The 57,671-nt window shown below is 67.0% G+C and carries 42 protein-coding genes, 1 tRNA gene and 2 pseudogenes (2 of these 45 cut by a window edge); 12 read left to right on the forward strand and 33 right to left on the reverse strand.

Going from position 1 to position 57,671, the window contains the following annotated elements:
- The 13 genes and pseudogenes from AC3A84_RS07490 to AC3A84_RS07550 form a co-directional block, all read right to left on the reverse strand.
- Positions 1-100, reverse strand: the beginning of a protein-coding gene (locus AC3A84_RS07490; protein WP_487968972.1) for a threo-3-hydroxy-L-aspartate ammonia-lyase. The gene continues 869 nt to the left of window position 1, outside the view; the window shows 100 of its 969 coding nt (coding positions 1-100); its start codon is at positions 98-100; its stop codon lies beyond the left edge, outside the window.
- A gap of 157 nt (positions 101-257) precedes the next feature.
- Positions 258-2,324: a M3 family metallopeptidase gene (locus tag AC3A84_RS07495; RefSeq protein WP_487969311.1), complete on the reverse strand. Its 2,067-nt coding sequence runs from the start codon at positions 2,322-2,324 to the stop codon at positions 258-260.
- A gap of 18 nt (positions 2,325-2,342) precedes the next feature.
- Positions 2,343-4,160 (reverse strand): annotated as a pseudogene (locus AC3A84_RS07500) (M24 family metallopeptidase); the annotation flags it as partial.
- On the reverse strand, positions 4,157-5,635 hold the full coding sequence (locus AC3A84_RS07505) for a leucyl aminopeptidase (RefSeq protein WP_487968973.1): 1,479 nt from the start codon (positions 5,633-5,635) through the stop codon (positions 4,157-4,159). The gene AC3A84_RS07505 and the pseudogene AC3A84_RS07500, both read right to left, overlap by 4 nt.
- A 43-nt stretch (positions 5,636-5,678) precedes the next feature.
- Positions 5,679-6,104, reverse strand: a complete 426-nt coding sequence (locus AC3A84_RS07510; protein ID WP_487968974.1) for an ExbD/TolR family protein — start codon at positions 6,102-6,104, stop codon at positions 5,679-5,681.
- 15 nt (positions 6,105-6,119) lie between these two features.
- Positions 6,120-6,539, reverse strand: a complete 420-nt coding sequence (locus tag AC3A84_RS07515; RefSeq protein WP_487968975.1) for an ExbD/TolR family protein — start codon at positions 6,537-6,539, stop codon at positions 6,120-6,122.
- A 2-nt stretch (positions 6,540-6,541) separates the two neighbouring features.
- Positions 6,542-7,423 (reverse strand): MotA/TolQ/ExbB proton channel family protein, encoded by an 882-nt coding sequence (locus tag AC3A84_RS07520; RefSeq protein WP_487968976.1) that lies wholly within the window; start codon positions 7,421-7,423, stop codon positions 6,542-6,544.
- Positions 7,424-7,494: 71 nt separating this feature from the next.
- A complete protein-coding gene (locus AC3A84_RS07525; RefSeq protein ID WP_487968977.1) occupies positions 7,495-8,232 on the reverse strand; it encodes an energy transducer TonB in 738 nt (245 codons plus the stop codon).
- 61 nt (positions 8,233-8,293) lie between these two features.
- The gene (locus AC3A84_RS07530; RefSeq protein WP_487968978.1) at positions 8,294-9,463 is read right to left on the reverse strand and encodes a PLP-dependent cysteine synthase family protein; all 1,170 of its coding nucleotides are present in this window, start codon (positions 9,461-9,463) and stop codon (positions 8,294-8,296) included.
- Positions 9,463-12,270 (reverse strand): S9 family peptidase, encoded by a 2,808-nt coding sequence (locus tag AC3A84_RS07535; protein WP_487968979.1) that lies wholly within the window; start codon positions 12,268-12,270, stop codon positions 9,463-9,465. The genes AC3A84_RS07530 and AC3A84_RS07535 overlap by 1 nt, the downstream gene beginning before the upstream one ends.
- Position 12,271: 1 nt before the next feature.
- Complete coding sequence (trxA, locus tag AC3A84_RS07540) at positions 12,272-12,604, reverse strand: thioredoxin (protein ID WP_487968980.1); 333 nt, start codon at positions 12,602-12,604, stop codon at positions 12,272-12,274.
- 52 nt (positions 12,605-12,656) lie between these two features.
- Positions 12,657-14,426: an ABC transporter ATP-binding protein/permease gene (locus AC3A84_RS07545; RefSeq protein ID WP_487968981.1), complete on the reverse strand. Its 1,770-nt coding sequence runs from the start codon at positions 14,424-14,426 to the stop codon at positions 12,657-12,659.
- A gap of 91 nt (positions 14,427-14,517) precedes the next feature.
- On the reverse strand, positions 14,518-16,902 hold the full coding sequence (locus tag AC3A84_RS07550) for a TonB-dependent siderophore receptor (protein WP_487968982.1): 2,385 nt from the start codon (positions 16,900-16,902) through the stop codon (positions 14,518-14,520).
- A 459-nt stretch (positions 16,903-17,361) separates the two neighbouring features.
- On the opposite strand from AC3A84_RS07550, the gene AC3A84_RS07555 reads away from it, so the two are divergent.
- Entirely contained in the window at positions 17,362-18,840 is a 1,479-nt protein-coding gene (locus AC3A84_RS07555) for an aminotransferase-like domain-containing protein (protein ID WP_487968983.1), read from the forward strand.
- Between the two features lie 262 nt (positions 18,841-19,102).
- Here AC3A84_RS07555 and AC3A84_RS07560 read toward each other — a convergent pair whose 3' ends face one another.
- The 5 genes from AC3A84_RS07560 to AC3A84_RS07580 all read right to left on the reverse strand — a co-directional run bounded on the left by AC3A84_RS07560 (position 19,103) and on the right by AC3A84_RS07580 (position 24,881).
- A complete protein-coding gene (locus AC3A84_RS07560; protein ID WP_487968984.1) occupies positions 19,103-20,377 on the reverse strand; it encodes an acyl-CoA dehydrogenase family protein in 1,275 nt (424 codons plus the stop codon).
- Positions 20,378-20,457: 80 nt separating this feature from the next.
- Positions 20,458-21,543 (reverse strand): phosphotransferase, encoded by a 1,086-nt coding sequence (locus tag AC3A84_RS07565; protein ID WP_487968985.1) that lies wholly within the window; start codon positions 21,541-21,543, stop codon positions 20,458-20,460.
- 34 nt (positions 21,544-21,577) lie between these two features.
- Positions 21,578-22,297, reverse strand: coding sequence for a Crp/Fnr family transcriptional regulator (locus AC3A84_RS07570; protein ID WP_487968986.1), 720 nt, complete (start codon positions 22,295-22,297; stop codon positions 21,578-21,580).
- Positions 22,298-22,547: 250 nt separating this feature from the next.
- On the reverse strand, positions 22,548-23,327 hold the full coding sequence (locus AC3A84_RS07575; RefSeq protein WP_487968987.1) for an oxepin-CoA hydrolase, alternative type: 780 nt from the start codon (positions 23,325-23,327) through the stop codon (positions 22,548-22,550).
- A 30-nt stretch (positions 23,328-23,357) separates the two neighbouring features.
- The gene (locus AC3A84_RS07580) at positions 23,358-24,881 is read right to left on the reverse strand and encodes a 3-hydroxyacyl-CoA dehydrogenase (RefSeq protein ID WP_487968988.1); all 1,524 of its coding nucleotides are present in this window, start codon (positions 24,879-24,881) and stop codon (positions 23,358-23,360) included.
- 36 nt (positions 24,882-24,917) lie between these two features.
- On the opposite strand from AC3A84_RS07580, the gene AC3A84_RS07585 reads away from it, so the two are divergent.
- Positions 24,918-27,143 carry a hypothetical protein gene (locus AC3A84_RS07585; RefSeq protein ID WP_487969312.1) on the forward strand — a complete coding sequence of 742 codons (2,226 nt, stop codon included), beginning with the start codon at positions 24,918-24,920 and terminating at the stop codon, positions 27,141-27,143.
- Positions 27,144-27,290: 147 nt separating this feature from the next.
- Here AC3A84_RS07585 and thiE read toward each other — a convergent pair whose 3' ends face one another.
- From thiE to AC3A84_RS07605, 4 genes are read right to left on the reverse strand one after another with little or no spacing between them, the layout of a single operon-like run.
- Entirely contained in the window at positions 27,291-28,241 is a 951-nt protein-coding gene (thiE, locus tag AC3A84_RS07590) for a thiamine phosphate synthase (protein WP_487968989.1), read from the reverse strand.
- Entirely contained in the window at positions 28,234-29,058 is an 825-nt protein-coding gene (locus AC3A84_RS07595; RefSeq protein ID WP_487968990.1) for a thiazole synthase, read from the reverse strand. Before AC3A84_RS07595 ends, thiE begins: the two co-directional genes overlap by 8 nt.
- Before the next feature lie 39 nt (positions 29,059-29,097).
- Entirely contained in the window at positions 29,098-29,295 is a 198-nt protein-coding gene (gene thiS, locus AC3A84_RS07600; protein WP_487968991.1) for a sulfur carrier protein ThiS, read from the reverse strand.
- A gap of 9 nt (positions 29,296-29,304) precedes the next feature.
- Entirely contained in the window at positions 29,305-30,432 is a 1,128-nt protein-coding gene (locus tag AC3A84_RS07605) for an FAD-dependent oxidoreductase (protein WP_487968992.1), read from the reverse strand.
- Between the two features lie 292 nt (positions 30,433-30,724).
- Here AC3A84_RS07605 and thiD point away from each other — a divergent pair, with 292 nt between their 5' ends.
- Together thiD and AC3A84_RS07615 are read left to right on the forward strand one after the other, a co-directional pair.
- Entirely contained in the window at positions 30,725-31,579 is an 855-nt protein-coding gene (gene thiD / locus AC3A84_RS07610; RefSeq protein ID WP_487968993.1) for a bifunctional hydroxymethylpyrimidine kinase/phosphomethylpyrimidine kinase, read from the forward strand.
- A 66-nt stretch (positions 31,580-31,645) separates the two neighbouring features.
- A complete protein-coding gene (locus AC3A84_RS07615) occupies positions 31,646-34,852 on the forward strand; it encodes an error-prone DNA polymerase (RefSeq protein ID WP_487968994.1) in 3,207 nt (1,068 codons plus the stop codon).
- 90 nt (positions 34,853-34,942) lie between these two features.
- Here AC3A84_RS07615 and AC3A84_RS07620 read toward each other — a convergent pair whose 3' ends face one another.
- The 4 genes from AC3A84_RS07620 to AC3A84_RS07635 form a co-directional block, all read right to left on the reverse strand.
- Positions 34,943-36,214, reverse strand: coding sequence for a hypothetical protein (locus AC3A84_RS07620; protein ID WP_487968995.1), 1,272 nt, complete (start codon positions 36,212-36,214; stop codon positions 34,943-34,945).
- Positions 36,215-36,311: 97 nt separating this feature from the next.
- Complete coding sequence (locus AC3A84_RS07625; RefSeq protein WP_487968996.1) at positions 36,312-38,087, reverse strand: DUF4384 domain-containing protein; 1,776 nt, start codon at positions 38,085-38,087, stop codon at positions 36,312-36,314.
- 144 nt (positions 38,088-38,231) lie between these two features.
- Positions 38,232-38,675, reverse strand: coding sequence for a hypothetical protein (locus tag AC3A84_RS07630; protein ID WP_487968997.1), 444 nt, complete (start codon positions 38,673-38,675; stop codon positions 38,232-38,234).
- Between the two features lie 162 nt (positions 38,676-38,837).
- Positions 38,838-39,272 (reverse strand): hypothetical protein, encoded by a 435-nt coding sequence (locus AC3A84_RS07635; protein WP_487968998.1) that lies wholly within the window; start codon positions 39,270-39,272, stop codon positions 38,838-38,840.
- Positions 39,273-39,927: 655 nt separating this feature from the next.
- On the opposite strand from AC3A84_RS07635, the gene AC3A84_RS07640 reads away from it, so the two are divergent.
- From AC3A84_RS07640 to AC3A84_RS07650, 3 genes are all read left to right on the forward strand, one after another.
- Positions 39,928-40,689, forward strand: a complete 762-nt coding sequence (locus tag AC3A84_RS07640) for a response regulator (protein WP_487969313.1) — start codon at positions 39,928-39,930, stop codon at positions 40,687-40,689.
- Between the two features lie 29 nt (positions 40,690-40,718).
- Positions 40,719-41,603 carry a sensor histidine kinase gene (locus AC3A84_RS07645; protein ID WP_487968999.1) on the forward strand — a complete coding sequence of 295 codons (885 nt, stop codon included), beginning with the start codon at positions 40,719-40,721 and terminating at the stop codon, positions 41,601-41,603.
- Positions 41,604-41,680: 77 nt separating this feature from the next.
- A complete protein-coding gene (locus tag AC3A84_RS07650) occupies positions 41,681-42,484 on the forward strand; it encodes a hypothetical protein (RefSeq protein ID WP_487969000.1) in 804 nt (267 codons plus the stop codon).
- Between the two features lie 47 nt (positions 42,485-42,531).
- Here the strand turns inward: AC3A84_RS07650 and AC3A84_RS07655 are convergent, their stop codons facing one another.
- Positions 42,532-44,925, reverse strand: coding sequence for an AsmA family protein (locus AC3A84_RS07655; RefSeq protein WP_487969001.1), 2,394 nt, complete (start codon positions 44,923-44,925; stop codon positions 42,532-42,534).
- A 264-nt stretch (positions 44,926-45,189) separates the two neighbouring features.
- Between AC3A84_RS07655 and AC3A84_RS07660 the strand changes: the two genes are divergently transcribed.
- Entirely contained in the window at positions 45,190-46,125 is a 936-nt protein-coding gene (locus AC3A84_RS07660; protein ID WP_487969002.1) for a pseudouridine synthase, read from the forward strand.
- 401 nt (positions 46,126-46,526) lie between these two features.
- On the opposite strand, the gene AC3A84_RS07665 is transcribed toward AC3A84_RS07660, so the two are convergent.
- The 5 genes and pseudogenes from AC3A84_RS07665 to AC3A84_RS07685 all read right to left on the reverse strand — a co-directional run.
- Positions 46,527-47,393, reverse strand: coding sequence for an MlaA family lipoprotein (locus AC3A84_RS07665; RefSeq protein ID WP_487969003.1), 867 nt, complete (start codon positions 47,391-47,393; stop codon positions 46,527-46,529).
- Between the two features lie 398 nt (positions 47,394-47,791).
- A complete protein-coding gene (locus AC3A84_RS07670; protein ID WP_487969314.1) occupies positions 47,792-50,917 on the reverse strand; it encodes an efflux RND transporter permease subunit in 3,126 nt (1,041 codons plus the stop codon).
- 2 nt (positions 50,918-50,919) lie between these two features.
- On the reverse strand, positions 50,920-52,107 hold the full coding sequence (locus tag AC3A84_RS07675) for an efflux RND transporter periplasmic adaptor subunit (protein WP_487969004.1): 1,188 nt from the start codon (positions 52,105-52,107) through the stop codon (positions 50,920-50,922).
- Positions 52,108-52,276: 169 nt separating this feature from the next.
- Positions 52,277-52,726 (reverse strand): TolC family protein, encoded by a 450-nt coding sequence (locus AC3A84_RS07680; protein WP_487969005.1) that lies wholly within the window; start codon positions 52,724-52,726, stop codon positions 52,277-52,279.
- A gap of 371 nt (positions 52,727-53,097) precedes the next feature.
- Positions 53,098-53,838, reverse strand: a pseudogene (locus AC3A84_RS07685) (TolC family protein); the annotation flags it as partial.
- Positions 53,839-54,031: 193 nt separating this feature from the next.
- Here AC3A84_RS07685 and AC3A84_RS07690 point away from each other — a divergent pair.
- Genes AC3A84_RS07690 through AC3A84_RS07700 form a run of 3 tightly spaced genes read left to right on the forward strand, consistent with a single transcriptional unit; the run spans position 54,032 to position 56,881 of the window.
- Positions 54,032-54,859: a MipA/OmpV family protein gene (locus AC3A84_RS07690; RefSeq protein WP_487969006.1), complete on the forward strand. Its 828-nt coding sequence runs from the start codon at positions 54,032-54,034 to the stop codon at positions 54,857-54,859.
- Positions 54,859-55,545: a response regulator transcription factor gene (locus tag AC3A84_RS07695; protein WP_487969007.1), complete on the forward strand. Its 687-nt coding sequence runs from the start codon at positions 54,859-54,861 to the stop codon at positions 55,543-55,545. Before AC3A84_RS07690 ends, AC3A84_RS07695 begins: the two co-directional genes overlap by 1 nt.
- On the forward strand, positions 55,514-56,881 hold the full coding sequence (locus AC3A84_RS07700; RefSeq protein ID WP_487969008.1) for a sensor histidine kinase: 1,368 nt from the start codon (positions 55,514-55,516) through the stop codon (positions 56,879-56,881). The genes AC3A84_RS07695 and AC3A84_RS07700 overlap by 32 nt, the downstream gene beginning before the upstream one ends.
- A 310-nt stretch (positions 56,882-57,191) precedes the next feature.
- On the opposite strand, the gene AC3A84_RS07705 is transcribed toward AC3A84_RS07700, so the two are convergent.
- Positions 57,192-57,265 (reverse strand) — tRNA-Gly (locus tag AC3A84_RS07705).
- Positions 57,266-57,527: 262 nt separating this feature from the next.
- On the opposite strand from AC3A84_RS07705, the gene AC3A84_RS07710 reads away from it, so the two are divergent.
- Positions 57,528-57,671, forward strand: partial view of a fasciclin domain-containing protein gene (locus AC3A84_RS07710; protein ID WP_487969009.1) — the 5' end (the start) only. Its footprint extends 417 nt past the window's final position; only the first 144 of its 561 coding nucleotides appear in the window; its start codon is at positions 57,528-57,530; its stop codon lies beyond the right edge, outside the window.

The raw sequence follows: 57,671 nt of genomic DNA on the forward strand, positions 1-57,671 counted from the left end.
CCGTGCTGGAGCGCAGCACCGGCGTATGGTGCGCCACCCCCTGCAGCCGCCGGGCGGCATCGGTGACGTCGTCGAAGGTGGGCGGGGCGATGGGGTTCATGGTGGCGTCCTGTGGATGCGGCCGGTCCGGAGGCGGTCGGTGCGCACCATGATACGCCCGCATCTCCGCATTTTTTGATGCCCTCATTGCTCCGCAGCGCGCCTGGATGCTGCGCAGCCTGCTATCAAAAGAGGTGCATCTTCCAGGCCGCCGCCGCTCAGGCCGTCGCGTGCGCTGCGTTCGCCATGCCGCGATGGCGCAGCAGGGCGTCAAGGGTCGGCGCCCGGCCCCTGAAGGACTGGAAAGACTCGATGGCCGGGCGGCTGCCGCCCGCCTCCAGGATGGAATGCAGATAGCGCTCGCCGGTGCTGCGCTCGGCCACGCCCGGCTCGCGCGCCTCTTCCTCAAAAGCGGCATAGGCGTCGGCGCTGAGTACCTCGGCCCACTGGTAGCTGTAGTAGCCCGCCGCATAGCCGCCCGCGAAGATGTGGCTGAAGGCGTGCGTGTAGCGCACGTAGGGCGCCTGCGGCAGCACGGCGATCGCGCGGCTCACGGCCTGCATCGTGGGCACGGTCTGCGGGGCGGGGTCGGTGTGCAGGCGCAGGTCCACCAGCGAGCGTTCGACCTGGTTCAGCGTCTGCATGCCGGACTGGAAGTTCTTCGCGGCCAGCATCTTGCAGTAGAGCGCTTCGGGCAGCGGCTGGCCGGTGTCGGCGTGGGCTGTGATGGCCTGCAGCACGGGCCATTCCCAGCAGAAGTTCTCCATCATCTGGCTGGGCAGCTCCACGGCGTCCCACTCCACGCCACGGATGCCGGCCACGTCCAGGGTGTCCACCTGGGTCAGCAGATGGTGCAGGGCGTGCCCGAATTCGTGGAACAGCGTGATCACGTCGCCATGCTCCAGCAGGGCGGGCCGGCCTTGCACCCCCTCGGCGAAGTTGCACACCAGCACCGCCACGGGCAGGCGCGGCTCGCTGTCGCCCGGGCGCTTCCAGCGGTTGACGATGCCGTTCATCCAGGCGCCGCCCCGCTTGCCCGGGCGCACGAACGGGTCCAGGTAGCAATGGCCCAGCGCCTGCCCGCCGCGCTCGATGCGATAGGGCCGCACGGACGGGTGCCACACGTCGGCCGCTGCGTCGTGGATGGAGATGCCGAAGAGGTTCTCCGCCAGCCGGAACAGGCCCTGCAGCACCGCGGGGAACGGGAAGTAGGGCTTGAGGTCCTGCGCGCTGAACTGGTAGCGGGCCTGCTTGAGCTTTTCGGCGATGAAGGCCCAGTCCCAGGGCTGAGGGTCCTCGATGTCCAGCGCCTCGCGGGCGAAGTCGCTCAGCTCTGCCACGTCCTGCAGCGCCGAGCGGCGTGCCCGTGCGGCCAGGTCGAGCAGGAAGGTCTCGACCTCGGCGGGGCTGTTCGCCATTTTGGTGGCGAGCGACAGCTCGGCGTAGTTGGCGAAGCCCAGCATGGCGGCGAGCTCGCGGCGCAGCGCGAGGATCTCGTCGATGACCGGCGTGTTGTCTAGGCGCGCCTGTTCGGGCGGCGCCAGGTCGGATGCCCGCGTGCTATTGGCGCGGTGCAGGCGTGCGCGCAGCTCGCGGTCTTCGGCGAACTGCATCACGGCCAGGTACACGGGCATCTTCAGGCTGAGCTTGAACTGCCCTTCGTGGCCGTCCGCCCGGGCCGCGGCCGCGGCGGCCTGCAGCGTGTCCTGGGGCACGCCGGCTACTTCCGGCGCGTTGGCGAGGTAGTGCCAGCCGTCGGTGGCGTCCAGCGCGTTCTCGCTGAACTGCTTGCTCAGCGCTGCCAGGCGCGCCTTGATGGCGGCAAAGCGCTGCTGCGCCGGGCCTGCCAGATGGGCGCCCGAGAGCTCGAACCCCTGCAGTGCCAGGGTGCGGGCGCGAGCCTGTGCGGGCGTGAGCGCGGCCGAGTCCAGCCTTTCGTAGAGGCGGTGCAGCGGCGCGCTCGCGCCCAGCTGTGTCCAGAACTCCACCACCTTGGGCATGGTCTCGCCGATGGCCTTGCGCAGGGCCGGGCTGTCGTTCACGGCGGCCAGGTGCTGCACCACCAGCCAGTCGCGGCTCAACTGGTCGCTCGGCGCGCCCAGCAGCCGCTCCAGCGTGGGCCAGTCCATGTCGGGCCGGCGCAGCAGCTCGTCCAGGGCCTGCCGCGCGCTGTCGATGCGCTGGCCGATGGCCGCGGGGATGTCGGCAGGGTCGAGGCCGGTGAAGGAGATGCCAGGGCCGGTGGAGTCGCCGGGCAGGGCGGAGTCGGGAGTCGCTTGCGTCATGGAATGAGGTTGGGTGTGTTCCAGCAGCCACTGGCAGGCGAGGTCGTTGCCCAGTGCCGCGAGGCCGGGCAGCAGCGCCTCGCGCACGGTGGCGTGGTAGCGGTTGAGCCAGCGCACCTCTTCGGCCGTCAGCAGTTCGTGGCAGATGCAGCGCAGGTCGATGGGGCAGAGCGTCAGCGTCTCGAAGGCCAGGAATCGGCCGAAGGCGCTTTCGCCGGCGTCGGCCGCCAGCACCAGGTTTTCGATGCGAACGCCCCAGCGCCCGGGGCGGTAGATGCCGGGCTCGATCGAGGTGACCATGCCGGGGTGGATGACCGAATCCTCGCCCGCATCGCCACGCACGGAGATCGACTGCGGCCCTTCGTGGACGTTGAGGAACCATCCCACGCCGTGCCCGGTGCCGTGGCCGTAGTCAATGCTCTCGCGCCAGATCGGCGCGCGGGCCACGGCGTCGATCATGGGCGCGCGCGTGCCTTGCGGAAAGTGCAGGGTGGACAGCGCGATCATGCCCTTGAGCACCAGCGTGCAGTCGCGCCGCTGGGCATGGCTGGGCTGGCCCACGGCCCACATGCGTGTGATGTCCGTGGTGCCGCCTTCGTACTGCCCGCCGGAATCGAGGAGCAGCAGCCCGTCGCCTTCGATGCGGGCATGGGTGGCGTCGGTGGCCCGGTAGTGCGGCATGGCGCCGTTGGCGTTGAAGGCGGCGATGGTGGCGAAGCTCGGGCCCTTGAAGCCTGGCTGGCGGGCCCGTGCGGCGGTGACCTGGGTGTCGATGTCCAGCTCGGTGGGCGCTTCGCCGCGCGCAAGCTGGGCTTGCAGCGCCGCAAAGAACTCGGCCAGGGCCAGCCCGTCATGCACCATGGTGCGGCGAATGGCCGCGGCTTCCTGCTCGCTCTTGCGCGACTTCATCAGCACGCAGGGGTTGGTGGCCTGCACCGGCATGACGCCCTGCGCCAGTGCATGCAGGTGGCCGGCGGTGACCCGCCTGGGATCGATCAACACGCGGCAGCCGGGGGCCATGGCCTGCAGTGCGCCTTTGGCATCGCCATAGGGCGCGAGCGCGATGCCGTCGGCCAGCAGCGCCTGCTGCACCTCGGCGGGCATGCGGGCCGCATCCACGAACAGCGTGGCGCCCTGCGGGCCTATCAGCAGGTGGGCAAGGAAGACGGGGTTGTAGGGCACGTCGCTGCCGCGCAGGCCCAGCAGCCAGGCGATGTCGTCCAGGCTGGAGAGGAAATGCCATTCGGCCCCGTGCGCCTGCAGCCGTTCGCGCAGCAGGCGCATGCGGTCCGCACGCTCGTGGCCCTGCACGCCCGGGGGCAGGGCGGTGATGGGGGCGGCGGGCAGGGCCGGGCGGTCTTGCCACACCCCCGCCAGCGGGTCGATGCCAGTGCGCAATGGATGGCCCTGGGCGGTGCAGACGGATTCGAGCGGCCCGAGCACTGCGGCGGAGAGCACGTCGCCATCGACCGCCACGACACCGCCCGGTCCGGCCAGGTGGCAGAGCGATTCGAGATATTGGCTGGGTGCGCTCGGCAGGGCCTTGCGCATGGCGACGCCGCTGCCGGCGAGCTGGCGCTCGGCCTGCTCCCAGTAGCGGCTGTCCACCCAGAGCTCCGCCGCCTGCATTCCGACGGCCAGCGTGCCGACGGAGCCGTCGAAGCCGGTGAGCCAGCGCCGTCCCTGCCAGTGGCCGGGCAGGTATTCGGACAGGTGCGGGTCGGCCGAGGGGATCAGGCACGCGCCCAGACCGTGGTCCTGCATGTGCCGGCGCAGCCGGGCCAGGGGGGTGTCGTCGGTGGGCGGGGGGAGCGTGGCGTGGAGGAGCGGGTTCACGATGCGGCGCGGTCGATCAGGTACTGGGCGAGCAGGGGCACGGGCCGGCCGGTGCCGCCCTTGTCCTGGCCGCTTTTCCAGGCGGTGCCGGCGATGTCCAGGTGGGCCCAGGGGCCCTGCACGAAGCGCGAGAGAAAGCAGGCGGCCGTGACGCTGCCGCCGGGGCGCCCGCCGATGTTGGCGAGGTCGGCCACGCGCGACTTGAGCGACTCGTGGTAGGCCGCATCCAGCGGCATGCGCCAAGCCGGATCGGCCATCTTGTCGCCCGCCGCCAGCAGGGCCTGGCCCAGCGTGTCGCTGTTGGCGTAGAGGCCGCTGCGCACATGGCCCAGCGCGATCACGCAGGCGCCGGTGAGCGTCGCGATGTCGATGGTCTCGGCGGGTGCGAAGCGCTGTTGCGCATAGGTGAGCGCGTCGCAGAGGATCAGGCGGCCCTCCGCGTCGGTATTCAGCACTTCGATGGTGGTGCCGTTCAGCGCCTTGATGACGTCGCCGGGTTTCAGCGCATTGCCGGCGGGCATGTTCTCGCAGGCCACGATCACGGCGGCCAGGTTCACCTTGAGCCGCATCTCGGCGCAGGCGCGCAGCGTGCCCAGCACGCTGGCGGCGCCGCACATGTCGTACTTCATCTCGTCCATGGCCTCGGCCGGCTTGATCGAGATGCCGCCGGAGTCGAAGGTCACGCCCTTGCCGACCAGCGCCACGGGTGCGCGCTTGGCCTTGTCGCCCTGGTAGCGCAGCACGATCAGGCGCGGCTCCTGCGTGGAGCCCTGGGCCACTGCGAGGAAGGAGCGCATGCCCAGCGCCTCGATGGCTGCGCGATCGAACACCTCGACGTCCAGGCCCCAGTCGCGGCCCAGCGCCTGTGCGGCCTCTGCCAGATGCGTGGGGGTGCAGACATTGGGCGGCGTGTTGCCCAGATCGCGCGCCAGCGCCACGCCGTTGGCGATGGCCTGCGCCTGCGCCAGGCGGGCATGCAGCGCGCCATGGCGCTTCTCGTCCGGGGTGGCGAAGTGCAGTGTGCGCTCCGGTGGCGGCGCCGGCTGCTCACCCGTGCGATAGGCGTCGAAGCGGTAATCGGCCTGCTGCATTTCCAGCAGGGCGTGGGCGCAGAGCTCTTCGTCATCACCCAGCGCCCAGACGATGTTCGCGGCGCGCGTGGTGGCCAGGGCCTTGGCTGTGGCTCGGGCCAGGGCCGCGGCATCCGGCGCAGGCCCTGAAGCGGAGGCCTCGGTGCCCACCAGCAGCAAGCGGCGCGCCTTCACGCCGGCCACGGCCTGCAACAGCAGGGTTTGGCCGGACTTGGCAGTGAGCTCGCCTTCGGCCTGCAGGCGCGTCAGCAGACCGTCCGTGGCTTGGTCGATGGCCTTGGCGAGGCCCTTGAACTTGGAGGCGGTGATGCCGACGACGAGGCCGTCGCAATCGGCTTCCAGCAGGCGGGCAGGGTTGGCAAAAGACTGCAGTTGGAATTTCATAGGGGGTGTCCGGTTCGTTCGGGGTTGCGTGGATCGACGCGGCTCAGTCGAACTGCTCCTGGCCCGTCAGTCCGACCTTGGTGAGTCCGTGCTGCTTGATGGAGGCCATCACATGCACCACCGTGGCGTAGTTGGCGAGCGCATCGGGGCGCACGTGCAGTTCGGGATGGTCCGCCTGGGTGGCGGCGGTGGTCAGCCGCTCGTTCAGCGTGGCGAGGTCGATGGTCTCTCCGTTCCACTGAATGCGGTCTTGGGGCCCGATGCCGATGCGCACGATGCGCGTTTCCTTCTGCGGCGGCGGCGGGCTGTCGGTGGACGTGGGCAGATCCAGCTCGACCGTGTGCAGTTGCATCGGGATGGTGATGATCAGCATGATGAGCAGCACCAGCATCACGTCGATGAGCGGCGTGGTGTTGATCTCCATCATCAGTGCGTTGTCGGGCTTCTTTCCCTGTCTCGGCAAGGCCATGGTGGTTCTCCCGGGTCAGGGGGTACGGACCGGTTCGGTCACGAAGCCCAGCTTCTCGATGCCGGCATCCTGCGCGGCGCGCACGATGCGGCCCACCGGCAGGTAGCTGGCCGAGGCATCGCCATACACCTGCACCATGGGCTGCGGCTTGTGGGCCGCGGCTTCGGCGAAGCGCTGGCGCAGCGTATCGAGGCTGATCGGCACGGCGTTCCAGTAGATGCCGCCGTCGCGCGTCACTGACAGGTCGATGTCTTCCAACTGGGCCTGGCGCGGATCGTTGCTTTCCTTGGGCAGGACGACGGGCACGGTCTGCGTGGCCACCGGGATGGTGATGAGGAAGATGATGAGCAGCACCAGCATCACGTCCACCAGCGGGGTGGTGTTGATGGACGACACCAGCGGATCGCCGCTGTCGTGGCCGACGTTCATCGCCATGGTCAGGCCTCCAGCGTGATGGCGGGCTTGCCGCCCAGCAGCGCCGTGTGCAGGTGGGTGCCGAAATCGCGCACCTCATCGAGCGCCACCTTGTTGCGGCGCACCAGCCAGTTGTAGCCCAGCACGGCGGGCACGGCGGCGGCCAGGCCGATGGCGGTCATGATGAGCGCCTCGCCCACCGGGCCGGCCACCTTGTCGATGCTGGCCTGCCCCGCCAGGCCGATGGCCGTGAGCGCGTGGTAGATGCCCCAGACGGTGCCGAAGAGGCCCACGAAAGGCGCCGTCGAGCCGACGGTGGCCAGCACCGCGAGGCCGCCCTGGAGACGATCGCCGATGGCGTCGATAGCCTGCAGGACCGACTGGCTCAGCCAGCTGTTGCGGTCCACCTGCTGGGTGAGCGGACCTTCGTACTGTTTCTGGGCGATGAGCCCGGATTCGGCCACGTAGCGGAACACGCTGCGATCGGGCAATGCCTTGGAAGCGGCGCGCAGGTCGGCCTGGCGCCAGAAGTCGCCCTGCACCTGCTGCGCATCGCGGTGCACGCCGCGCTGCTCCAGCAGCTTGACGATGATCACGTACCAGCTGGTGGCCGACATGATGAGCAGGATGAACAGCGTGCCCCGGGAGACCAGGTCGCCGTGCTCCCACATGGCCTTGAAGCCATAAGGGTTCTGTTCGGGGTCCTTGCGCGGCGCGGCGGCCACGGAGGCCGTGGGCGCGGCGGCAGGGGGGGCCGTGGTCGTGGCTGGCGCGGTCTGCGCCGCGTCGGTGGCGGGCGTTGCCTGCGCGGAGGCGCCCAGCGGAGTGGCCAGCAGTGCCAGCGCTATCAGCGGTGCTGCGGCCAGTTGGCGCAGGGAAACGGTGTGGAACGGTCGTTGGGACATGGCTCTTTCTCCAGGAATCAAGGCAAAAGGTGGAACGGGGGGCGGGCGGAACGGGGCGGCGGGGCGTCAGGTCATTTCAGGCGGAAGCTGAAGGGAACCCGCACGCGCACCTGTCGGCCCTGGCCTGTGCAGCGCAGCTGGCGCATGGCTTCGAGCACGGGGCCTTCGAACACATCCGATGTGGCGCTGGCGATGCGCAGGTCTTCCACAGCGCCGCTGGGCGACAGGTTGAACTCGGCCGTGACGGTCCCTTCCAGCCCCTGGCGGCGGGCTCGGGAGGGGTATCCCACCGCATCGCGCACGGCGGCGTAGTTGGGGCAGGCCAGTTCGACCGATGCGATGGCCGGCTGCGCCGGCGCTGGCGCTGGCGCGGGCGCCACCGCCGCAGCCGGTGCCGGTGCTGGCGTCGGGGCAGGGGGCTGCACGGGCGCCGGAGCAGGAGCGGGCGGTGCCGGTGGCTCTGGCGTTGCAGGGACGGGGGGCGGCACCTCGACGGGCCTGCTTTGCGGTGCCGGCCGGGGCGGTGGTGGGGGCTTGGGCGCCGGTGGCTTGGGCTGGGGCGTGGGAGGCGGCGGCTTCGGGGTGGGCGGCGGCGCGGGCGCCGGCGGTGGTGGCGGCACCTGGATCTGCGGCTGGGGCCGTTTTTCGGCCACCAGCGTGACCAGCAGCGCATCCTTCTCGGGTTCCTTCTTGGGCAGGAGGTCGGTGCTGGTCACCAGCACGTAGGCCAGGCCAACGTGCAGGGCGGCGACCATCGCCAGGCCGGGTACGCGGTCGCGCAGTTGTTTCTTGGGGGGCTTTCTGTTCATGGTGTACAGGCCTTCCGGTACGGTGTCTGCAGGCTGTGGGTTCGCGTGGGGGTCACGGGTCTCAGGCCTGGCTGTGCGCGCCGCGCAGCGCGGTGGCCAGTGGCGTGCCGTCGATAAAGCCTTGCAGCTGCTGCTCCGCCTGCGCGATGTCGATGCCGTTGCGCTGGTACCAGGCGCTGTCGTAGTAGCTCTGTGCGTAGCGTTCGCCGCTGTCGCAGAGGATGGAGACGATGGACCCTTCACGCCCTTCCGCGGCCATCTGCTGCGCCGCCCAGAGCAGGCCGATGAAGTTGGTGCCGGTGGAGCCGCCCACGCGGCGGCCCAGCGTGCGCGAGACATGGCGCATGGCGGCGAGCGAGAGCGCGTCGGGCACCTTGACCATGGCATCGACGCAGTGGGCGATGAAGCTGCGCTCCACCTGCGGGCGCCCAATGCCTTCGATACGCGAGCCCTGGGGCACAGTCAACGACATGTCGGGACGGCCTTGCTGCACGTCCTCGTAGTAATCGAAGAACACCGAGATTTCCGGATCGGCGCAGAGGATGCGCGTGGGGTGCTGGCGGTAGCGCACGTAGCGGCCCAGCGTGGCGGAGGTGCCGCCGGTGCCGGGGCTGCAGACGATCCAGTCGGGCACCGGATGCGGCTCCAGCTGCATCTGCCGGAAGATCGATTCCGCGATGTTGTTGTTGGCTCGCCAGTCGGTGGCACGCTCGGCGTACATGAACTGGTCCATGAAGTGGCCGCCGCTTTCGCGGGCCAGCATCACGGAGGCTGCATGCAGGTCGCAGGCGCGCTCCACGAAGTGGCAGCGGCCGCCATGGAATTCGATGGCCGCGATCTTCTCCGGCGAGGTGGATGCAGGCACCACGGCGATGAAGGGCAGGCCCAGGAGGCGGGCGAAGTAGGCCTCCGAGACAGCCGTCGATCCGCTGGAGGCTTCTATCACCGGCGCGCCTTCGCGCAGCCAGCCGTTGGACAGCGCGTACAGGAACAGCGAGCGGGCCAGCCGGTGCTTGAGGCTGCCGGTGGGGTGGCTGGATTCGTCCTTCAGGTACGCGGCGATGCCGGGGTAGCGCGGCATCGGCAACGAGATCAGGTGCGTGTCGGCCGAACGGCGGAAGTCCGCCTCGATCCGCGCGATGCACTGGGCCTCCCAGGCGCGCTGGCGGCCGAAGCCCGACCTGGTGGAAGGTGCCGGCGCGCTGAGGGGGGCAAGGGCTGCTGCGTCCATCATGCGTCCTCGCGGGCACCGTACTCGGCCAGCTGCAGCGTGTGGCCCGCGTGGTCGTCGTCGGCCGGGGCCTCGGCTCGTCCACCCAGGTGCTGTGCCAGGAAGGATTCGCATAGCGCGTTGAACGACATGCGGTTGGCCTCGCGCACAAAGCCGTGGCCTTCGTCGGTGTAGAGCGCATAGCTCACCGGGACGCCGTTGCTTCGCAACGCTTCCACCATCTGCTCGGCCTCGACTTGCTTCACGCGCGGGTCGTTGGCACCGTGGGCGATGAGTAGCGGCGTGCGGATCTGCGCGGCGCGGTGCAGGGGCGAGCGGTCGCGCAGCTGGGCCAGCCCCTCTTCAGTTCCCGGATCTCCCATCGCACGGTGCTGGCGCACGCGGTCCGCTTCCCAGTAGGCGGGAATGGAGGCCAGCAGCGTTTCGAGGTTGGAAGGGCCCACCACGTCGATGCCGCAGGCGTAGCGCGAGGGGTACCGCGTGAGCGCCGACAGCACGGCATAGCCGCCGTAGCTGCCGCCAAAGATGGCCAGGCGTTGCGGATCGGCGATGCCTCGTTCCAGCGCCCAGGCGATGGCGTCCTCCAGGTCCTCGTCCATCTTGCGGCCCCATTCGCCATCCGCCGCGTTGACGAAGCGCTTGCCGAAACCGGTCGAGCCGCGGAAATTGACGCTCAACACCGCGTAGCCGCGATTGGCCAGCCACTGGTGCATGGGGTTGAAACCGAAGCCATCGCGCGACCAGGGGCCGCCGTGTACCAGCATCACCAGCGGCAGCGGCGAGGCGGCGCGCAGCTCACCCCTCTCTGAGCCTGCGGGCACCGTCAGATAAGACACCAGCGAGAGGCCGTCGCGCGCCGGAATGACGACCGGCTGCATCCGCGCCAGCGGAGCCCAGGTGAGTTCGGGCCGCAGATCCAACAGGTGCTGCATGGCTTGCTTCTTGCGGTCGTACAGCCATGTGGAGGACGGACGCGTGTCGGACGACAAGGCGACGACCCACTGCTGGTCGTCTTCGGTGCGTGAGGTCAGGCGCCATTCGCCATCGCCGGCATAGCCGTCGAGGGTTTCGATGTCACGCTCGATGGAGCTGTCCAGCATGTGCAGCTTGGAGCGCTCGTAGGTCACGCTGTAGGCCAGGGGGCGGTAGCTGGCCACATCGGTGATCATGCCGCCGATGTCAGCGCGCGGGTCTTCGGCCAGCACGGTGATGGCGCCGCTGTTCCAATCGATCGCAACCAGCGCGGCGGTGTCGCGACCGCGGCTGTCGTAGGCATACAGCGTGCGGCCCTCGACATCGAAATGGGAGGGGCCCGAACTGCGCCCGTCTTCCGCCGAGAAAACCTGCCAGGGATGCCAGGCCCCGGCGGCATCGCGCCGCAGCCATTCGCTGCCGCCATCCCGTGTGTTGCGCACGGCCAGCTTTACCTGGTACTGGGCATCCAGCATGAAGCCGGCAAAGCCGGTGTTCTCTTCGATGCACTGCATGCCTCCGGTGCGCAGATTCAGCACATGAACGTCGAAGAAGCGTGCGTCGCGCCCGTTCGAGACGACCGCGATTTCTTCGCGCCGCTCCCGGCTGATGCTTTGCACACCCGTGCGGACGCCGGGCGCCGCGGGGGTCAGGGCCCGGAGGCTGCCTTCCTCCAGGTCGGCACCGAACACCTGAAAGTTCTCGTCGCCATCGCGGTCCTGCGAGAACAGCAGCATGCCCGGAACGTAGGTCCAATTGAAGCTCTGGATGCCGCGGCGCGTGTCCCGGGTGATCTGCCGGGCCTCGCGCGGGTTGCTGCTGGGCGCGGCCCAGATATTCATCACGCCGTCGCCGTCCGCCAGCCAGGCCAGCCACCGGCCGTCCGGGCTGATGCTCATGGCCGCCCGCGCCGGGTTGGCGAACAGGTGCTTGCGGGGGATGAGCGTTGCGGGCGCGTCGCCGTCCGCGGCATGCAGGATGTTCTGCATCACCAGCGCTGCCTGGCGCCATTGTTTGCCGTACTGGCTCTTCTGGTATCGATAGAAGGCCCTCAGACGCCTGGCTTTCTCGGGATGCTTTTGCTCCAGCAGCAGGAAGACATTGGTGTAGTTGGTGTCCCCAGGATCTCGGCTGGCCTCGTCTTCCGCGCGAAGCGCGTCCAGCGTCTGCCTCATGTCTTCGTCGTCCGCCTTGTCCCAGGAATAGGCGGCCATGCTCGCGGCGATGCGGGCGTTCATCCAGCCGCGCAGCGTGTCCGACACGGCGCTGCGGGACTGCATCGGGTCCCAGGCGGCGGATTCGATGCAGGTCCCCACGGATGCGGCCACTGACTCGGGCGTCTGGGCGTTGGTCTGCTCGACCGCTGCGCGGCGGGCTTTGCGCCAGCTGGCGTTGTCGATGTCCTGGCCTGCCAGGCGCGCTTCATGCAGAGCGGCCACGCCTTCCAGCGCTTCGGCCAGGCCGGTGGCAGCTTCCATGCCTTTCAGCCCGTGGGTCTTGCCCTTCAGCAGTTCCAGCAGGCTGCGGCTGCCCAGGGTGTCCATCGCCATGCCAGGCGGAATGCCCTGCATCAGGTGGATGCCCCAGGAGACGCCGAGCGTCGAATTCGCGGCGACCATCGAATCGATCGTGAAGGCGAGCCACTTCGGCAGGCCGTAATCGGCCTCCCAGCGGTCCAGGTCATCGCCCTGCAGCAGAGTGCCGATGAAGCTGCCGACCTCGCCGTTCCAGTAAAGGGGCCGGTGCTCCCATCGGCCGGCCTGTTCAAGGGCTTGCAGTCTGTCGATCACCTGCTGGCGCAGTTGGGGATCGCCGTGGTAAGCGTGCAAGGTCATGTCAGGCTTCCAGGGCTTCGTCGATGAGCTGGGCGATGCGCGTCTTGGAGACCAGGCCCACCAGACGGGCTGTTTCTTTGCCGTCCATGAAAAGGATCATGGTGGGCAGGCCGCGTACCTGGAACTGCTGCATGGTTTCCTTGTTTTCGTCCGCATTGATCTTGCAGACGCGGGCTTCGCCGGCGTACTCCTCTGCGATGTCGTCCACGATGGGCAGCAACTGCTTGCAGGGGGCGCACCATTCGGCCCAGAAATCCACCAGGACGGGGCCTGAGGACTGGAGGACGTGTTCTGCGAAGGTGGCGTTGGTGAGGGGGAGGACGTTGGAGCTCATGGTTCGGTTCCTGCGAATGGTGGGAAAGTGGATGAAAGACGAAGAGGTGGATTCAGATGGGCGCGGGACATGGCGAGGCACTGTGGCCGCTGCCATCGAGCCCGTCGCCGCTTGTGCTGTCGCTTTCGCGCTGGTGCGGCGTGAGGTCCAGCACGTGGTCGTGATAGGAGGCCAGCGATTCGCGGTGTGCGACGCTGATCAGGGTGCTGTGCGGCAATGCGTGCAGCAGTGCCTGGTAAAGCGCCTTTTCGGTGTCGGGATCGAGTGCGCTGGTCGCTTCGTCCAGGAACAAGTAGTCGGGCCGATGCAACAGCGCGCGGCAGATCGCCAGCCGCTGCTGCTCGCCGCCCGAGAGCTTTTGCTGCCAACGGTCGCTCTCGTGCAGCCGGCACGCGAGAGTCCCCAGCCGCGCTTCGTTCAGCACCTCGCGCACGCGCCCGTCGTCGAAATCTTCGGGCTGGCCGGGATAGCAAAGCGCCGCTTTGAGCGTGCCCTGTGGGATATAGCTGCGCTGCGGCAGGAACATCAGCCGGCCGCCTTCGGGGTGGGTGATCTCGCCGTCACCGTAGGGCCAGATGCCCGCCACGGCGCGCAGCAAGGTGCTCTTGCCGGCGCCTGACGTGCCGCGCACGAGCCAGCGCTCGCCTCGGCGCATGCGTAGTGCCGGGATGAAGGCCAGCGGTTCACCGTCCGGCCTGCGCAGTGCGAGGTTCTGCCCTGCGATCGCGTCACCGGATGCGCGCGCGACATGGATGCCCGCCGGCCGTTCGTTAACTTCCTGGATGGCGCCCATCAGATCGCGCAGCCGGTTACCGAGGGCCCACCATTCGGTGAACGTGACGTAGGCCTGGCTGAAGAAGGCCAGGCTGCTGCTGACGCCAGAGAAGGCACCACCCACGCGGGTCACGTCGCCCAGCGTGATGGCGCCGGAGAGATAGCGCGGCAGCGCTGCCGCCGTCGGCAGCAGTTGCGTGGAGGCGGTGTGCGTGTAGGTTTCGCGGGCCAGGATCAGCTTGACGTTGCGCACGATGATGTCCCGCCAGTTGGCGCGCACCTCCTCGAAGGACTCATCGAGCCGTTGCTTTTCCTGCGCACCGCCGTCGTAGAAAGCGATCTGCTCGGCGTTTTCGCGCAGCTGCATGCCGCGGTAGCGGAAATCGGCCTCGACGGTCTGGCGGCGGTTGAATAGATAGATCAGCGGGCGGCCGGTGAAATGGGATATCAGCAGCGAGCCTGCGGAATACGCATAGACCAGATAGACCATGTAGCCGGGGATCGCGAAGTCGATGCCCCACAGCGTGAAATGCAGCGTGCCGGACAGGTTCCAGAGGATGACGGTAAAGGACGCTGCGGTGACCACCACATGGATAGGATTGAGGAACAGATGCAGCGTCAGTTCGATGAACCGGGGAATGTCCTGCGAGATGCGTTGGTCCGCGTTGTCCAGGCACCCGTCCCGCTCTATGGCGTAGTACGTGCGTCGGCGGGTCCATGCGTTCAGAAACCAGCGCGTCATGGAGGTGCGCCACTCGTACTGCTGCAGTTCGGTAATCGCAAAGAGCAGCACCATGGACACCAGCATCGCCAGCATGCCGGCGATCCAGGACAGGCCCAGGCTGCGCCAGATGCCGTCCCAATCCCGCTTGACCATCGCATCCACGACCTCGCCCGACAACTGGTTGGCCCAGATGGCCACATAGACGCTAGTGAACATGAGCACCAGCCGTGCGGCGAGAAGAATCCAGCCACGCCAGCTTTCGCGCGAAGTCCAGTAGGGCAGGATTAGGTCGCGCAGACGAGCACGGTGGCGGTGGATGGTCATGAACGGAGAAGAGCTGGGTGGGGATGCGGGCGCAGAACAGTGATGTGCGGCGGGGCGAATCGGGCATGCCGACCGCCCCGCCGACAAGCCGTCAGAGCTTGCGCTGGTAGGTCAGCATGAAGGTGCGCTTGTCGTAGATCGGCACGAACATGGTGGACGAGGAATAACCGTAGAGGGTGCGGTTTGCCACGTTCTTCACACCCAGCCGCAGCGACCATTCAGGCTGCGTGTAGGCGATGCCGGCGTCGATGCGGGCGCCGCCGGGCGCGCGCGTAGCCGTGTCGGTGAGCCCCAGCGGGGAGTCGCCCCAGGCGCTGATGCCGAAGGCGACGCTCCAGTGGCGCAGGCGCTCCGACTGGAAGTCGTAGGTGCTCCACGCGCTGACTTGGGTGTCCGGCCCCGCGCCCGGCCGTGCGGCCGGATCGATCATGCTCCTGCGCTTGTTGTAGGAGTAGTTGAAGATGAGATTGAGCCCAGGCATGGGTTTGCCCGACGCCTCCAGTTCCACGCCGCGAGACCTCTGCCCGTCGATCAGGTCATTGCAATTGCGCGGGCGGTTGCGCCGCAGGAGGTTGACCTGATCGATCTGGAAGACGGCGGCAGACCAGGAGAAGCGATCGTCCACATTGCTCTTGATGCCCAGTTCCTTGCTCTTGGACATGGTGGGCGGCGTGGACGACGAATTGGTGCCGCAGATGGACAGGTCGGAGAACAGCGGCGAGAAGCCTTCAGCGTAGCTGCCGTAGATCGACGTGTTCCAGTCCAGGTTGTAGATCAGCCCGGCGTTGACGGTGTTCTTGCTGAACGATTGCTTGGCCGTCACCGTGTCGGGCCTTTGAGGCGTCGTATATACGGTGGTGAAGCCAGGGCCGGTGTCAATGCTCGTGTGGCGCAGGCCCGCTACCAGCGTCAATTGCTCCCACTTCAGCGTGTCCTGCAGGTACAGGCGCCTTTGTTCCTGCGGTGAATAGCTGCGGAACGAGCGATTGCTATCGCTGGCCACCAGGGCGGGGAAGGGGTACTGCGTAGGCTGGTCAAAGCGCACCGCCACATTCGAGCCCGCGTACTGGGTTTGATCGAAGCTGTAGTCGCTGTGGTTGATGCCGGCCACCATGCGTTGCTCGATCGGGCCCGTCTTGAACTTGTAGCTCAGGTAGTGGTCGCCGCTGGTGGTGGTCTGGTTGACCTTGTTCATGGTGCCGCTGTAGTTCAGCCGCAGGTTGGGAACACTGAGCGGGAATTGCGGGGTCCACACGGCCAGATCCTGGTCAGTGCTGACCCGCTGCATGCGGCTGTTGAATTGCAGCGCATCAGAGAAGGAGTGCTGCAGGGTGTAGAACACCGAGCGCGTTTCGGTGTCGATGCCGTTGTCCCGGTTGCCGGGCAGGGTGGATGGATAGGGCTCGATGAAGCCCCGGATCGCCACCGTGTACCGGTCCAGTACCGAGCGCGACTTGTCCGCCGACACGCCGGCCATGAAATCCGTGTTCGCGTTCTTCCAGCGCAGTTCGCCCAATCCGTAGGTCTGCGAACGTCCGTCGTAGCCCGCGGCGCTGCCACCGGCACGCGTTGCCGATCCGATCACTCGGTAGCTCAGCTCCTTGCTGTCGTTGATGGCGCCGGCCAGGTCGATCGTGCCGGTGCGTTCGGCATGGCTGCCGTAGCTGACCGACACATCGCGGATGGTTTCGGTCGTCGGCTTCTTGGTGACGATATTCAAGGTGCCGCCGAGGGCGTTCGCGCCGGCGAGCAGGGCTTGTGGCCCTTTGAGGATTTCGATGCGCTCCACGCCGGCGATATTGGTCTTGACGGAGTTGGGATCACTCAGCCCATTGGACAGCGTAGCGGTGCCTGAGTTGAAGCCGCGGATGTTGAAGCCGCTCGCTCCTTGCGTGGCGGGAGTCACCACCACGCCGGCGACGTTCCGCACCGCGTCTTCGATGGTGGCGGACTGCTGGGTCTCCAGCACCTTGGCGGTCAGCACCGTGACTGACTGCGGGACGTCGAGCAGGTCGGATGCACCGCGCGTTGCGGTGGAGGAGCTGGATGCGCGGAAGCCGGTTTCGGCTTCGTCGCGCTTGGCCGTGACGGCTACAGCCGCCAGTTGCTGCACGAACACGCGGATCGAACCGTCGCCGTTCGTCGCCATGGTGAGTCCGCTGCCGGAGATGGCGGCCTGGATGGCCCCTTGCTCCGTGGTCTGCGCGGATATCTTGGGCGCCTTCAAACCCCGCACGTCCGCTTCGTCGAACTGAACGCGCTTGCCACCGATCGCGGCGATCGCTTGCAGGGTCGCGGAAAGCGGGCCTGCGGGAATGGCGAACTCCCGGCTTTCCGATGCGGCCTGCGCGGCAGCGGGCGTTGGGCTCTGCTGCTGCGCATGCACGGCAGCAGGCAGGGCGAGTGCGAGGGCGGCGCAGACCGCCGTCGAGCGGAATGGAACCGGACGGAGCATCGGGGACTTGGTGGGCAGCATGGCTGAATCCTCTAAAGGGACGTGGTTTGCGAAATCGCTCTCAACAGATGCAATTAGTGTTCCATACACTTTTGATGCGATCTGATGGGTTAAGCAGCCGGCGCAGACGAAGGATTGTCCTGGCGCTATTTTGAAGTGCCGTATTGCCAAAAGTGTTTGGTACAGTTGATTTTTGCACGGCAGCCGACTCTGTGGATCGGGGTATATACGGACACAGCTGCTGCGCAGCAATGCACCGGGGCGGGGCATAGCTGCCGCTGGGGCCGCACCGAAGTGCAGCGCGAGCAGTGCGGCGCATCGGCGTGGTGCGCACTGGGACGCAGCGACGCGTGAGCGCCGCCATCGGAAGAGTTGGCTGACTGTATGTGTCAATTTCCCGTGCGCGGCGGTTTCCGTTGCAGGCGGTCTATCATCTGCTCGTCCCCGCCTTCCTACATCCCGTCGACCAGGGCACCATTCATGGCAGAAACCCCTCCGCAGAAGCCGGGCCGCAGGCCCAAGAAGCACGCAGCCCCGCCCACGGGACGATCGACCGGGGGGCTCATCGACCGGATCTTCGACGACGTCAAGGGGCGGATCGAACAGCGGTCCCTGCAGATCGGTGAGCGGCTGCCCTCGGTGCGAGCGATGGCGTCCCACATGGACATCAGCAATGAGACCGTCCTGCGCGCATACGACAAGCTGGCGGCCGCCGGTTACCTGGAAGCACGCCGTGGCTCGGGCTTCTACGTGGCGCCCGAGGCGCTGCAGGTGGGCAAGCCCGCGTCCTCACAGCGATGGACCGGCCCGCAGGCGCCGTACCCCTGGCACCATCTCCTGCATGCGCCCGCATCCAATGCCGGTTCTGCGCTCGGAACGCTGCCCTCCGAGTGGATCGGCACCGAGGCGCTGTCCGAGGCCCTGCGGGCGATCGCTGCCAGACCGAGCTTGAGCCTGTCAGATTATTCGGACGGCCTGGGATGGCTCCCGCTGCGCGAGGCGGTGGCTGCCCGGCTGAGCATGGCGGGCATCAATGCCACGCCTGACCAGATCATGACTACTGCGGGGGCCACCGATGCTTTGAATCTCGTGGTCTGGTCATTTCTCTACCAAGGCCATTACGCGGTGCTGGAGGAGCCGGCCTCATTCATCCATACCCAGCGCCTGCTGGCCAGTGGCGTTTGGGTGCTGCGCGTGCGCCGCCTGCACGATGGCCCCGATCTTGAGCAGCTCGCTGAGCTGTGCGAGAAATACCGTCCCAAGGCGTTCTTCTTCAGTTCGGTGCTGCAGAACCCGACGTCCACCAGCCTGTCCCCGCGCAAGGCGCATCAGTTGCTCAAGCTCGCCGAGCAGTACGACCTCTGGATCGTGGACGATGGCACCTATGGCGATCTCCTGCCGCGCGGCAAGCTGGGGTCGGTCACGCACCTGGCTGCCCTGGACCACTTTGAAAGGGTGATCCATATTGGCAGCTTTTCCACGACGGTGGCACCCGCCCTGCGGTCCGGATTCCTGGTGGCCAACACCCAGCGCATGAACCGGCTACTGCTGCTGCGATCCATCGGCGCCATACATTCATCGGTGCTCACGGACCAGGTCGTGCATCACCTGCTAACCGAAGGTGGATACGAGCAGCATTGCGAGCGGCTGCAGAAAAAGCTGCTCGCGAGAGGCAAGGCATTGCTGGCGAAGGTGCGGGCCCACGGCTGGGAGGCCGCCGAGACCGGGGCGGGCATGTACCTGTGGGTGTCGCTGGGCGAAGGCGTCGATGGCCGTGCCGTGTGGCAGACATTGGCTGCGGAGGGCATGTTGGTTGCCAACGAAAGCATTTTCGTCAGCGACAGGAGCGACTCGCATGTCCGTCTCAATATTGCTCGGACGGACGGTGCGATGCTGGACCGGATTGCTGCGGCAGTCTCCCGGGTTGCGGCTCACCCGGCTTCTCCGTCAGGCGCCTGATCGGCCGCGGCGCCCCGTGGCGGCGTCAAGAACCGGGCGTCATCTGGAACCAGAAAGGACTTCCGCTCTCGGGCGGCGGATTCGAGCGGTGCCGCCGTCAGTGCCTGCCCGCGCAAAAGAGCTCCCGATCCGGGAATGAACCTGAGGAACGGAGTGCGCAGAGCGCGCCGCCGCCGAAGGGGGCGCGGAGATCCCCGGCAGTTCCGCCCGATACGACCGAGCAGATGCGGCGCCAGACGGGCGCCGTCGGCCGCTCCCGTGGTCAGCTTCCGCGCGTGATGGGCACGCCGGCATCGGCACCGTAGCTGCCGTACTTGCCGAGCTCCCACTTGGCGATGGCGTTGCGGTGGACTTCGTCGGGTCCGTCGGCAAAGCGCAGCGTGCGCGCGTTCGCATAGGCATAGGCCAGCGGGAAGTCGTCGCACATCCCCCCGCCGCCATGCACCTGCATGGCCCAGTCGATCACCTGGCAGGCCATGCTGGGCGCCACCACCTTGATCATGGCGATCTCGGTGCGCGCGACCTTGTTGCCGGCCATGTCCATCAGCCAGGCGGCCTTCAGCGTGAGCAGGCGGGCCATGTCGATCTTGCAGCGGGCCTCGGCGATGCGCTCCTGCGTGACGGTCTGCTGCGCCACCCGCTTGCCGAAGGCCGTGCGTGACGAGGCGCGCCGGCACATCAGTTCCAGCGCGCGCTCGGCTAGGCCGATCAGGCGCATGCAGTGGTGGATGCGCCCGGGCCCGAGGCGGCCCTGGGCGATCTCGAAACCCCGGCCTTCGCCCAGCAGGATGTTGGAGACCGGCACACGCACGTTCTCGAAGGTCATCTCCACATGGCCGTGGGGCGCATCGTCGTAGCCGAACACGTTCAGCGGCCGCAGCACAGTGATGCCGGGGGTGTCGGCGGGCACCAGCACCATGCTCTGCTGCGAATGGCGGGCGGCCTCGGGGTCGGTCTTGCCCATGGTGATGAAGACGGCGCAGCGCGGGTCGGCCGCGCCGGAGATCCACCACTTGCGGCCGTTGATGACGTATTCGTCGCCCTGGCGCTCGATGCGCGTTTCGATGTTGGTGGCGTCGCTGGAGGCGACCTCGGGCTCGGTCATGGCGAAGGCCGAGCGGATCTGGCCTTCGAGCAGGGGCTTGAGCCAGCGCGCCTTGTTCTCCTCGCTGCCGTAGCGGGCGATGGTCTCCATGTTGCCGGTGTCGGGCGCGGAGCAGTTGAACACCTCGCTGGCCCAGGGCACGCGGCCCATGATTTCCGCGAGCGGCGCGTATTCCTGGTTGGTGAGCCCCGCGCCTTCATAGCCCGATGCGGCGGCGCTGTCCACGGGGAGAAAGAGGTTCCAGAGCCCGGCGGCGCGCGCCTTGGGCTTCAAGTCTTCGATGGTCTTGAGCGCCGTCCAGCGCCGGCCCGCGGCGGTGTTGGCCGCAAGTTCCGCCGCGTAGGTTGCCTCGGCCGGGTAGATGTGCTCGTCCATGAAGGCGAGCAGCCGTGCCTGCAGGTCCTTGGTCTTGGGGGAGTAGTCAAAGTCCATGGGGTCTCCGTGTGAAATCGGGTGCAGTGCGCGGCGGCGCTGTTCGTCAGTGAGGGGCCTGGGCTGCTGCAGGGCTGCTGTTACTGCTGCTGTGCGAAGCGCCAGGCCATTTCGGCCAGCGGCCGGGCGCCTTCGCCCGAGGCGCGGGCCTGGGCGCTGGAGGCCGTGCCGTCCTCCACCCGCTTGGCGATGCCCTGCAGGATGGCGGCAAGACGGAACAGGTTGTAGGCCATGTAGAAGTTCCAGCCTTCGCGCAGCTCTTCGGGCGTGGCTTGGGCAGTGCGCTGGCAGTAGCGACGGATGTAGTCATCCTCGCTCGGGATGCCGAGGCTGGCCAGGTCCAGCCCGCCGATGCCGCGGAACATGCCCGGCGGGATGTGCCAGGCCATGCAGTGGTAGCTGAAGTCGGCCAGCGGATGGCCCAGGGTGGACAGCTCCCAGTCCAGCACGGCGATCACGCGTGGTTCGGTGGCGTGGAACATCAGGTTGTCCAGCCGGAAGTCGCCATGGACGATGGACACGCGCCGTTCATCGCGAGCGCTTGCGGGCATGTGCGCCGGCAGCCATTCCATCAGCCGGTCCATCTCGGCGATCGGCTGGGTGATGGAGGCCTCGTACTGGCGGCTCCACCGGCCGATCTGCCGCTCGAAATAGTTGCCGGGCTTGCCGTAGCCGGCCAGGCCCCGCTCGGCGAAGGGCACGGTGTGCAGGGCGGCGATGACGCGGTTCATCTCGTCGTAGATCGCGGCGCGCTCGGCCGGCTGCATGCCGGGCAGGGACTGGTCCCAGAGCACGCGGCCCTGCATGAACTCCATCACGTAGAAGGCGCGGCCGATCACCGCCTCGTCCTCGCACAGCGCCAGCATGCGCGGCACGGGCACATCGGTGCCGGCCAGGCCGCTCATCACGGCGAATTCGCGCTCGATGGCATGGGCCGAGGGCAGCAGCTTGGCGACCGGCCCCGGCTTGGCGCGCATCACGTAGCTCTGCGTGGGTGTGATGAGCTTGTAGGTGGGGTTGGATTGGCCCCCCTTGAACATTTCCACCGTCAGCGGGCCGGCGAAGCCGTCCAGGTGCGCAGCGAGCCAGGTCGTGAGCGCCTGGACGTCGAAGGCGTGCTGATCGGAAACGGGGCGGGTGCCGACGAAATGGTCGAAGTTGCTCATGGATCGGGCGGTGCGGTCGGGGTGGAGGAGGGCGTCAGCTATCGGAGTCGGCGATGCGCATCAGCGAGTCGCGGTCGCGCACCACCAGGCCGCCCGGTTCGATGCGGATGATGTCCTCGCGCTCCATGGCCTTGAGTTCCTGGTTCACGCGCTGGCGCGAGGCGCCCAGCAGCTGGGCCAGTTCTTCCTGTGCGAGCTGCAGGCCGATGCGGATCTCGTCGCCATGCGAGAGGCTGGGGATTCCGTAGCTGCGCACCAGGTGCAGCAGCTGCTTGGCCAGCCGCGAGCGCAGCGGCAGGGTGTTGAGGTCTTCCACCAACCCGAAGAGCTGGCGGATGCGCCGCGCGTGCAGGCGCAGCATGGCTTCGTAGAGCTCGGTGTGCAGACCGAGGATCTTGCGGAAGTCGGCCTTGGCCACGCAAAGGATGGTGGTGTCCCCGTGCGCATAGGCATCGTGCGTGCGCCGATCCCCGTCGAAGATCGCCACGTCGCCGAACCAGATGCCTGGCTCCACGTAGGTCAGCGTGATCTGCTTGCCCGAGATGGAGGTGGAGCTGACGCGCACGGCCCCCTTGGCGCAGGCGATCCACTCTTCGGGTGGGTCTCCGCGTGCGGCGATCAGTCCGCCGTCCTTGAAGCGTTTGACGTAGGCGCATCGAAGAATGTCGTGCCGTAGCGATGGGGATAGGGATGAAAACCAGCGACCAGTGTTGATCGCCTCTCGTTCTTCGATGGTAAGAATGGGGTCGTCCATGTTCTGTCGTTTGCGTGACTGGGATGCGGACCATTGTCGCGTGGGGGACCGGCCCGCTCCGCCGCCCTTTGTCGCCTGCGTGTCAAGGGGTCTGGAAGGGGTGCAGGCCTGCGTGCGGCAAGGCGCGATGGCCCATGCCTCGCTGGGGCGTGCGCAGCCGCGCCCGCCCCAGCGAAACCCGTTCGGAAGCTGGGGAGGGTAGGAATTAAAAAGCCTGCAGGCACCCGCAAGTCAAGCGCAGGTAGCTACGCTATTGATAGCGAGGCGCGCGCTTTTCTAGGAAGGCTGCGATGCCTTCGCCGGCATTCGCGTGCTGCAGGTTGCGCACGAAGTGGTCCCGCTCTGCGCCCAGATGCGCGTCCAGCGTCTGCCCGGCGGCGTCGCCCAGCAGTTCCTTGATGCTTGCGAGTACGTTGGGCGCGCGCTGGTTCAGTGTGGCGGCCAACGCCAGCGCGTCGGCGAGGGCGCGGCCGGGTTCCGCCAGGCGGTTGACCAGGCCCAGCGCATGCAGCCGCTCGGCCTCCACGCGGTCGCCGCACATCAGCCATTCGGCCGCCAGCTGGCGGGGCAGGGCTCGGGCAAGGCTCCACGACGCGCCGCCGTCGGGCGAGAGGCCGATGCGGCAATACGACATCACGAAAGCCGCGTTGCGCGCCGCAACGATGAAATCGCAGGCCAGCGCCAGCGAAAAACCCGCCCCCGCTGCCGCGCCTTCGACGGCCGCGATCACGGGCTTGGGGTAGGTGCGGATGGTCTCGATCCAGCTGTGCAGGCCCTCCACACCTTGCGCCTGGGCCTCGGCGCCTTCCTGCCTGCGCGCCTGTAGCCGCTGGAGGTTGCCGCCCGCACTGAAGATGCCGTCCGCGCCTGTGATGATGACGCTGCGCACGTCATCGCTGCGCTCGGCCACGCTCAAGGCCTCAATGCCGGCGGCATAGATGGCGGGGTCGAAGGCATTGCGCGCCTCGGGGTTGCGCAGGGTGAGGATCAGGGTCTGATCCTGACTGGTGCTGAGGAGTTCTGCGGGCATGGGGCGGGCGTGGATGGCGCGTTCGGTGGGTCAGTCTTCTTCGACGTGCGTCAGGCTCAGGCCGATGGCGCCGCGGCGGCGCAGCCAGGGGCTGGGCCGGTAGCGCGTGTCGCCATAGACGGTCTGCATGTTGAAAAGCACTTCCAGGATGTTGGTCGGGCCCCAGCGGTCGCCCATGGCCAGTGGCCCGAGCGGGTAGCCCAGGCCCAGCGTGACGGCAGTTTCCAGGTCCTTGGGCGTGCAGATGCCTTGCTGACAGATGTCGCTGGCGATGTTGATGATGGTGGCCACCACGCGCTGGGTGACGAAACCGCCGCTGTCGTGAATCACGCTCACCGCCTTGCCGTCGCGCGCGAACAGGGCGTGGGCGGCATCGCGGATGTCGCGGCGCGTAGCGGGGTTGGTGGCCAGCACGCGGCGTTTCGTAGCGGCGTCGTCCACCAGCATGTCGATGCCGATGGTGCGCGCCGGGTCCAGGCGCTCGACCACGGCCACCGTGGTCACGTCGAAGCCCAGAGGCGCGACGAGGGTGATGGCGGCGGGCGAGGGCGAGGTCCCGGTCTCGATGCGCGCCCCCAGGTTCTTGAGCAGCTGGTAGAGCTCGGCGCGGCGCGATGCGCGGGGCGATACCCAGACCGGGGGGATCTCCTCCACCTGCGGCACCGGCTGCTCCGCCGGCACCTGCGCGACGCCCTCCACATAGCGGTAGAAACCTTCGCCGGTCTTGCGCCCCAGCATGCCGGCAGCCAGGCGCTGCGCGGTGATCACGCTAGGGCGAAAGCGCGGCTCTTCGTAGTATTGGTGGTAGATCGATTCCATCACCGGGTGCGACACGTCGAGCGCAGTCAGGTCCATCAGCTCGAAAGGCCCGAGCCGGAAGCCGACCTGGTCGCGCAGGATGCGGTCCACCGTGGCGAAATCGGCCACGCCTTCACCCACGATGCGCAGCGCCTCGGTGCCAAAGCCCCGGCCTGCGTGGTTGACGATGAAGCCTGGCGTGTCCTGCGCGGTCACGGGCGCATGACCCATCTGGCGGGCCAGCTCAGACAGGCGTGTGCAGGTGTCCCGCGCGGTCTTCAGGCCGCCGATCACTTCCACCACCTTCATGAGAGGCACTGGATTGAAGAAATGGAAACCGGCAAATCGCTCAGGCTTTGTCAAGCCCTCAGCCAGCGCCGTGATGGAAAGCGATGATGTATTGCTTGCCAAGAGCGCATCTGCTGCAACAATGGTTTCCAATTGAAGAAATAAATCGCGTTTTGCATCCCGTTGCTCAACGATGGCCTCCACCACCAGCTCACAACCCCTGAAGGCATACAGAGTGTCGGCAACCGACAGCCGTTCGCGCCACTGCGCGAGCTGGGCGGGCTCGATGCGCCCTTTGTCGGTCATCCGTTGCCACTGCTGGACAATGGCCTGGATGGCATTGCCTGCCGCCTGCTGGCGGTTGTCGAACAACGAAACCTGGATGCCGGCCTGCGCGGCGATTTGAGCAATGCCTTGCCCCATCGCTCCAGCGCCTACGATACCGACTGTACTGAATGGCTTGATCATGGGGCGCATTATGGCGACCCCTTCCGGGAGGGGTCCATGCGCGAGACTGAAGAGAGAAAAAAAGAAACCATTGTGAAAATAAGTAACGCAATCGTGGGAATCAGCCTGGCCGCAGGTGCCTCCAGCGCGGCAGCCCTGTCGCTGGGCAGCAGCCGTGGGGCGGTGGTGCTGGGTACTCCGGTCGATCTCACGTTCAACGTCACCCCCGACCCGGGCAGCGACTTGGCCTCGTCTTGCATCAGCGCCAAAGTGGTATCGGGTTCGACGCCTGTGTCTGAGTCCAAGGTGCAGGTCACGCCTGTGCAAAGCCAGGGCGCTTCGCAGGTGCGGGTGCGGGCGTTCATCACTGCCGACGAGCCAGTGCTTACCGTGACGTTGACGGGCGGCTGCTCCGGCGCTATCACGCGGCAATACACCTTCCTCGCCGAACTGCCCGAATCGGCGGCTGCGGCGGCTGCGTCCGCATCTGCAAGCGGAAGTCTGCCGCTCGACCTCACGCGTCTTGCGCCGAGCGGCGCTCAGGGTTCCGGGACCCTGGCCGGTGGAGCGGTTACGGGCCGGGTTGCATCCGGCGTGGCTTCGTCCGCAGCCACGCCCAAGCGCCGCGAGCCCGCTGCCACGCCGTCCTCCCGCGCTGCCGCGCAGGTCGAGCGGCGTGCCTCCGCATCACCGCGGGGCGGGTCTTCCGCTGCGCCCGCAGCAGCGCCTGCCCGTCCGCGCCTGGTCATGGAGCCGCTCGATTCGGTGGGAGCGTGGATCGATTCCCCGGTCACGCTGCGCACGGCGCAGGAACTGCCCGAGCCGTCGGCCACCACCACCGATGCGCAGCGCGCCGAAGCCGCCGCCCTGTGGCGCGCGCTGAACACGCCGCCTGAGGAGGTGCAGCAGGCCGCCGGCCGCATCACCCAACTGGAGGCTGCCGCCGCAAGCCAGCGCGCCCAAGTCAACGCGGAGCGCGCCGCAGCAGCCGGTCTGCGCCAGCGTCTGGAAACGGTGGAGTCCAACAGCTTTCCGGCGATCATCGTCTATAGCCTGATCGCGCTGCTGCTCGCGGCACTGGCACTGGCCTACTGGCTCTGGAGCCGGGCGCGCCGTGCAGCGGTGAGCGCATGGGAGCATTCCGTGCAGGCCAGCGGCTACGCAGGTGGCAGTGCCGTCCTCGCTGGCAGCGAGGGGGCGGAGTCGCTGTCGGTCGAGCCGCATCCCGACGATCAGTGGACCCCGAGCAAGTCGCCACGCATGCCGACACCGACCATTCGTTCGGCCGGTGCCACAGCTGCGGCGGCGACCGCGGCAGCAGCTGCCACGGTGTCACCTGCGCTGGCCCCTGCGCCGGCAGCCCGTCCGGCGCACCACATCGGCGAAGTTCATCCCGAAGAGCTTTTCGATGTGCAGCAGCAGGCTGAGTTCTTCGTATCCGTGGGCGAGCATGACCAGGCCATCGGCGTGCTGGAGACGTATATCGCCACGCATGGTGATTCGTCGCCGACGGCCTATCTCGAACTGCTTCGCCTTTTCCACACGCTCAGCCGCGCCGAGGCTTTCAATCAGTTGAGCGAGCGTTTCCAGGCGCTCTTCAATGCCCGCGTGCCAGGATTCAGTGCTTTCCATCGGCAGGGCCGCACGTTGATGGAGTACCCGCAAGCGCTCGCGCAGATCGAGGCCATCTGGTCGACCGATGACGTCGTGGGATTGATCCAGACCTGCGTGGTGCGCAGTGACGACCCAACCTGTCCCGAGCCTTTCGATCTAGCCGCCTACGAAGACCTGCTGCTGCTGCTGGCCATCGCGCAGACGACCCCCGCCGGCCAGCGTGGCCTGCCCCCGCCACGCACGCGCACCACGCCACAGGCTGGTGCTTCTGCGGTCGAGGCGGCAACCTTCGCTGCACCCGCGGTTGCTGCGCCCTACACAGGTGCTGCCGATGACGCATCGGATCCGTTTTCTCTGGCGGCCGTTGGCATTCAAACGCTGCCGGACATCCATTTCGATGCCCTGACCGACGGCCTGTCGCTGGAGCCTCGCGGACCTTCCGCCGCTGCTGCTGCCCAGGCTCCGGCGCCTGTGCCTCAGGCCCAGGACCTGGGGCTGGATCTCGATCTGTCGGCTTTCATGCCAGCTCCAGCGGCAGCGCCTGCGGCTGAACGCACGCCGCCTCCTGCTGTCGATCCGAAGACATTGCACAGCCCGCTGGATGACCCGTTCGATTTGCAGTTCGAACTCGACCCGAAGGGGCCGGGCAAGACCGACCGCGCCGGCTAACGCTGGGGTTGATTTCCAAATCCAAGGGGCCCGGCAGGGCCCCTTGTGCCGTGCGGCCCCGCATTCATGGACTGGTGCAATGACGGAATGAGGGAATGGATGGGATGTGGAGAGGAAAAACGGATCCTGCGGCGTTCCCCGGCGCAGTCAGCGGGTGGGCGCCCGCGTTGGGCGTTGGTCGCCCATCGCCTGCATGAGCTCGGCTGCGGCAGCCTCCGGGTCGGGCGCATTCACCAGGGCTCTCACTACGGCGATAGAGCCCACGCCGGTCGCCAGCACCTCCGCGAATTGCGGCAGCCCAATCCCGCCGATGGCGACTTGCGGGTAGTCGCGCATCAGCTGCGCATAGGCGGTCAGACGCGAAACGCCTTGCGGCACGGTGGCCATCTTCTTGAGCGTGGTGGGAAACACCGCGCCCATGGCCACATAGCTCGGGCTGGCCGCATCGGCGCGCACCATCTCGGCATAGCCGTGGGTGCTGACGCCCAGGCGCAGACCGGCATCGCGGATGGCCTGCAGCTGGGCGGGCTGCAGCGCGTCCAGGTCTTCCTGGCCCAGGTGGACGCCGTAGGCGCCGGCGGCGATGGCTTCCTGCCAGTGGTCGTTGATGAAGAGCAGGGCCGAGGTGCCGCGCACTGCCTGCACGGCGGCCTGCACTTCGCGGCGGATGGCATCGGCGTCACCCGACTTGTAGCGCAGCTGCACCGTGGGCACGCCCGCGCGGGCCATGCGGCCCACCCATTGCGCATCGGGCAGTACGGCATAGAGGCCCAGGTTCTGTGGGCAGGGGGCGAAGGGCGCCGCGTGCGGGCGGGGCTGCAGGCCGAAGTCGGCCGGCTCGACGGGCCAGCGCGTAGCGTCGAAGCGACCCAGCCGGCGCGTCTGCGCGGCCCAGGCGCAGGCCAGCGTCGCGGCGTCGTGCGCGATGAAGCCTAGCTGGCTGCAGGCCTGCAGCGCGGCGCGGTACACCGGGTCGCTGTCTTCAGCGGCCAGGGGGGCAGGCTGCGGGGGGAAGGATTCATAGGCGGCGCCGTGGTGCCGCACGATGGCGTCGGCCATGCCCTGCACCGTGGCGGAGGCGCTGTGTGGTTCAGCCATGGTCGTGGTGCCAGAAGGGGGTGCCGAGCACGGGGGTGCTGGGCTGGGCTGTGTCCTGCGCAGCCATGGCGCCGGCCGTGCGCGCGGCGCGGCCTGCGGCCACGGCGTCTGCAAATGCGCCGGCCATGGCGACGGGGTCGGTGGCCAGGGCCACGGCGGTGTTCAGCAGCACGCCGTCATAGCCCCATTCCATGACCTGGCAGGCATGCGAGGGCAGGCCCAGGCCGGCATCGACCAGCATGGGCACGTCGAGCCGCTCGCGCAGCAGCTGCAGCGCATACGGGTTGACGGGGCCCCGGCCGGTGCCGATGGGCGCGGCCCAAGGCATGACGGCCTGGCAGCCCACGTCCACCAGGCGCTGGCAGAGCACCAGGTCTTCGGTGCAGTAGGGCAGCACCTGGAAGCCATCGCGAATCAGCTGCTCGGCCGCCGACACCAGGTTCAGCGTGTCGGGCTGCAGGGTGTAGTCGTCGCCGATGAGTTCAAGCTTGATCCATGGGGTGCTGAACACTTCCCGCGCCATCTGCGCGGTGGTAATGGCCTCCTGCACGCTGTGGCAGCCGGCGGTGTTGGGCAGCACGGGCACGTCCAGCTGGCGCAGCAGTTCCCAGAAGCTGGCACCGGTTTCGGCGGCGTTGCTGCCCTGGCGGCGCAACGACGCGGTGACCATGGCCGGCTTGGCACGGCGCACGGCGGCTTCCAGCACGGCGGGCGAAGGGTAGCGGGCGGTGCCCAGCAGCAGGCGGCTCTGGAAGGTCTGGCCGTAGAGCACCAGCGCATCGGTCGGTGCGGCCTCGGGAGTGGTTGGGGAGGGCATGGGTGGGCGGTGAAGCGATGAAAGAGCGCGGCGGGGGGCTCAGCCCCCGGTCACGGGCGCGATGATCTCCACCCGGTCGCCGTCCTGGAGTGGATGGGCGGCATAGCGGGTGTTGGGCACGAACTGCAGGTTCACGGCCACGGCGAAGGGGGGGCGGGCACCCGCATGGGCCACTGCGTCGGCCACGGTGGCGGGGGTGGGCAGCGCTGCAGGCTGCTGGTTGATGAAAACGTTCATGGGGGGCAGTCAGGCGGGTAAGCAGTCGGCTTGGCCTTGCAGTTGGAGCGCGAGATCGAAGCGCGATGCCAGCGGCGATTCTCCCGTTTCCAGCACCTGCAGCGCGACGTCGAGCAGCGCGGGGGCGATCATGAAGCCGTGGCGGTAGAGGCCGTTCACTTCCAGTACGCCCGGCGCCGTCACGCGCACTGCGGGCAGGTTGTCGGGCAGCGTGGGGCGGCACTGGGTGGCGGCTTCGATGATGCGTGCCTCGGCGAAGCCGCTGTGGACGGCATAGGCGGCGCTCAGCAGCTCCAGCGTGGAGCGTACGCTGGCGGGCGAGAGGTCGTCCGATTCGATTTCGGTGGCGCCGATCACGAAGAGGTGGTCTTCCTTGGGTGCGATGTAGATCGGGTAGCGTGGGTGGACGATGCGCGTGGGCCGCTGCAGCGTGACTTCGGGCGCATGCAGGCGCACGACCTCGCCGCGCACGCCGCGCAGCGCCGGCCAGTGCGTGCGGGCGCCCAGGCCCCTGCAGTCGATCACCCAGTCGGGCTGGCCCGGGGTGCCGGGGGCGAAGTCCTGCGGCGAGCGCGGGCTATTCCAGTGCAGCGCCACCTGCAGCTGCTCGAGCGTCTTTTCCAGCGCGGCCAGCAGCTGGCGGTTGTCCAGCTGGCCTTCGCCGGGCAGATACATGCCCTGGGCAAAACGATTCGCCACGGCCGGCTCCAGTGCAGCCACGCCGGCGCTGTCCAGCGGCTGCATGGCGGGCAGATCGGGCTGGGCGGCCTGGTTGCGCTCCAGCGTGGCGCGCAGGCGGGCGGCGTCGGCCGCGTCCTGTCGGTGCCAGAGGATGAGCGTGCCATTCTGCTGGAAGAAGACAGGCGCGGCCAACTCGGCCAGCAGTGCGGGCCAGCGCGTGAGGGCATGCTGGCCCATGCGGACCACGCCGGGTTCGGTCACCGCTGATTCGGCCAGCGGCGCCAGCATGGCGGCGGCCACGCGCGCGGCAGAGCCTTCGGCGCCCGGGCCGCCGGCGTCGTGCAGAGCGACACGGTGCCCTTGGCGGGCCAGTGTCACGGCCAGCAGGCGGCCCATGAGGCCAGCGCCCAGCACGGTGATGGAGGCGGATGCGTTGTGGAGGAGGGGGGCGGACATCGTCGTCGTTCTGGTCGGGCCGTTGCAGGGGCAGACAAAACGGGTGTGATTCCGATGTTGAAACTCCCCACGCCAGCATGACCTGGATCGGGTAGCGGGGCCGGCCATGGCGGCAGGCCCGAGGGTATTTCTCAGTCGCTCGCCATGGGCTCTGCCGCGGCGGGACACCCCTGTTTCGTCCGTGGAGAGGATTACAGCACATTGACATAACCCTGTCGGTTGATCTGTCGCAGGGTCTGCAATGTGTGCGCCATCGTCGATGAAGCCGTCCGCATGCCGGATAATTTTTGCCATGAATCACCACCACAACGAAGCGCCGCCCGCAGGCCGGCGCTATGCGCGCGTACTGTCCATCGCCGGCTCCGACAGCGGCGGCGGCGCGGGCATCCAGGCCGATCTGAAGACCTTCAGCGCGCTGGGCTGCTACGGCATGACGGCTATCACCGCCATCACCGCGCAGAACACGCAGGGCGTGCGCGGCATCCACGGCATTCCGCCGGAAATGCTGAAGGCGCAGATCGATGCGGTGGTCGAAGACATTGGCGTCGATGCCGTCAAGATCGGCATGCTCCATTCGCCCGAGGTGGTGAACGTTGTGGCGGAGGCCATCCGCGCCCACGGCCTGCCGCATGTGGTGCTGGACCCAGTGATGGTGTCCACCAGCGGCCACATGTTGATCGCCACCGAAACTGTGGGCGCCATGGTGCAGGAGTTGTTCCCGCTGGCCGAGGTCATCACCCCCAACCTCGACGAGGCCGGCTGGCTGCTGGGCAGGCCGGTGGAGGGCATCGAGGCGCTGGATGCCGCCGCTGACGGGCTGCTGGCCATGGGCGCGCAGGCCGTGCTGCTCAAGGGCGGCCACCTGCCCGGCGACTGGGTGGTCGATGTGCTGGCATCGGCCGGTGGCCAGCGCGAGCGGCTGCAGTCCGCCCGCATCGCCACGCACAACGGCCACGGTACGGGCTGCACGCTATCGTCGGCCATCGCCTCGCACCTGGCGCTGGGCCTGCCGCTGGCGCAGGCCGTGCAGGCGGCGCGCAGCTACATCCTGGGCGCCATCGCGGCCGGGGCCGACGTGCATACCGGCCGGGGCCACGGCCCGCTCAACCACGGCTACGCGCCGGTGCCCCAGCGCGTGCTGGGCTGAAGCAGGAGCGACGGGCCGGCTGGCCTGCCCGCTGCAGCGCCGCGAAGGGCGCGCCACAATGCGGCGGTGCCTGCACTGCCCGACTACGCGGAACTCCACTGCCTTTCCAACTTCAGCTTCCAGCGAGGCGGGTCGCATCCCGCCGAACTGGTGGAGCGCGCCGCCGAGCGCGGCTATGCGGCGTTGGCGCTGACGGATGAATGCTCGGTGGCTGGCGTGGTGCGCGCCCACACGGCGGCGCTGCGTGTGGGCCTGCCGCTGATATTGGGGGCCGAATTCGCCTGGGGGCCGCTGCGCCTGGTGACGCTGGCGCGCGACGTGCAGGGCTGGGGCGGCCTGTGCGAATTCATCACCGCAGCGCGCCGGGCCGCCGCCAAGGGTGACTACCGCGTCGATGCCGATTCGCCCTTCGCGCTCCTGCAGGGCTGCGAGCTGCTGCTGGTGCCGGATCGCAGCCGCTTTCCCGATGCGGGCGATGTGGTGGCCCTCGGCGCCGCCCTGGCCGCCGCGCTCGGATGCCTGCCGCCGCAGAGCGCGGACAGCACCTGGCTCGCGGTGGAGCTGCATCTGTCGCTGGACGACGGCCTCTGGCTGCAAAGCCTGCGCCAGGCGGGCGCAGCCCTGGCCCTGCCGCTGGTGGCCGCGGGCGACGTCCACATGCACAGCCGCAGCCGCAAGCCGCTGCAGGATGCGATCACCGCCGTGCGCCTGGGCCGGCCGGTGGCCGAGTGCGGCTGGGCGCTGCAGGCCAATGCCGAACGCTACCTGCGCCCGCGGGTGCGCCTGGCCAGCATCTACCCGCCCGACCTGACGGCCGCCACGCTCAAGGTGGCGGCGCGCTGCACGTTTGACCTGCGCCAGATCCGCTACCGCTATCCGCTGGAGACCGTGCTGCCCGGCATGACGGCCCAGCAGACCCTGGCCTGGCTGACTTGGGAGGGCGTGCGCGGGCGCCACCCGGAAGGCATTCCGCAGCGGATCGAGGCGCAGATCCACAAGGAGCTGGACCTCATCGCCGACCGTGGCTACGAGATGTACTTCCTCACGGTGCATGACATCGTGCGCTTCGCGCGCAGCCAGGGCATCCTTTGCCAGGGGCGCGGCTCGGCCGCCAATTCGGCCGTGTGCTACTACCTCGGCATCACGGCGGTGGACCCTTCGCACTCGCACCTGCTCTTTGAGCGCTTCATCAGCAAGGAACGCAGTGAGCCGCCTGACATCGACGTGGACTTCGAGCACGACCGTCGGGAGGAGGTCATCCAGTACATCTATAGCAAGTACGGCCGCGACCGCGCTGCGATCACCGCCGTGGTCATCAGCTACCGCACGCGCAGTGCGCTGCGCGACATGGGCCGGGCGCTGGGCGTGGCCCCCGCGCTGATCGACGCCTTCGCCAAGGACCATCACTGGTTCGACGACGACGTGGCCGAAGACCGCCTGCAGGAGCTGGCCGCCGCCTGCGGCACACCGCTGCCCGCGCACACCGCCGCCTACTGGCTGGCGCTGGCGCGCGAACTGCACGGCTTTCCGCGCCACCTGAGCCAGCATGTCGGCGGCTTCGTGCTCACGCAGGGGCCGCTCACGCGGCTGGTGCCGGTGGAGCCGGCCAGCATGGCGGGCCGCTCCATCATCCAGTGGGACAAGGACGACCTGGACGCGATGGGCCTTCTGAAGGTGGACGTGCTGGCCTTGGGGATGCTGAGTGCCCTGCGCCGGACGCTCGAGCTGCGCGCCACGCTGCGCGGCGAGCGCTGGGGCCTGGCGGACATTCCGCGGGAAGACCCCGCCACCTACGACATGATCTGCCGCGCCGACACCGTGGGCGTATTCCAGATCGAGAGCCGCGCTCAGATGAGCATGCTGCCGCGCCTGAAGCCGCGCACGTTCTACGACCTGGTGGTGGAAGTCGCCATCGTGCGCCCCGGGCCGGTGCAGGGCGGCATGGTCCATCCGTACCTGCATGCGCGCGAGCGCGAACGCCGGTGGCGGGCCGCGGGCCACGCCGAGCCGCTGCCCATCGAATTCCCGGCGCTGGCCGATGCACTAGGCCGCACGCTGGGCGTGCCCATCTTTCAGGAGCAGGTGATGCAGATCGCCATGCTGGCGGGCGGCTTCACGCCCGGCGAGGCGGACGATCTGCGCCGCTCGATGGCCGCTTGGCGACGCAAGGGTGGCGTGCATCGCTTCGAGGACCAGCTGAAGGAGGGCATGCTGGCGCGCGGCTATCCGCAGGAATTCGCCGATCGCCTCATCCATCAGATCCTCGGTTTTGGCGAATACGGCTTTCCCGAAAGCCATGCCTACAGCTTTGCGCTGCTGGCGTATGCCAGCAGCTGGCTCAAGCGGCACGAGCCTGCGGCTTTTCTGTGTGCTTTGCTCAATTCGCAACCCATGGGTTTCTACAGCCCCTCGCAGCTGGTGCAGGACGCCCGCCGCCACGGCGTCCGGGTGCTGCCCATCGACGTATCGCACAGCGACTGGGACAGCACGCTCGAAGAACCGATGGAGCCCTTGCCGGGCGTGGCCTTGCCGCAGCCGGCCGTGCGCCTCGGTCTGCGGCTGGCCGCCGGGCTGGAGGCAGCGGCCGCCGCGCGGCTGGTGGCGGCACGGCAGGCCGCGCAGGGCGCCTTCGCATCGGTGCAGGACATGGCGCTCGCTGCCCGGCTGGACCGGCAGCACCTGCAGGCCCTGGCCGCGGCGGACGCGCTGAGGTCCCTGGCGGGCCATCGCCGGCAGCAGGCCTGGGATGCGGCGTCCCGACTGCGCGCCCCGCCGCTTTGGCGCGATGCCCCGGTGCATGAGGAGCCGCTGGTTCTGCCCGAGGCGCCGGAGGGCGAGGAGATCCTGTTCGACTACGCCGCCACCGGCCTCACGCTGCGCCGCCACCCGCTCGCGCTGCTGCGCCCGCGCCTGGACCGCTGGCGCCTCCGGAGCGCGCTGCAGTTGCAGGCCGTGCCGCACGGGCACACGGTGCGGGCCTGCGGCATCGTCACCGTCCGCCAGCGCCCGGGCTCGGCCAAAGGCACGATGTTCGTCACGCTGGAGGATGAAACCGGCACCGTGAACGTCATCGTCTGGCCGGCGCTGGTGGAGCGCTGGCGGGCGCCGTTGCTGCGCTCGCGCCTGCTGGCCGTGCAGGGCCTGTGGCAGAGCATGGTGCCCGAGGGCGGCGGAATACCCGTGCGGCACCTGGTAGCGCAGCGCTTTCGCGATCTGACGCCGCTGCTCGGGCGCATGGCCCAAGCGCTGGACGGCAGCCGGGATTTCCACTGATCGGGCTGCGGATTTAGATCGATTTAGGGGTCTTGTCCAGGTAGATAAAGGGCGTGCAGCTATCGAATGTGTAGCGGATTCTTTCCGCGTTCACTGGGCCGTGGCGGGCCTCCACTGTGGAGGCAGCAGTTCGTAGAGCGGCGTGGCATCGCGCATCCAGGGCTGCGGGCCGGGTGCGGGCAAGGCTGGCAGGAGGGCGCCGGGCTGCGTCACCTTGAAATGCGCGAGCTGCTGCATCCAGCCGATGTCCACGCCGCCGCCCGGGCTGGGCCGCGAATAGATGAGCTCCAACATGCGCTGCGCGGGCGCGCTGCCTTTGGACGCCGCCAATTGGTAGAGGCGGATGGCTTCAGCGTAATTCGACGGCACGCCTTCGCCCCGGTGAAAGCGCTGCGCCTGCAGGAACAGTGCCTCGGCGTCCTGGTGGGAGGGCGCGGTCACGGCGTTGCCGGCCGCGGTTTGGACCGTGGGGCGTGCGGAGGGGGTGCCTGGGCCGCTGTTGCGGGCGATGACGTGGCTCGGTGGGCGTGTGACTTCGTCCAGCGGCCAGGCCGTGAGGCGCAGCAGATTGGCCGCAGCGGCAGGCGAGCGGCGTGCGGCTTGGCGGAACTGCTCCTGCGCCATGCGGCTGCGGCCCTGCGCCAGGTTCTCCAGCGCCAGTTCGTTGAGCGCTCCCGCGCTGCCGGCGCGTGCAGCGCGGGCCAGCAGCGCCTGCTGCGCGCCTGCAGTACCGGGTGCGCGGCTTTCGGGGCGTGCGGCTAGCTCCAGCGGCGCGAGCTGGCTGTCCACCCACCAGTCCAGGTACAGGGCCAGTGCAGGGTCGGCGCCGCGCAGTTGGGCGATCCACGGTCGGGCGGCGGCGGGGTCGGGCGCGCTGCCGCAGCCGTCGATGGCGCACCAGGCCAGGCCCGCGGCGGCCAGCGGATGGCCGCCGCGCTGGGCTGCCTCGAACCACTGGCGGGCCTGCGCCCCGTCGGCCGGCATGCCGATGCCGTGCAGCGCAAGCAGGCCGAGTAGCCAGGCGGCATCACGCGCGGCGCTGGAGGGCAGCGGCGCGGCGGGGCCGCGTTGGGAGGCTTTGGGCGGAGCGCCGACCGGTGGGCGCGGTCCCGGCAGGCCGCCCGCGCTCCGCAGGCCAGAGGCCTGATCGCGAAGACGCTGGATGGTCTCCGCCTGCGTGCCGTCCCCTTCGATGTGCGGAGAGGCAGCCGTCAGCGGCTGTGGGCCGATGCCGGGTTGTGCTTCGCCAGGCGCCGCCGCGGCCGGCCCGGCGGCGGCATGGGCGGTGAGCGACGGGCCAGCCAGCCCAGCGGCCAAGGCTGTGGCGAGGGCTCCGAACAGCGCCGCTCCACGCAGCGACATGGATCGAAAGGCCTGGCAGGTGCCGGAGTGCGCGCACCAGGCCAGAGGAGGCCGGCCGTGTCCGGGATGGGCGGGGATCGCGTCGCTCACGGCGCGCTCACTTAGCCGCAGGCTGGGGCTTGGCCGCCGGGGCGGCCCGGCGCGGCACCACCTGCCAGAAGATGGCGTCACCCGTGTAGCCCTGCGGGCCAAGGGTTGCGGCCATGGCGTTGTTCACGCCCTCCAGGTTGGTAATGCCCTGCAGCGGCGTGAAGGCCGGTGCGCGCAGGGCCTCGGGCAGACGGGCCATGGAATCCTCATCGGTGGCGAAGCACGCCACGCCTTCGGTGCCGGGAGTTCCGGCGTCCATCACGAAGCCGGGCAAGGGGCTCATCCAGTCCGGAATGCGGATCGCCTGGCCTGCCGTGACCCAGCCCGAGGTGTTGGTGGCGTTGGGCAGCAGGCGGATCACCGCGCCGTTGGCGCTGCCCATGTAGCACGCCAGGTACGAGGCCCGCGAGACGGTACCCGAGAGGAAGATCTGCTCGCCCACTTCGAAGGCCGTGCGGCCCAGCATGGCGTTTTCGATCTGCAGGTTGATGCGCCGGTCGGGAGCCGTCGCGCCATAGACGGCCTGATTCCACTTGGCAACCTCGGCGCCGGCCATGGCGGCGGCGGGCGCCAGCGGCGAGGTGGGCTGGGGCGCCGTGGCCGCGATGGCGATGGGGCCGCCCGCGCGTGTTGCCCAGCCCACGCGCTCGAGCCGGCCGTCCGGCCCCAGCGCGACGAAGCTGCGCATGGCCCGCTCGTAGGTCGAGAAATCCACCACGCCCGTCACGACCAGGCCCTGGTCGGCCTGGAACCGGGCCAGGGCCTCGCGCATGCGGACAGCGTCGGCGGCACTGTCGCTATCGTCGCCGGGTGGCAGGTAGCCTTGGCTGCGCAGCGACCCGCGCACCAGCTGGCGCTGCGAGGCGGTGTCGCCTTCGTCGAACCAGTCGCGCATCTGACGCTGGAAGTCGGGGTGCGTCTGCTCGAGCGTCAGGCACTGCCAGTAAGGCACGCGCGCCCACTTGCCCACCAGCTCGATCATGGCGAGTTCCACCAGCGTGCGTACGGCTGGGCCCGAGCCTTGAGCGTAGTCGCGGCCCACGCTGAACTTCACTCCGTAGCTGCCGATGCGGCCCGCCAGGTCCAGGCCCTGACCGCCGTTGCCGATGACGATCTCGTTGGCCGAATCGAGACCGGGGATGATGGTGCGCGTGCGGAAGTCGCCCAGATGCATCTCCAGCCCGATGAGCGTGGTGCTGCGCGTGCGGCTGTAGCCAGTCTCCAGGCGCGACGCTGACGTGCCGGCATCGGCGTTGTTGCGCAGCACGTTCTGGTCGGCGAACGAGATTGCGCCCGAGACGTAGAGCGCCGGGCGCTGCAGCTGGATCTGGTTGTTGTTGAGCAAGATGGTGGTGAGGTTCTGCACCGTGTCCTGCCGGGCGATGTCCACCTCGTAGTCCACGTAGCGGAAGGCGTTCGACACGCGCGACATCTGCGAGAGCGCGGTGATCACCATGTCCTTGGTGGCTACGGCCACGCGGCCGGAATAGTCGGGGATCTGCTTGCTGCTGATGAGCACCGTCGGCGCGTTGGTGGCGCGGAACAGGTGGTCCATGCACATCAGCGAATCGGAGAAGCTCGACAGCGAACGCACCGGCCGCACCGTGGGCCGGTCGGCGGCGTAGCTGTGGGTCTGGAATTCGGCGTCCTCGCGCGCGTTCATCGGCGCAGCGCAGCCGGCCAGGAGGGCCAGGGCCGCGCTGGCCAGGGCCATCCAACCCAGGCGGCGCGGGCCGGAGTGTGCGTGCGGCGGCTGGCTAGTGGCGTGTGGGATGGTAGTCATTGCGCGGCTCCCCCTGGTGCCGTCGGGCGGCACCGACTGGCGCACGCGGGCACTGGCCCCGGTGCGTCCATGGATGTTATGAATGGTTCTGGGATGGTCAGCGGTAGACCTGAAGGCGGGCTCCGCGCTATCGGGCTGCCCTTGTCAGCGGCAGACGTTCACCAGGTCGCCGCGCAAGACAACCACCTGTGCCTGCGGGGCCGGGCCGTAGCGGTTGAAGGCATTCGTCGTCCCGTTGCCGCTGGCGGCGGTACTGCTGCCGACTTCCTGCACGCAGGTCTTGCGCAGCCCGTCGGAGCTGGCGCGGGTGGTCACGTCGGTGTCGGTGGCGATGCCGGACGTGTCTTCGGCAAAGGCCTTGGCCTCATAGCGCGCGATCTTCGCGCGCATGTTGACGGGCATGTCCTTGACGGTGTCCAGCCCCTGGGATTTGGCGGCAGCGCCGACCGGCAGCGACAGGTATTGCACGGGGCCCCGCAGCACGACCGGGTCTTCGCCCGGGGCGGCCACCACCCGTGCGGGCGCCAGCGCCAGGCCCATCAGGCCCAGCGAGGGCAGCAGGCTGCCAAGGATTGCGAGTTGCTTCATGTCGTTCACCCCCATGGGCGCGCGGCCGGACGATCCGGCGCGCGCAGGCATTGCTCATGGACCGGCCATGCGGGTCGTGGGAAAGAACGCTGCCCTCCGCCTGCGGCGTGGAGCAGGGCGCCTTCACACGAGCCCGTCATGTTCGGTCAGCCGATCGTCAGATCAGTTGCAGGCCTGGCAGCCGTTGTTGGTGGACACGTTCTGCACGGCCTTGGATTGGGCGCCGGCGACGTTCATGATGGCGGAGTTGGAAGCGGCGACCAGTTGCACCTGCACGCCGGTGACGCCCACGGCACCCACGTTGGAGGCCAGGCTCTGGGTGGCATGGGCGTTGTAGCCGTCGGCCTTGTTGAGGATCAGCGAGCTGCTGGCAGCGACGGCCTGCAGCGAGACGTCCTTGATGGTGACGTTGCCGGCGTTGCTGGCCAGGTTCTGGCGGGCTTCACCACCGCCGGTCGCTTCGTTGGCGACAGCGGTGCTGGTCAGCGCGGTGATCTGCACGCTGGGTGCCTCGATGGAAATGTAGGGGTCGGTATAGCCGCTAGCGAAAGCGGAAGCTGCAACCAGGCTCAGGGAAATCACGGCGAACTTTTTCATGACACGCTCCTTGGATTGAGGGACCAGTGCCCGGCGCCGAACCATTCGGCACCGGGGCGGGGTGGACACGAACCCGGGGATTGTTTGGTGACCCGTGTTCTTGTGTCTGGCTGCAGTGTTCCTCCGCAGCGTTGCCTGGCCTATCTCCCGGAATGAGTACCCCGTGCGTGCTGATTCAGGGACCTGCCACCGCCTGAGCGCTAGGACGTGCCTCAATGCGGATGCAGCTCCATCCGCAACAGCATGTGCCTATTCGTTCGCGTTAGTGTCTAAATGTGTTTTTTGCAATTGTTTGCCAAGTCTGTTTTTCTATCCTTGGTTTGACGCGAATTCCGCTTGCCTCCGGCATCACCCCGCACGCCGTCGCGGATCCGCATCAAGTCTTGGCCGGTTTTCTGTGGAAATGCCTAGAACGCAGGCATTTCTTACCTTGTTCTCGTTAGTGTCAAAAAGCTACTTTGGTGAGCAGAAAAGAAAAAACCATGACGGATAGAAAAATTCCAACGTTTCTCTTACTCTTCGCCCTCAAGACGTTACCTGACGTGACTTGAGCGATAGCGGCAGCCTGTGGCTTTGAACTGGCGTGGGAGAGAAAACTGTGCAAATCCTTGACGACACCGTTGGCGAAGAACTGGCGAAAGATGCCGTTGCCTCTTTGCTGAACCCCTCCCCACGGGCTCTCCCGTCCAAGCCCGTGCAGCCGAGCGTGTGGCCCGAGTTCCTGTCGGGGCAGGTGGACAAGCCGGTGCGAGTGCTGTTGGTTGACGATGACGCGCACATGCGCCGCGTGATCGCCCAGGAATTGATGGCCGACCCTCGAACTCTCGTCGTGGCGCAGGCCACCAGCGTGCGCGAAGGCCGCAAGGCCATCAAGCAGCACGAGTTCGACGTCATGCTGGTGGATCTGAATCTGGGTGATGGCGAAGGCTTCACGCTGATCGACTACCTCAAGAGCGTTCGCCCCACAGCCGAGGCGGTGATGGTCTCCATTATGGAAAACGACGATCAGGTGCTGCGAGCCTTTGAACTGGGCGCCACGGGCTATCTGGTCAAGCACTCCTGGTTTGGCAACTATCCTCAGGCCGTGCTGCAGGTGGTCAACGGCGGTGCGTCCATTACGCCGAATCTGGCGCGGCGACTGCTGCAGCGCTTTGATTCCAGTGCATCGTCGGGTTCGACGGCGTCAGCGCCACGCCGTTCCGAGATGGACCGTGAGCGAGAGGGGGAGCGCCTGTCGGTGCGAGAAAAAGAGGTGCTTCGCATGGTGGCGAGCGGCTACACCAGCACAGAGATCGGCAAGCGGCTGGAGATCAGCGGCCTGACCGTCAACACGCACATCAAGAACATCTATCGCAAGCTGCAGGTTCGCACGCGCGCGCAGGCCGTGCGCTTCGCGTCGCTGCGCGGCCTGTTTTAGGCTCGAGGTCGTCCTCCGGTCGGTTCGACGTGATTCGCCTGCATCCGCCTGTCTATGCGCTGGCCTGCGTTGCCGTGTGGTGCATCCAGTTCGTCATGGACGCTGTGCTGCTCTGGGACGTGAGCCATTCCGTATCGGTGTCGCTACGGAACTGGCAGATCGTCGATATGGCCTGCACCCTGACGCTGGGAGCGTTGCTGCTGTGGCAATTGCCGCGCCTGTTGCAGTGGCGCCCGCGCCGCCATGCCCGGCCCAGCCCTGAAGTACGCAATGAGCGCGAGCGCATCGCGCGGGATCTGCATGACCAAGTGGGCTCGCAATTGGTGACCGCCATGGCTTTGCTGGATGCAAGAAATCCGACCCATGAGCCGGTGCGTGTAGCCCTGGAGCAATGCATGCTCGACGTGCGCCTGTTGGTGGACTCGATGGATGGGTACGATGACACGCTGGCGGATCGACTGGCGCGCCTGCGGCACCGCATCCAGCCCGTGATGGACCGTCGGGGTATGGAGCTCGTCTGGGAGGTGGACGCTCGGTGCGCAGAGCACATCCCCGTAGGCGGAAGTGCGATGGAGCTCACGCAGGCCGTACGCGAGGCGGTGAGCAACGCTTTGCAACATTCCGGTGCGACGCGCCTCACGGTATCGCTGCGGCATGAAGCGCCTTCCACTATCGTCGGCGCAGCATGGCATCTGCGCATCTGCGACAACGGTCGCGGGTTGGGGGCAGCAGTCGTTGCCGGCTTGCAGTCGGACGTATCGCACGCCCCGCTCTGCGCGGGCCGAGGCCAGGGACTGGCCGGCATACAACGTCGCGCGCGAAGCGCGGGGGGCTGGATGTCCCTGGAGCCCGGCGAACCGGGCATGTCTGTGGGCGGACTCTGCGTTCACATTACGATTCCAGATCCAACATGACGTTACCGCTTTTGTCAAAGTAGAGCGGCTGGTCCGATAACCTGCGCGTCCTCTTCAACACATACAGAGAGGATGAGATGCAGAACTACATCAAAGGATTTCTGGCAGTAGCGGTCGCGGCGCTGGCGGCTTGCGGCGGGGGAAGTGGGGGCGGCACCAGCAGCAGTGACGGTAGCGGCGCTGCGGGCGGTGGAGGCTCTGGCGTTTCTGCTCAAAAGGCCGACGGCCTGTGGGTGGGGTCCTCCAGCGCCAATCGCGCCGTGAATCTGCTGGTGCTGGACAACGGAACCTATTGGGCTATCTACTCCGCTGTCGGCAAGCCGTCGGTGATCGGCGGAGTGGTGCAGGGCTCCTATACCGTGAGCGGCAACAGCTTCGCTTCGTCCGACGGGCGGGATTACAACCTGGAGGGCGACGGCGTGTTGTCCATCTCGTCGATCGTGGGTTCCTACCAGCCTAGAAGCTCTTTCAACAGCCAGCTCAACTATGCGAGTGGAGCCGGCAGCGTGACGCTCAATGCGAACTACAGCGCGCTTTACGACACGCCGGCCACGCTTTCGGCCGTCACTGGCCGCTTCACCGGCACGGCGGTGAGTCCGGCAGGGCCCGAATCAGTGACGCTGACGGTGGGTGCCTCAGGCGCGATCTCGGGAACGAGCGGCCTGGGTTGTTCCTTCAGCGGCGCGGTGGCTCCGCGCAGTGGGGTGGGCGCATTCGACGTTTCCATCCGCTACAACGGTGGCGAATGCTTGGCGGGCACATCCACGCAAAGCGGCGCCGCCTACTTCGATGCCGCGAACAACCGTCTCTACGTTGCAGGGCTGAACACCAGCCGGAACAGCGGGTTCGTCTTCGTCGGAACCAAGGCCGCGTCCTTCTGACAGGGCAGAGCCGGTGGCGCATCGCGCCCTGGCCTGCCTTGTGCCCCTCAGGGGTGCTTGCCTTGGGGCGCCGGGCGTGCAGCAGCGCCCGCCTTGCCGGCCTTCACCGCATCGCCCGACCGCGCCAGCATGTCGGCGCAGCGTTCATCGTCTTCGGCGGCCGGCACCGTGATGGGCACCAGTGCCAGGGCCACTGGGGCGATGGCAGCGGCGGCCACTGCCGCACCGGCGCGCAGAAGAAGCGGGCCGGGTTCCAGGCCCACCCGGGGTTGATCGAACGTGCCGCGCACGTACAGCGGCGTGCGCAGCGACAGGAACTTCCAGTTCAGCGATTCGGGCTTGATGCGGAGATCCAGCTGCTCGTTGCGGAGGTCCACGGTGCCGGTGGCTTCTACGAGCGCCTCGTCGGTGCTGAGCTTGACGGAGCGGGCCTGGGCCACGCCGTCCCGCACGGCGAAGTCGGCGACTGCGCAGCGCAGCTTGACTTCCTTGTTCTCGCCAAACAGTTTGGCCACCACCACGCTGCCCACGTTGAGCGCTGCCAGGTCCAGCATCTGCTTGCTGAAGGTGCCGTCGCGAATGTAGAGCCGCGCCTCGCCCGAACTGCTGCCCAGCATGCGGGCCACCGAATTGCCGGTGGCCGACAGCGCCACGCCGCCGTCCAGACGGCCGAAGCTCTTTTCCATCAACTCCACCTTCGGGAACAGCGCTGAGAGGCGCAGCCCTTCGACCGAGCCGTTGAGCTGCGTCTTGAGTGGGCCGTCGCGTGCATCGAGCACGACGCGTGAGTCGATCTTGCCTTGCGCCACGCCGAAGCGCAGGGGCGCGAGTGTCAGCTGAGCGTCCTGCAGCTTGGCATGCACGCTCAGGTCTTCAATGGGCAGGCTATCCGGCCGCACGATGCGCTGGCCGGTGAAGGTCAGGTCCAGGTCCATCGCGTTCCAGCGGTCCGTGGCGAAAGGAGAGTCGGGCAAGACCTTGCCGGGGCGCTTCGATGTTCCTTGCTCTGGCCGGCCTTCACCGCTCGGCGTGCCCACGACGGGGCCGAGGTCGGCCAGCCGCAGCTGGCGCGACGTCATCGTGCCCTTGAGCTGGGGGCGGGGCTCGGCAGAGGTGTAGGTTAGGCTGCCCTGCAGATCGCTTTCGCCTACCGTGCCCTTGAAGTCCTGGTACTGCCAGGTGGCAGTCTTGGGTGACAGGCTGCCCACCAGATGGCCCCGGGTCTGGAAGGGCGGCGTGTTGGGCAGCACCAGGCCGGTCAGGTTGTACAGGTCGGCCATGCTCGCGCCTTTGAGCATCACCTGAAAGTCCAGACCCGATAGATCGGCCGGGTTGGCCAGAATGCCCTCGGCTTCGGCTTGCACGCTGCCGGCGCGCGCGCGGAACCGGATGGGGTAGTTCACGACCTGCTTGCGCAGCGACAGCATCGGCCCGGCCTCACCCTGTGCCTCGATGCGCGCCTTGGCGTATCGGCCCTGCAGCGCCAGGCGTACTCCGTACGGGCTGGCTGCCTCTTGCCCCTTGGCAGCGCTTTCTGCGGCAGGGTCGATGGTGTCGATGCGCGCGCGCAGCGCCAGGTCCTTCTTGCCGTCCGCATAGCCCAGCCAGCCCTGGCGAACGATCAGCTGGCCCACGTTCAGATCCCAGGGGTTGTCATTGCCGGGCTTCGACGCTGCGTCCTTGTGTTGTGGCTGGAAGGTCCAGTTGTTGGTGCCATCGGCCTTGCGCGCCAGCACCACATCGGGTGCGGTCAGCACCACCGTGTCGAGAACGACCTTGCGGGCGAGCAGTGGCCACAGGCGCAGCGTGGCGCTTACGCTGGCCAGGGTGCCCATGGTCTGCGCGCCGCGAGCGAGTGGCTCCGCCGTATCGGCATGGGCTTTTTCCAGCGAGAGGGCGCGCTCGGCATCCGCAGAACGCGCACGTGTTTCGGCGTCCACCGAGGCGCCGGATGCCGGACTGCTGGCCGCTGTGGCGGGCTGTGAGGCGGCTGCCTTGCGCGCCATGGCTTGTGGCGCTCCGGTCGCTGCCGGCGGCTTGGGCGGCAGAGCGGGCAATTCCTTGTTACCCCGCGCCGGTTCTTCGGCCACGGTGAAGTCGGGCGGGTTGTCCAGGGTCAATTGCTGCGCCTGGAGGGTGACCCCAGGAATCCAGCGTCGCCAGCCGGATTCCAAAGGCTGTGGCCAGTGCCACTTCACGGAAAGATCGCCCTGGATGGCAAATTGGCGCCCCGTGGCCTCGCTGACCTTGGCGTTGATCCAGGGGCGATGCCGGTTCCAGTCCCATTGCGTGAGCACGATCACGGAGGCGACGGCCAGAGCCGCCAACAAGCCCAGCACGCCGAGCGTCCAGCGCATCAGGCGCCCCGAAGTGGAAGGGTGTGCGTGCGGCTTGGCTGCCATGGCCGGATCTTGAGGGGGCGTGGGTTCTGAGGTAGGCATGGGATCATCAATCAAGTGGGGCCGCTGCGAGCCCGGTCGTTGGCTGCGAGGCCTTGGGCCTCTATGCAAGAGGCACGTTGGCTGGATGCTATTGCGGCGCCTGATGCGATGGCGGTATTGGCTCCTGTTTGCCGCTGTTGTCCTACAGGTTTCGCAGGTCGGCGGCCTGGGCAGGGCCATGGCCCCGGATCGCCCGCGTTGCGGCCGTTGCGTGCTATGTCTTTCATAGTGCATGCGCTGGAAGGATGCCTACAATCCCCGTGCATGTACAACCGTCATGATCCCAAGGTTTTGCCCATGCGCGACGGCGTGACCCCGAGCTGCGTGGTGCTTCCGTCGCAGGGTTCTGGCACCTTGCTCGATTTTCTGGCGCAGCGCCTGCCGGCCGTGACCCGGGCCGAGTGGGAGGCCCGCATGCAGGCTGGCGAGGTCGTGGATGAATGGGCGCAGCCCGCCACGCCGCATCGTGCCTTCGTGCCCGGCTTGCGGCTCTACTACTACCGCGCACTGGCCGCAGAGCCGGCGATTCCTTTCAAGGAGGCCGTGCTGTTTCAGGATGAGCATCTGGTAGTGGCCGACAAGCCGCATTTCCTGCCGGTGGTGCCCACAGGCCCGTACCTGCACCACACGTTGCTGGTGCGCCTCAAGCGCCAGTTGGGCCTGCCCGAGCTGTCGCCGGTCCACCGAATCGACCGGGCGACTGCGGGACTGGTGCTGTTCTCGGTGCAGCGCGATACGCGGGGGGCTTACCAAGCGCTGTTCCGAGATCGGACGGTCGGAAAAACCTACGAAGCCATCGCTCCCTGGCGCGAGGATGTCGCTTTCCCGCGCACGCATGTCAGCCGGATCGAGGAGAGCCCGCAGTTCTTTCGGATGCACGAAGTGCCGGGTGAGCCCAATACCTGCACCCATATGGAGGTGATCGAGCGTGCCGGCGGCTGGGCCCGTTACCGCCTCTCGCCCGTCACGGGCAAGCGCCACCAGTTGCGCGTGCACATGGCCGCCCTGGACCTGCCGCTTTGGGGCGATGCTTTCTACCCAGTGGTGAACGATCCGCCAGCCGGTGACTATTCACGGCCGCTGCAGCTACTGGCCCGGTCGCTGGAATTCCGCGACCCGGTCACGGGCGAGCAGCGCCGTTTCGACAGCCGGCGCGAATTGCTGCCCCTGCATGCCCTGGGGGCTGTGGAGCCGAGGTGAGTCTGCAGGATGTGCGCCGCAGCGATGGAAGCAGGCCCGATCGGCAGGGGAGGGGCCGGAAGCGTCCACGCTCCGCGCCGTTGAAGCGTTTTGGGGGGCGTTTTGGCCCGCGAATGCACCTGTCGTGGACGTAGAAAGCGCCGGTAGGTCAACGCGCGCTTCGGCGCCGGATGACTCGCGATCCCGCACCGTGACCACCTCCTGGGTTCCGAGGGGCCTTTGCCAGGATCACGTGCATGAGGCCGGTATCGCGGCCGTTCAGAACCAGGGAGACAGTCAGCACGAAGACGGGAACATCCATCCCGGGTGCTTCTTCTCGATGCCTCTATCTCTATGGCAAGTGGATTCGTTGGGCCAGGGCGCGGGAGCCGCGATGGAGTCGCCGGTGCATGGACTCAAGCTCAGTCCCCACCGCTTCGCAAGTCTTGCGTAATCTGGCGACTGCGGCGCTGAGTCCATGCGTCGCGCACGAACACGTAGTCATCAAGCGCGTCGCGCCGAAACTGGTCTACAGGCAGCAGCCGCGTTCGCACGTCCACGATCTCAAGTGCTTGCAATCCGCTGGCGACGCCACTGTCCTGAATTTGGCCGACGGGCGACAGCGGTCGATCGCCGACCATGCCGAGCGCATCGCGCACCGTGCGCGGCCCCAGCAGCGGGAGCACCAGGTAGCGAGAGTCGCGCCAACCCCAGGTCGCTAGTGTCTGACCAAAGTCTTCGCCATCGCGTTGGGGCAGGCCGAAGTGGGAGGCAGGGTCGAACAAGCCGACGATACCCACCGTCGTGTTGACGACGAATCGCCCCAGCGACGTCGCGGCATCGCCAGGCCGTCCCTGCAACGCCTGGTTGACCACCGTCGCCGGCATGCTCAGATTGGCAAAAAAGCGCGAAACACCTGCCTGGACAGGATCAGGCGCGATCTTTTTGTACCCGACGGCCAGCGGGCGCAGAACAAGGTTGTCGGCGGCGGTGTTGAATCCGTGCATCTGGCGGTTGAAGCCTTCCCAGGGGTCGCGAGCGACTGTCTGTGCATCGATGTCTCGACCGCCCGGTTCGGCGGGGTGGGGCGCTTCGGCTGCGGCAGCGCCATCGACCTTCGCAGCAATCTCAGTGGGTGGCGGCACGTTCAGTTCGGAGACTACCGCTGTTGCTGACGCTGGCGGCATCTTGACGGCAGTGACTGCGGCTTGACCGTCGATGGTGTGGCTGGCGCCGGCGGTGGTGGGCAGCCACATGGCTGCGGTCATCAGGATGGGGAAGGTTCTCATTCAGGTGCTCCGGGGAGGTTCAGCCCACATTCGGCAAGAGCGCGAGCAAGGCAGTCGCCATGGTCGGCGCCGACCTCTTACCGAACACTTACCTGCCGAGCACCTTCTCGGTTCACTTCCTCCGCCGGCTTCGCTCTGGCTGCCATGCGCCGGTCCCGAAGTAGGAGCACCTCGTTCGCAAGCGGGCGGATTTGCGGGGCGTGAGTCACCCTTTGCGTTATCACGGCGCGCTCGCGGCCCACGGTGTTGAGCAACTTCGCGACGAGCGGGCTGGAATACCGGTCCAACGCGGCTGTTGGTTCTTCGGCCAGCGCAACAGAGGCGTTCTTGGCGGCGTGTTCTGTGCAGTGCGCGCCTTGCGGGGGGCGAGCACCGGCCACGGAGTTCGCCGACAGGCGTCATGCTCTCCGCTGCGGCGGGCCGGCAGGGGCATGGCTGCCCAGCGGCGGCGACGGTGGACGTCGAGCGGCGAAGCGCGCCTTGGCCCATTGCACGCCGTCATCCACATAGCTGTAGAGCGCCGGGATGACGAGCAGGCTCAGGAAGGTCGATGTGATCAGCCCGCCGATCACGACGACCGCCATCGGCACGCGAAAGCTCGGATCACCGCCCAGACCCAGGGCCACCGGGATCATTCCACCGCCCATCGCGATGGTGGTCATGATGATGGGTCGCGCCCGCTTGCGACAGGCGTCGAGGATGGCCTCAGCGCGACCCAGGCCGTGATCACGGCGCGCGATGACGATGTAGTCCACCAGAAGGATCGAGTTCTTCGTCGCGATCCCCATCAACATGATCAGGCCGATCATCGAGGGCATCGAGAGCGCCAATCCAGCCACGAACAGCGCCAGCATGGCGCCCGGCACGGAGAGAACGAGCGCGGCCAGGATCGTGCCGGGCTGTACGAAGTCCTTGAACAGGAGCACCAGGACCATATAGATGCACAGCACGCCGGTCAGCATGGCCACGCCGAAGCTGGTTGCCAGCTCGTTCATCTCCTCGGCTTCGCCGAGCGCGCTGCGCTGTACCCCAGCCGGCAGCAGTCGCAGGCTCGGTAGCGCCTGGGCCGCTTTCTCGATATCACCCAGCGGGCGGCCACCCAGTTCGACCTCGATGTTGATGTTGCGCACGCGGTTGTGGCGTGTGATCTCCGCCGGGCCACTGCCGATGTTGAGTGCTGCGACGTTCTCCAGCGCCACCGGCCCACGTGCGCCAGGCACTGGCAGGCGTTTGAGCGTTTCCAGGTCTTGCCGCGCTGCGTCATCGAGTCGGACCATGACGGGAACCTGCCGCTCACCCAGGTTGAGCTTCGGCAGGTCCTGTTCGTAATCACCGATGGTGGCCACACGCAGTGTTCTTGCGATGGCCGAGGCTGTGACTCCCAGGTCGGCGGCGCGAGGGAAGTCCGGCCTGATCGTCAGCTCAGGGCGTACCAGGCTGGCGCTGGACGTCACCGCGCCGATTCCGGGTATCGTGCGCAACTCGCGCTGGACCTGACGCGCGTGCTCTTCGAGGACCGGGCTGTTCTCGCCGGTCAACACCAGGACGTACTTCTCTCCCGATCCACCCATACCGACTGCCACCCGGGCACCCGGCACATGCTCGAGTGCCTGACGTAGTTGCTGCTCGATCTCCTGCTTGCGCAGGCCATTGCGCTCGGCACGCGGTGTCAGGCTGAGCGTGAGCACCGCGGAGTGCACGTCTGCGGCCGCGTTGGCAGCGCCCTCGGCCGGGTTGCCGCCTGTGTGGCCTGCGCCAATGGCCGTGTACACCTGCAGCACATGCGGATTTTTTGCCAGCAGCAGCCGGGCCTGTTCGGCCAATGCCACGGTATCTTGCAGCTTGCTGCCGGGTGCAAGCGTGAGCGTCACCTGTGTTTGCGCGTCATCATCGGATGGCACGAACGCGGTCGGAAGCAGTGTTGCCAACCACAGGCCGCCGACGAACAGAGCGACAGTGGTGGCAAGCGTCACGGCTCGATGGCGCAGGCACCAGCTCGCCAGGCGCAGGTAAGAGGGGATCCACCATGGTCCAGGCCGGTCGCGCTGTGAAGACGCCTGCAAGAGGTAGGCCGCCATCATCGGCGTCAACAGACGGGCCACGACGAGCGAGCAGAACACTGCGCCTGCGGCCGTCCAGCCGAACTGAATGAAGAACTTGCCAGCCATGCCGCTCATGAAGGCCGTCGGCAGGAACACTGCGATCAGCGTAAAGGTCGTCGCCACGACCGCGAGCCCGATCTCGGCCGCCGCGTCCGTAGCGGCTTGCAGGGGCGTTTTGCCCATCAGCATATGGCGCTCGATGTTCTCAACCTCGACGATGGCATCGTCCACCAGCACCCCGACCACCAACGACAGCGATAGCAAGGTGACGGTATTGAGCGTGAAGCCCATTGCGTGCATCAACGCGAAGGCCGGGATCACCGACAGTGGCAAGGCCACCGCCGAGACGAAGGTGGCGCGCCAGTCGCGCAGGAACACGAAGACCACCAGTATCGCCAGCGCCGAGCCCTCGAAGAACAGGCGCATGGAGCCATGGTAGTTCTCGACCACCGGATCAATGAGGTTGATGGCTTCCTTGAGCGTGATTTCGGGGTGGTCGGCTTTCAGTTCGGCCAGTGCCCGGCGAACACCCTCAGCGACGTCGATCTCGCCGAAGCCCCTGGCTCGCACGATCTCGAAGCCGACCACTGGCACCCCGTCCAGGAAGGCGGCTGAACGTGATTCGGCAACGGAGTCGCTGACAGCTGCAACGTGGTCTAGCCGGATAGGGCGGCCATCGCTGAGTGTCACTTCGATGGCGCCCATTTCCTGTGCCGTTTGGACCGTGGCGATCACGCGCACCGACTGCTCCGCACCACCGAAGCCCACACGGCCGCCCGAGGCCTCTTGCTGCGTCTCACCCAACTGGCGGGAAATGTCGGCTGCTGTTGTGTGCAGGGCGTACAGTCGGTCCGCGTCAAGAGCCACCCGCACCTCGCGGCTGACGCCGCCGACACGGGTGACGGCTCCCACGCCCGGAACAGCCAGCAGTGCCTTGCGAACCTTGCCGTCAACAAACCAGGATAGGGCCTCATCGTCCATCCGGTTCGAGGCGACGGTGTAGGTCAGGACCGGGGAGCCCGACAGCTCATTCTTCCGGATCACTGGATCGCGCAGGTTGGAGGGCAGGTCCGAGCGCACCCGGGCGACGGCATCGCGTACATCGTCGAGTGCCTCCCGGGTTGGCTTTTCGAGGCGGAACTCGATCGTGATGTTGGCCACGCCGTCCGCCAAGGTGCTCTTGATGTGCTTGATGCCCTGCACCGTGGTCAGTGCGTTCTCGATCTTGCGTGCAACCTCTGTCTCCAACTGAGATGGCGAGGCACCGGGTAATGCAGCCATCACGGTGATCGTCGGAACGTCCATGTCTGGAAAGTTCTGGATCTTCATGCCTGCGAAGCCCATCAACCCCGCCACCGTCATGAAAACGAAGGCCAGGATGACCGGTACCGGGTTCCGGATGGCCCACGAAGAGACGTTCATGGTCATCGCATGCCCTCGCTGCTGATCAGCGTGAGTCGCTGCGATGCCGATGGCGGAGCCGCCGCCTGCACGGCCTTCTTCGGGGTGTTGGCCACAAGGACGATGTCCCCGTCGCCCAGGAAGGTCGCGCCTGAGACCACCACGCGATCTTCCTTGTCGAGGCCTCCGGTGATCTCAACGCGATCACCTGAGCGGCGGCCCAGCGTGACCTTGGTCTGGATAACGCGGGAATCCGGCCCGACACGCATCACGTAGTTGAATCCCTCGCGCAACTGCACCGCGCTTTGAGGCAGGGTCATCACCTCGCTGGCGCCGATCTGGAAGTCGCCCCGTGCAAACATTCCGGCATGCACGCTGTCGCTGTGAGGCAGGTCCACATAGGCCAGGCCGTTGCGAGTCTGAATGTCGATCACGGGCCCCAGCATCCGAAGACGGCCTTCGATGGCTTGCCCGCCGTTGGGCGTGATCCTGACTTTTTGACCCGGCTTGAGCTTGGCGAGGTCCGTGGCCGCGACCTCTGCGCGCCATTCGAGCCTGCCGCCTCGAATCAGGCGAAACAACTCTTGGCCTGCGGGCAGCACGGCGCCGACCGTGGCCGCACGTGAGGAAATGACGCCATCATCCGGCGCGGCAATCCGGGTTTGGGCGACACGTAGCCGCTGCATCTTCTCGAAGGCCCTGGCTGCGTCAAGCCGCGCCCGCGCCGTACGCGCTGCACTGAGATACTGGTCCACTTGCTGCGCGGACAATGCGCCGCTTTCCTGCAACAAACGAGCGCGTTCGGCATTGGCGGCGGCTTCGGCCAGCGCGACGTCGGCCTCGGCGGCCGCAGCACGGCTTTGCGCCAGTTCGGCTTCCAACGTATCGGCGGAGAAGGTCGCCAGCGGCTGGCCTCGTCGCACCCTGTCGCCCACGTTCACCTTCACCTCGGTCAGGCGCAAGCCGTTGGCTTCGGTACCAATGCTGGCCTCTTGCCACGCCATGATGTTCCCATTGGCCGAGACCTGAATGGGAAATGTGGCGGGCTGCAGACTTGAAACCGCCACTGTCAAGGCGGCCTGTTTCGTAAGAGGCGTCTTGGCTTCCTCCGCGTGAGCCTCCGGAACTTCCCATGCGAGCACGATGGTGATGGCCGCAGCGGCGACGCCGATGCCCATGGTGGCGAGCAGCAGCTTGTCAGATATTTTCATTTTCATTTCCGGTGTGGGGGCGTTGAAGGCGCGGTGTCACGAAGCAGTCCATGCAGAGGCAGGAACGTCGCTGGGGAAGTGCTCCCGTTTCGGGACACGGCAGAAACTTGTGGTCCCCGCCAAAAGGAGCAGCGCGGTGCGCGATGCGAGCAGGCTGCAGGCCCCATGTTCAGCGCCTCGCGGATTGCGCTTGAGCCAATTCACGCGCACCGTGAGTCGCGCTTGGCAGGGGCGTGCCGCTTCGGCCAGAACGGACCGCCAGGTGTTCGTTCCCCTGGGGGCTCCAACCGCCTCCCATCGCGCGATATAGGGAAATCCAGGCCAGCAGGCGATCACGGCGCAGGTCAATCAAGGTGCTTTGCACCGTGATCAAGCTGCGGCGAGCATCTTCCAGGTCGAACAGGCTGCTCGTGCCGACGGCATAGCCTGTGGCCGTAGCCCGGTACGAGCGCTCGACCCCCTCCAACGCAATGCTTGCGCTCTCGCTGCGTCGGTGCGTGCTGTCCAGCGTGACCAGCGCGCCTTCCACTTCCTGGACCGCCAGGCGTAAACGTGCCGCGTAGACCGTGGTGGCGGATTCATAGCGAACCTTCGCCGCCTGAGCGTTCGCCCTACGCATGCCCCGTCGAACAGCGGGAAGGTGATGGCGATGGGCCCGACGCTCCAGACCGTTCCGTCGGTGCTCACGCCGAGACTGGAGACGCGCGTGGATCCGATGCTCCCTGCCATCGTGATGCGGGGCCAGCGTTGGGCATCGGCTTGCGTCGAGTCGGCGCTGGCTGCGAACACGTTTCGCGCTGCCGCATGAATGTCGGGGCGTTGGCCAAGCACTTCAGCCGGCACCGTGTTCACGCTGATCCCGGCTGGCACGGGGAGCTGCGCTGTCTTTTCGGCGAGTTCGTCCCTCAGGGTCCGCTCGTCCTGGGCGGTCAAGGCCACGAGTGCCTTGATCAGCAGATCACATTGCGCCTTGCGTTCCTCCAGCGCCACATCGCCCTGTGCCGCACTGGCTCGCGCCATATCAGCGGTTGCCGGCGACCGAATACCGCCCGCAGCAGCCCACGCTGTAAGGAGGGCGGTCTGCGCTCGGGAGGCTGCGTCGATACGGGATTGCTCCACGTGCGCCTCACAGGCCCGCAGCTCGACGTAATGCTTCGCCACGTCGGCGGCGACTGAGACCCGCGCGTCATGCCAGCCCGCTTGGCTGGAAGCCCACCTTGCTTCGGCAGCAGCGAGGCCGGCGCGATTGGCCCCAAAGAGGTCCAGTTCCCATGCAGACTGAAGTCCCAGCGACGATGCCTTGCCTGCGGGGGACGCCGGTTCCGAGCGCCCCCTTGTGTTGCTTGCAGCGATGTCCAGGGAGGGGAGCAATGCCGCGCCGCTGTTCACACTTAAGGCCCTGGCGTCGGCCATGTTCGCTGCGGCTTGTGCGAGGGTCGGGCTGGCGCGTTGAGCCGCCTCGATCAGATCGGGTATGAGCGGATCGTCGAATTGCGACCACCACTGTCTCAGATCCCCGAGCCGTCCACCGTGCGGAAGTGCCGCATGCCACTGCGAGGCGACATGCGGGCTGCTGGGGACAAGCATCACGGCGGGTGCTGTCGATGCACAACCCGCCAGTACCAATGGCATGCTGATGGCCGCACAGAGCACAAGGCGGTCGGCTAGTGGGGTGGGCTCTTGAGACAGAGTCCGCAAACGGGAGCGCTGGAGTCTGGATGGGGGGTTCATTGATGGGGCTCTTGGAGGCTCGCAAGCCTTCGCCTTGATCTGCAATGAACGCGACTATTTGTCCGGATGACTTTCCAAACACTTACCGGGAATTCGGCTGGCCATCCAGAAGGACAGCCCTGGGGCAGGTAAGTGTTCCGTAAGACGGTGAACTGGAGCATGAGGACTTTCAACGCCCGCAAGGAACCTGTTCATGCATCCCTCCCCAGCTATCACCTCCCGTTTCAAGACAAATGCTGCCAAGGTGGCCCGTGTCTCAGCTACCGTGGCGATATTGGCCAGCTCGGCTTCGGCGTTCGCTCAGCAGCCTCCCGGCAAGGACAAGTCCGGAGGTTCGTCCTGGGGCCTGGGTTTGGCCGCCATCAGTGCTCAGAAGGCTTACAAAGGGATGGACCGCGAGACCAAGGCCTTGCCGATGATCTCTTACGAAAATCGGTACGTGAAGCTGGGCGGCCCGAACCTGGAGCTGAAGCTGCCCGGCATGGAGTTGAGTGAATCGCAGCGCCTCAATTTCGGCCTCGTGACCAAGCTGTTCGATGGCGCAGGCTACGAAGCCAGCGACTCACCTGCCCTGACCGGCATGGCCGAGCGCAAGTCCAGTGTCTGGTTCGGGGCCAAGATGGAGTGGGAAAATAGCTTGGCCGACGTCAAGCTGGAGTGGCTGGGCGCTTCTGGAAACAGCAAAGGCCAACGCCTTGGGCTGGGCCTGGAACGCAAGATCATGCTGAGTCCGAGCCTGATGCTGATCCCTCAGGTAGGCGTTGAGTGGGTGGACAAAAAGTACGTCGACTACTACTACGGCGTACGTGCCAGCGAGGCAACGGTCGGACGGGCGGCCTACACCGGCAAGGCCGCGGTCAATCCAGAGATCAGCTTGACGGGCATTTACCGTTTTGACAGACACCACTCGATGATGCTCAATGTCGGAGTCAGATCTTTGGGCAAGGAGATCAAGGACAGTCCCATCGTGGGTCGCTCCACCGAGAACCGCTTGATGCTGGGCTACAAATACAGTTTCTGATGAGCCGAATACTCTTGATCGAAGACCATGAGCGGATGGCGCGGCTGATACACAAAGGCTTGATGGCCGCAGGAATCGGCGTCGATGTGGCGGACCGCATAGACGCAGCGTGGACGGCTGTTCAGCAGATGTCGTACCAAGCATTGGTTCTTGATCGGGGTTTGCCAGACGGCGACGGGCTTGCGCTGCTGCAAAGGCTGCGCAACGCTGACATTCGCATTCCTTGTCTTGTGTTGACGGCAAGAGATGCCTTGCATGACCGCGTTGAAGGCCTTGAAGCCGGAGCCGACGACTATCTCCCCAAGCCTTTCGCGATGGACGAGATGGTGGCGCGAGTGCGGGCGTTGCTGCGCCGCCCGGTGGAATTTCGCCAGCTCGACCCCAGTCATGGCGACCTCACACTGCATTCGGCCACCAGTGTTTTGCACTGTGGCGGTGAACGAGTCACGCTCGCCTTGGCGGAGGTGCACATCATGTCGCTGCTCCTGCGCAAACACGAGGAGGTCGTGCGCCGCAATGCACTGGAGGCCGCTGCATGGGGCTTGAGCGAGGCCGTCACCCCGAACGCGCTGGACGTGGCCCTTCACCGCCTACGCCGCAAACTGGTCGCTATCGGTTCGCGGCAACGGATCGTCAATGTCAGAGGTCTCGGCTATGCCCTCCGCGAAGACAGTTCGGCTCAGTAGTCTGGGGCTGAAGGTTCTGGCGGCCTACGTCGTGGGAGCCCTCCTGAGCATCGCGCTGGCCGTCGCGGCGGCCGTCTGGATCGTGGAGAACGACGTTTTAGCCGGTCTGGAGTTGCGCGAGCGCGTTGGGACGCTGGCAAGCAAGATCCAGTTTGACCCCCGCGGTAGGCCGGTCGCGCTCGATGCCAGCGAAGCCGATCTGGACTGGCTTTACGAAAGCCTGCCGCGCGAGAACGCCTGGCGGGTATTGGACGCTCAGGGACACGTTGCACTCGCCTCAGAGGCCGGCGAAGCGTTCTGGCCCGCTGCAGGCAGCACACCCAGGTTGGTGCGAGAGACCTTTGCCTTCGAGCACAACGGCATGACACTGCATGGCGCCACTGAACCCTTTGAGCACCACGGGCAGCAATGGCATATGCAGTTCGCTACCAGTGAGCGCCTGATGAAGCTCATCCAGCACAAGTTCGCGCTGCCGTACATGGGAATCGGCATCGGCATTTTCAGTGCCGTGTTAATCGTCGCCTTCGGCCTTTGCGCTTACATCACGCTGCGCTACGCGCTCAAGCCGCTCAAAGGCATTTCGGAAGCCGCTGCGGCCATCTCTCCACGCTCGCTTCATGCTCGGCTGCAAACCGAAGTGGTGCCAGCCGAAATCAGCCCTTTGGTTGACAGCTTCAACCGAACGCTGGAGCGGCTGGATCAGGGCTACCGCGTGCAGAAAGAGTTTCTTGGCAACGCAGCCCACGAGCTGAAGACACCCCTTACGCTCATTCGGGCCCAGATCGAGTTGATGGAAGGCGACGATAGCGACCGGGACGCGTTGTTGAGTGATGTCGAATACATGACGCGGCAAGTCCAGCAGCTTCTGCTCTTGGCTGAAGCCAGCGAGGCTCATAACTACGACTTCACGACCGTCCAGGTGCAACAAGTCGCCGACGAGGCCGCCTCATACTTGCGGCGGATGGCCGAGGCCGCCGGCGTGCGCTTGACGGTATCCGCGATCGACAACATTCCATGGAAGGCCGACCGTGGAGCTCTGTTCACGTTGCTGAAGAATCTGCTGGAGAACGCTATTCAGCATGCACCTTCGACCACGACGGTTGACGTGGAAGTTCACCGCGACGTGCTGTCTGTGCGTGATTGGGGGCCGGGCCTAGATCCTGCCCAACTCCCTTTGTTGTTTGAGCGATTCTGGCGCGCAGCACACCGACGCGACCACGGGGCTGGACTGGGGTTGTCGATTTGCCAGGAAATTGCACTGGCGCACGGGTGGAGCCTGACCGTCGAACGCGCCGATCCTGGGTTGCGGTTCCTACTCAGAAACGAAGCGATGTGAATCGTCTCGGCTTTCGTAAGCGCCGTTGAGCTGTTGGGAACGGGTGTTATTTGAAAGCTACCGGAGAAGTACCTCCCGCAGCGCCGTGGCACGCTTGGGGATGTACGACATCCCGATGTAGCGGAGGACATAGGCCCTGCCGGCATCGAGCGCCGAAATAGATCTGGCGACGGAAGCGTTTGAGCTGGACCCACTGGAACACGCTCTCGGCACCGCCGTTGGCGTGGTCTTCGCCGCGCCAACTCATGCTGGCGATCAACTGGTGGCCATGCAGGAAGTGTCTAGAAAACCAGGGGGAGATTCAAAGCGATGGAGCGGGTGAAGGGAATCGAACCCTCGTATGAAGCTTGGGAAGCTGCCGTTCTACCATTGAACTACACCCGCATCTGCGGCCGCGCGAAGCGCCGGCTGGGACTGCGAAACCTGCAGGTCTGCAGGCTTGGTGGCGCGATTCTATCCAGATTTGTGGCCCGTCCCGGTATGCAAGGCGGTGCAGGCCTGCGATGTAGGCGAATTGCCCGATGCAGTGCTTTTCTCGGCGTTACCTGAATCTTTGCAATCCATGGCGCCACGGGCCGCGTAAGAGCCCACAGCTGCCCGGTTCTTCGGGCAGCGACTTTCAGTCAACACATTCAGGAGAACTCACATGACCTTTCGCACGACCGCTCGCATGGCTGCAGCCGGCCTGACCCTGGCTCTTTCCGCTGTGGCCATGCCTTCCATCGCTCAGGTGACCGTGGGTGGAGCGCCGATGTATCCCACCAAGGACATCATTGACAACGCCGTGAAT

The organism is Paracidovorax sp., assembly GCF_057642795.1.

Bases quoted from the DNA above. Each gene is read 5' to 3' on its own strand.
- AC3A84_RS07495 (WP_487969311.1), bottom strand. From the start codon at position 2,324: ATGACGCAAGCGACTCCCGACTCCGCCCTGCCCGGCGACTCCACCGGC.
- AC3A84_RS07505 (WP_487968973.1), bottom strand. From the start codon at position 5,635: ATGAAATTCCAACTGCAGTCTTTTGCCAACCCTGCCCGCCTGCTGGAA.
- AC3A84_RS07510 (WP_487968974.1), bottom strand. From the start codon at position 6,104: ATGGCCTTGCCGAGACAGGGAAAGAAGCCCGACAACGCACTGATGATG.
- AC3A84_RS07515 (WP_487968975.1), bottom strand. From the start codon at position 6,539: ATGGCGATGAACGTCGGCCACGACAGCGGCGATCCGCTGGTGTCGTCC.
- AC3A84_RS07520 (WP_487968976.1), bottom strand. From the start codon at position 7,423: ATGTCCCAACGACCGTTCCACACCGTTTCCCTGCGCCAACTGGCCGCA.
- AC3A84_RS07525 (WP_487968977.1), bottom strand. From the start codon at position 8,232: ATGAACAGAAAGCCCCCCAAGAAACAACTGCGCGACCGCGTACCCGGC.
- AC3A84_RS07530 (WP_487968978.1), bottom strand. From the start codon at position 9,463: ATGGACGCAGCAGCCCTTGCCCCCCTCAGCGCGCCGGCACCTTCCACC.
- AC3A84_RS07535 (WP_487968979.1), bottom strand. From the start codon at position 12,270: ATGACCTTGCACGCTTACCACGGCGATCCCCAACTGCGCCAGCAGGTG.
- trxA (WP_487968980.1), bottom strand. From the start codon at position 12,604: ATGAGCTCCAACGTCCTCCCCCTCACCAACGCCACCTTCGCAGAACAC.
- AC3A84_RS07545 (WP_487968981.1), bottom strand. From the start codon at position 14,426: ATGACCATCCACCGCCACCGTGCTCGTCTGCGCGACCTAATCCTGCCC.
- AC3A84_RS07550 (WP_487968982.1), bottom strand. From the start codon at position 16,902: ATGCTGCCCACCAAGTCCCCGATGCTCCGTCCGGTTCCATTCCGCTCG.
- AC3A84_RS07555 (WP_487968983.1), top strand. From the start codon at position 17,362: ATGGCAGAAACCCCTCCGCAGAAGCCGGGCCGCAGGCCCAAGAAGCAC.
- AC3A84_RS07560 (WP_487968984.1), bottom strand. From the start codon at position 20,377: ATGGACTTTGACTACTCCCCCAAGACCAAGGACCTGCAGGCACGGCTG.
- AC3A84_RS07565 (WP_487968985.1), bottom strand. From the start codon at position 21,543: ATGAGCAACTTCGACCATTTCGTCGGCACCCGCCCCGTTTCCGATCAG.
- AC3A84_RS07570 (WP_487968986.1), bottom strand. From the start codon at position 22,297: ATGGACGACCCCATTCTTACCATCGAAGAACGAGAGGCGATCAACACT.
- AC3A84_RS07575 (WP_487968987.1), bottom strand. From the start codon at position 23,327: ATGCCCGCAGAACTCCTCAGCACCAGTCAGGATCAGACCCTGATCCTC.
- AC3A84_RS07580 (WP_487968988.1), bottom strand. From the start codon at position 24,881: ATGATCAAGCCATTCAGTACAGTCGGTATCGTAGGCGCTGGAGCGATG.
- AC3A84_RS07585 (WP_487969312.1), top strand. From the start codon at position 24,918: ATGCGCGAGACTGAAGAGAGAAAAAAAGAAACCATTGTGAAAATAAGT.
- thiE (WP_487968989.1), bottom strand. From the start codon at position 28,241: ATGGCTGAACCACACAGCGCCTCCGCCACGGTGCAGGGCATGGCCGAC.
- AC3A84_RS07595 (WP_487968990.1), bottom strand. From the start codon at position 29,058: ATGCCCTCCCCAACCACTCCCGAGGCCGCACCGACCGATGCGCTGGTG.
- thiS (WP_487968991.1), bottom strand. From the start codon at position 29,295: ATGAACGTTTTCATCAACCAGCAGCCTGCAGCGCTGCCCACCCCCGCC.
- AC3A84_RS07605 (WP_487968992.1), bottom strand. From the start codon at position 30,432: ATGTCCGCCCCCCTCCTCCACAACGCATCCGCCTCCATCACCGTGCTG.
- thiD (WP_487968993.1), top strand. From the start codon at position 30,725: ATGAATCACCACCACAACGAAGCGCCGCCCGCAGGCCGGCGCTATGCG.
- AC3A84_RS07620 (WP_487968995.1), bottom strand. From the start codon at position 36,214: ATGTCGCTGCGTGGAGCGGCGCTGTTCGGAGCCCTCGCCACAGCCTTG.
- AC3A84_RS07625 (WP_487968996.1), bottom strand. From the start codon at position 38,087: ATGACTACCATCCCACACGCCACTAGCCAGCCGCCGCACGCACACTCC.
- AC3A84_RS07630 (WP_487968997.1), bottom strand. From the start codon at position 38,675: ATGAAGCAACTCGCAATCCTTGGCAGCCTGCTGCCCTCGCTGGGCCTG.
- AC3A84_RS07635 (WP_487968998.1), bottom strand. From the start codon at position 39,272: ATGAAAAAGTTCGCCGTGATTTCCCTGAGCCTGGTTGCAGCTTCCGCT.
- AC3A84_RS07650 (WP_487969000.1), top strand. From the start codon at position 41,681: ATGCAGAACTACATCAAAGGATTTCTGGCAGTAGCGGTCGCGGCGCTG.
- AC3A84_RS07655 (WP_487969001.1), bottom strand. From the start codon at position 44,925: ATGCCTACCTCAGAACCCACGCCCCCTCAAGATCCGGCCATGGCAGCC.
- AC3A84_RS07660 (WP_487969002.1), top strand. From the start codon at position 45,190: ATGTACAACCGTCATGATCCCAAGGTTTTGCCCATGCGCGACGGCGTG.
- AC3A84_RS07665 (WP_487969003.1), bottom strand. From the start codon at position 47,393: ATGAGAACCTTCCCCATCCTGATGACCGCAGCCATGTGGCTGCCCACC.
- AC3A84_RS07670 (WP_487969314.1), bottom strand. From the start codon at position 50,917: ATGAACGTCTCTTCGTGGGCCATCCGGAACCCGGTACCGGTCATCCTG.
- AC3A84_RS07675 (WP_487969004.1), bottom strand. From the start codon at position 52,107: ATGAAAATATCTGACAAGCTGCTGCTCGCCACCATGGGCATCGGCGTC.
- AC3A84_RS07680 (WP_487969005.1), bottom strand. From the start codon at position 52,726: ATGCGTAGGGCGAACGCTCAGGCGGCGAAGGTTCGCTATGAATCCGCC.
- AC3A84_RS07690 (WP_487969006.1), top strand. From the start codon at position 54,032: ATGCATCCCTCCCCAGCTATCACCTCCCGTTTCAAGACAAATGCTGCC.
- AC3A84_RS07695 (WP_487969007.1), top strand. From the start codon at position 54,859: ATGAGCCGAATACTCTTGATCGAAGACCATGAGCGGATGGCGCGGCTG.
- AC3A84_RS07700 (WP_487969008.1), top strand. From the start codon at position 55,514: ATGCCCTCCGCGAAGACAGTTCGGCTCAGTAGTCTGGGGCTGAAGGTT.